Below are 57671 nucleotides of genomic sequence, written 5' to 3'. Positions count from 1 at the left end.
TGGTCCTGGAACTCCACGTGGCGACAAGCTTGGCCATCCGGCGTTTCCGGTTTGTGGAAGATGGCCGAGAAGTCCAGGCCCTGCGCCTTCCAGTGCGAAATCGCCTTCGACTTGTCCAGCAAGTCCACGCGGCCGATCAGTTCGTCATACGTGCGGATGCCCAGCTGCGCCATCAGTTGACGGGCTTCTTCGGCAACGAAGAAGAAGTAATTGACGACATACTCGGGTTTGCCCGAGAACTTGGCGCGCAGCACAGGATCTTGCGTGGCAACGCCTACCGGGCAGGTATTCAAGTGGCATTTGCGCATCATGATGCAGCCCTCGACCACCAGCGGCGCCGTGGCGAAGCCGATCTCGTCGGCGCCCAGCAGGGCGGCGATGACCACGTCGCGGCCCGTCTTCATCTGGCCGTCGGCCTGCACGCGGATGCGGCTGCGCAAGCCGTTCAGCACCAGCGTTTGTTGCGTTTCTGCCAGACCCAGCTCCCACGGCGTGCCCGCATGTTTCACGGACGACAATGGCGAAGCGCCCGTGCCGCCGTCATGGCCGGCGACGACCACATGGTCGGCTTTCGCCTTCGTGACGCCGGCAGCCACCGTGCCGATGCCCACTTCCGACACCAGCTTCACGGAGATCGAAGCGCGCGGATTGGCGTTCTTCAAGTCATGGATCAGCTGCGCCAGATCCTCGATCGAATAGATGTCGTGGTGCGGCGGCGGCGAAATCAAGCCCACGCCCGGCACGGAAAAGCGCAGGCTGGCGATGTATTCCGACACTTTATGGCCCGGCAACTGGCCGCCTTCGCCCGGTTTCGCGCCCTGCGCCATCTTGATCTGGATCTGGTCGGCCGAATTCAGGTAGGCGGCCGTGACGCCGAAACGTCCCGACGCCACTTGCTTGATGCGCGAACGCATGGAATCGCCTTCCTGCAGCGGAATGTCGACGACGATCTGCTCGGCGCCCACGACGGAAGCCATGGTGTCGCCCTGGCGAATCGGGATGCCCTTCAATTCCTGCGTGTAGCGGTTCGGATCTTCGCCGCCCTCGCCCGTGTTCGACTTGCCGCCGATGCGGTTCATGGCCACGGCCAGCGTGGCGTGCGCTTCCGTGCTGATCGAGCCGAGCGACATGGCGCCCGTGGCAAAGCGCTTGACGATTTCCTTGGCCGGTTCCACTTCATCGAGCGGGATGGCCTTGGTCGGGTCGAGCTTGAACTCGAACAGGCCGCGCAGGGTCAGGTGGCGACGGCTCTGGTCGTTGATGATTTGCGCGTACTCTTTATAGCTGGAGAAATTGTTGCTGCGCGTGGAATGCTGCAGCTTGGCAATCGCGTCCGGCGTCCACATGTGGTCTTCGCCGCGCACGCGGAAGGCGTATTCGCCACCCGCGTCGAGCTTGTCGGCCAGCACGGGATCGTTGCCGAAGGCCAGCGCGTGCAGGCGCAGCGCTTCTTCCGCCACTTCAAACACGCCGATGCCTTCCACGTTCGACGCCGTGCCCTTGAAGTATTTGTCCACCAGCGATTTGTTCAGGCCGATGGCTTCGAAGATTTGCGCGCCGCAGTACGACATGTACGTCGAAATGCCCATCTTCGACATGACCTTCATCAAGCCTTTGCCCACCGCCTTGGTGTAGTTGTAGATAGCCTTGTCGCCGGACAAGTCGCCTGGCAAGCCATGCGCCATCTCGACCAGGGTTTCCATGGCCAGATATGGGTGGACGGCTTCCGCGCCGTAGCCGGCCAGCAAAGCGAAGTGGTGCGTTTCGCGGGCCGAGCCCGTTTCCACGACGAGGCCGGTGGACGCGCGCAAGCCCTTGCTCACCAGGTGCTGATGCACGGTGGAGGTGGCCAGCAGCGCGGGGATCGCCACCTGGTCGGCGCAAATGGCGCGGTCCGAGACGATCAAAATGTTATGGCCCGACTTGACGGCGTCGACGGCTTCCGCGCACAGCGAGGCCAGGCACGCTTCCACGCCTTCCTTGCCCCAGGCCAGCGGGTAGCAGATGTCCAGCTCGTACGACTTGAACTTGCCGCCCGTGTGAGCGCTGATGTTGCGCAAACGGGCCATGTCGTCAAAGCCCAGCACGGGCTGCGCCACTTCCAGACGCATCGGCGGGTTGACGTTGTTCGTATCGAGCAAGTTCGGTTTCGGGCCGATGAAGGACACGAGCGACATCACCATCGCTTCGCGGATCGGGTCGATCGGCGGATTCGTCACTTGCGCGAACAACTGCTTGAAGTAGTTATACAGCGGTTTGAGCTTGTTCGACATGACGGCCAGCGGCGAATCATTGCCCATCGAGCCCGTCGCCTCTTCGCCGGCCACGGCCATAGGCGCCATGAGGAATTTCAAGTCTTCCTGCGTATAGCCGAACGCCTGCTGACGGTCCAGCAACGATGGCTGCTCTTTTTCGCCCTGGGCGCGGTCCAGCTTGGCTTGTCCTTCGGCCAGCTTGATCTCGTCGAGCTTGATACGCACCGAGTTGATCCACGCTTTATATGGCTTGGCATTGGCATAGGTGTTTTTCAATTCCTGGTCGTCGATGATGCGGCCCGCTTCCAGGTCGATCAGGAACATTTTCCCAGGCTGCAAGCGCCATTTCTGGATGATCTTCGACTCGGGAATCGGCAGCACGCCCGATTCCGACGCCATCACCACCAGGTCGTCGTCCGTGACGATGTAGCGGGCCGGACGCAAGCCGTTGCGGTCCAGGGTGCCGCCGATATGGCGGCCATCCGTGAACGCCATGGCGGCGGGGCCGTCCCACGGTTCCATCATGGCCGCGTGGTATTCATAGAAGGCGCGGCGATTGTCGTCCATCGTCGTGTGGTTTTCCCACGCTTCCGGAATCATCATCATCATCGCCTGGGCGATCGGGTAGCCGGCCATCAACAGCAGTTCCAGCGCATTGTCGAAGCACGCCGTGTCGGACTGGCCTTCATAGATCAGGGGGAACAGTTTTTGCAGGTCGTCGCCCAGCACGGCCGACTTCATCACGCCTTCGCGCGCGCGCATCCAGTTGAAGTTGCCCTTGACGGTGTTGATCTCGCCGTTATGCGCGATCAGACGGTACGGGTGGGCCAGCGGCCATTCGGGGAAAGTATTCGTCGAGAAACGCTGGTGCACGAGGGCCAGGGCCGAGATGCAGCGCGCATCCTGCAAGTCCTTGTAATACACGCCCACCTGGTCGGCCAGCAGCAAGCCCTTATACACAATGGTGCGCGCCGACATCGACGGCACGAAGAATTCCTTGCCGTGCAGCAGTTTCAAGGCCTGGATGGCGTGGCCCGACGATTTGCGGATCACATACAGTTTGCGCTCGAGCGCGTCGGTGACCATGATGTCCGGGCCGCGGCCGATGAAAATCTGGCGGATGACCGGTTCCTTGGCGCGCACGGTGGGCGACATCGGCATGTCCGTATCGATGGGCACGTTGCGCCAGCCCAACACGACTTGTCCCTCGATGCGCACGGCGCGTTCGATTTCCTGTTCGCACGCGATGCGCGACGCATGTTCCTTCGGCAAGAAGACCATGCCCACGCCGTATTCGCCAGGCGGCGGCAATTCCACGCCCTGCTTGGCCATTTCTTCGCGGTAGTACTGGTCGGGAATCTGGATCAGGATGCCGGCGCCATCGCCCATCAGCGCATCGGCGCCCACGGCGCCCCGGTGATCGAGGTTTTTCAGAATCAGCAAACCCTGTTCGACGATCGAATGGGTCTTGTTGCCCTTGATATGGGCGACGAAACCGACGCCGCAGGCATCGTGTTCATTGGCTGGGTCGTACAGGCCTTGCGCTTTCATGGGCTTCTCCGCTGCATATGACTATCGAAAAACTAGAGTAGTGCAACGCAACAAAAAACTCAACCAGAAAAATTAGGGTCGGAGTCAGATTAAATTTGATTCCGTCGCTCTAAAAATTTAATAGGGACACAGTCAAAGCAATTTCAATAAAACGTGAGAAAGAAACCATTTTTTGTTTTAAATGCGAATGCTTTTCAATTGGCGCCCACTTCGACCACGATTTTACGGGGACGGCCCCGCTTGGCCGGCAGCACTTGCCGCTGCATTTTGTGCTCCAGCGCCTGCTTGAAAGCGTCGGAACCCAGCGGCCAGCCCTTCAATACAGCCTCTTCCACCACCTTGACCTGGCTGCGGCCCAGGCCTTGCTCGAACAGGCGCAGATAGGCCGCTTCACGGTCGAACGGCGTATTGCCGAGCGCCCAGTACAGCGCATGGTCGGTGATCACGGGATCGGGACGCACGCCCGCATGGTGGGCATAGCTGGACCAGCTATAGTCCAGCGCCTGGCCCGCCAAACCCGTTTGCACGGGTACGCATTCGAGGTAGCGGCAGCAAGTGAGGAAGAAATTGTCGGGATCGATGACGGAAGTTTTGTAGCGTCCCTGCCACAGTGCCCCCTCGCGGCCGTATTTCTGGTTGAAATACGGGACGTAATAGCGTCCCAGCCACTGCATCAGCTGCCCCAGACCCGTCGCATCGCTGGGCGTGGCCAGCAAATGTAGCTGATCAGGCAATAAAACGTAGGCATGGATGGCCACCTTGAACATTTTTGCGCCCGTTTTCAGCCAGGACAAAAATTGCGCGTAGTCGGCCGCATCCTGGAACACGGGCTGGCGGTTGCTGCCGCGCTGGATCACGTAATGGGGCAGTGCTGGAATGATGAGGCGGGGCAAGCGGGCCATGGCAGAATCGGTAAAAAGAAGGCTAAGACCTTGATTTTACACACTTGTGCGCGCAAGGCGCGACTCTGACCCTGTTTTATTTGAAATGCTGGAAAAGGCGATTGACTCTGTCCCTTAATTTCGCGACAGGGCGTTCATGCGCCTTCGCAAACAGCCTGTGGGTAATTCCAGCGGCCGCCCTTGTCGAGACAGCTGTCGATTTTCCATTCCTGACGCAGCAACAGGACCGCACAGGACAAGCCAACGATCAACAGCAGCCCAAGCAGAACACGCCATTTCATCCGGACCGCCTCCGCTGGTCAGGACAAATTGAAACTGGCTGACAGGCTGTAGCCTTCGCCATACGCGCTGCGCAGCGGCAAGTCCTGGCCCAGGCCCGTCTTGGCTTTCTTGCGCAGGCGGTACACGAGCATGTCGACCCGGCGGCCCGCATCGGGATCTTCGCCGCCCATGCCGGCCACGATGACGTCGCGCGGCACGGGGCGGGTGTTGATGGTCAACAGGTGCAGGAAGTTGAATTCTTTTTCCGTCAGGGCGATGACTGAACCCATCAGCTCAAGTTGGCGCGCGCTTACCTTCAAGGTCCACTTGCCCGGCTCGGGCACGGGATCTTGCGGGCCGACGCGGCGGTCGAGCGCTTCGATGTGGGCGGCCAGTTCGGGGAATTTGATCGGCTTGGTCAGATAGTGGTCGGCGCCCAGGCGCAAGCCCAGGATGCGGCTGTCGAAAGCGACACGCCCCGTCAGGACCAGCACGCCAATTTGCGGATACAGCTGGCGCATGCGGGGAATGACGTTGAAGCCGTCCTCATCGGGCAAGCCCAGGTCCAGTACCACCACGCCAACATTACCATGGCTCAACGCCGTCCACATCCCGCCAGCGGAGCTGGTGATATGAACTTCGTGTTCGAGCTCAACGAGAAACTCCGCCATATCTTCGGCGTAGTCCAGATTGTCTTCGACGATCAGTATTTTCGTCATTGCAACGCCATTCTTCCGTTAGTGAGCTACCGTGGGCAAACCATGCCATTCACTTCTACACCATGATGGACGGCACAATAGGTTTACGTCAAGGAATTATCACGGTTGCCTTCAGCGGAAGCAAGGCTTTTCCTTGTCTAGACAGGAAGCGGCAGCCAAATGCGGAAAAGTGCCCCGCCTTCGGGCAGATTATGCCCCTGCAAACTCCCGCCATGCACGTCCACCACGGCGCGCGCCATGTACAGGCCCAGCCCCGCGCCCGGATGCGTGGCATAGGTTCCACGGCTTCCTTTTTCGAACAACTGCGCCAGTTCGTCTTCCCGCAAGCCAGGCCCCGCATCGCGCACGCACAGGGCCACGCCGCCCTCGGGCACCAGCTTGGCCGACACGGTGATGACGCTGCCAGGCGGGCTGAACTTGACGGCGTTGTCGAGCAGGATTTTCAGGCACAGCGCCATGCCGGGCACGTCGCAGCGCAGCCTGGCCGGCAAGTCCTCGTCCAGTTCCAGCTGTACGCGGTGGCTGGCCGGCACGGTGGCGGCCGCCTGCTGCAGCAGGGCAAGCGGCGCGATGCCGTCGGCGGCCCGCTCGCGGCCGATGGCCGCCATGCGTTCAGGTGAGAGATAGTCGTCGATCATGGACAACAAACGGTCGACGGCCGTCTGGATTTTCACGTAGCGCTTGCGCGTGGCCTCGTCCGCCTCGGTGGACGTCGAGACGAGGCGCTGGATGGCGCCGTCAATCGTGGCCAGCGGGGTGCGAAATTCATGCGACAGCATCGAGGCAAAGCGCTTCTGCTCCTTTTCCCGCTCGGCTTCCTGCGCCTGGACGGCGCTGACGTCGCGCACCGTGCCCGCCAAGGTCACGCCCCGCCCCGCCGCCGCAGGCACGATGGTGGAATGGATTTCCAGGGCCAGCTGGTGGCCGTCGGCGTGCGGCATTTCCACTTCGCGCAACAGGGTCAGGCGGCTGGCGTCGCCGTCGCGCCAGCGCTGCAGCCGGGCCGGCACGTCCGCCGCCAGCTGCGCCGCGTGCGCGCGCAAGGCAGGCAAGTCGTGGCCCGTCAGGCGTTGCGCGGCCGGGCTGATGTAGAGCAATTCCAGGGTCGTGGCGTCGAGCAGGAAGGCCGCGTCGCGCCCGTGCTCGGCCAATAGGCGGAACTGCGCTTCGCCTGCCCGCGCGCGCAGCAGGGCGCGACGCAACTGGACGAAGCGCAGCGCCATGAGGATGGCGCCGGCCAGCAGCAATACGAGCAAGGGCAGGAAGGGCAGCATGCGTTATACCTGGCAAGAAAGAATCGCCAAGTATAAGCGTGCGGCAGCGTTAATCTTCCAGCGGGGCGAAAATCTGCTGCAAGTCTTCCTGCGTGAGGGCCATCTTCTGCGATTCGCCTTCGGCCAGGATCGACTGCGCCAGCTCCGATTTCTTTTGCTGCAGCAGCTGGATTTTTTCTTCCAGCGTGCCCTTCGCGATCAGCTTGTAGACGAACACGGGCTTGTCCTGGCCGATGCGCCAGGCGCGGTCCGTGGCCTGGTTTTCCGCCGCCGGGTTCCACCACGGATCGTAGTGGATGACCGTGTCGGCCGCCGTCAGGTTCAAGCCGACGCCGCCCGCTTTCAGGCTGATCAGGAAGATCGGCACGGCGCCCTGCTGGAAAGCCGCCACTTGCGCGCCCCGGTCCTTCGTTTCGCCTGTCAGCAAGGCGTAGGGAATGTCGCGCGATTCCAATTCTTCCTCGATCAATTCCAGCATGCTGGTAAATTGCGAGAAGACGAGGATCTTGCGCCCTTCGTCGAGCAAGTCTTCCACCATCTGCATCAGGTCGAGCAGCTTGGCCGAGCCGGCCGACTGCTTCTTCGCCGGCAAGGATTTCACCAGGCGCGGATCGCAGCACACTTGCCGCAGTTTCAGCAGCGCTTCGAGGATGACGATCTGGCTGCGCGCCACGCCCTTCTTGTCGATTTCTTCGCGCACCTTTTGATCCATCGCCAGACGCACGGTTTCATACAGGTCGCGCTGCGGGCCCGTCAATTCCACCTTGCGCACCATTTCCGTCTTCGGCGGGAGCTCTTTGGCCACATTGTCCTTCGTGCGGCGCAGCAGGAAAGGCTTGATGCGGCGGTTCAGGAGCATGCGGCGCAGCGGGTCGTCCTGGCGCTCGATCGGATGGCGGAATTGCGTATTGAAGGTCTTCTCGTCGCCCAGCAAGCCCGGCAGCAGGAAGTGGAATTGCGACCACAGCTCGCCCAGGTGATTTTCCAGCGGCGTGCCGGACAGGCACAGGCGGTGGCGCGCGCGCAACAGGCCCGCGCTTTGCGCCGCCTTGCTGCGCGTATTCTTGATGTAGTGCGATTCGTCGAGAATGACCAGATGGAAATCGTGCTCGCGCAGGGTTTCCTCATCGCGCGGCAACAGGGCATAGGTGGTCAGCACCAGGTCGCATTGGTCGATCTGGTCGAATTGCTGGGCGCGGTCCTTGCCTTGCAGCAGCAGCACTTTCAGGCTGGGCGCAAATTTTGCCGCCTCGTCCTGCCAGTTGCCCATCAGACTCGTCGGTGCAATCACCAGGGCCGGATGCGTCAAACGGCCCGCTTCCTTTTCCACCAAGATATGCGCCAGGGTCTGCACAGTTTTACCTAAGCCCATGTCATCGGCCAGAATCCCCGCCAGGTCATGGTCGCGCAGGAATTGCATCCACGCCAGACCATCGGCCTGGTAATCGCGCAGGGTCGCCTGCAAGCCGGCTGGGGCCGCCACTTTTTGCACGGAACCGAACTGGCTCAGCTTGCGGCCCATGGCGCGCAGCTGCTCGCCGCCCGTCCATTGCATGTCCAGGCCGCGCGCCAGCTCTTCCAGGCGCGCCGCATCCAGGGTCGACATGCGCACGGCATGCTTGATCTTGTCGCTGAAATACAGTTCGCCCAGCGTGTTCAGGATGGGGCGCACACGGCCCCACGGCAGGGCCACGCGCGTACCGTCCTGCAAGGTCGCCAGCATCTGGTCATCGTCCGCATGCGCTTCGATGACTTTCGGGTTGAAATCGTTGGGCGCGTTGCGGATCAGCTGCACCAGCACGGGCAGCAGCGGCACGCGCTCGTGGTTGACGACGATGCCCAGTTCCAGCTCGAACCAGGCGTTGCCGCTGTCCGGGTCCTGGTCGTCGATCTCCGCATACCAGTCGCCCACGTCGCTCACGTCGTAGCGGTACTTGGCCGTCTTTTCCACGATCCAGCCCTGTTTGCGCAAGGCGTCGATGCCGGACTCGGCAAAACGCAGCCATTCCGCCTGGGAAGGCAGTTGCAAGGCCCCCTTCAAGCCGCTCAAGGGGGCGGAGCCCGGCTTCTTGAATTGCAGCTCGGCCAACGTCGCCAGCGCGCGCGCTTCATCGACCGTATTTCTCTGGATAATTTCCGTCACGTCGCCCACTTGCCGCACCACGCGCTGCGACGGGTCGAACGCGACGCGCTCGCCATCGTAGTCGTAGGACAGCACGGCGAAGTCACTCCAGCGCTGCGCGCTGCCATCGGCCAGCATGGCGCTGTCGAGCAGCAAGACCGGCTGCGCCGGCACGTCCTTGCGCAAGCGCTGCGGCAACGGCTGCGGCAGCGGCATCAAATGCTGCAAGCCCTGCGCCAGCAACAATTGCGACACGCGCACCTTGTCGCTCGCGTTCAACGGCGGCGCCTGCGCCACCAGCGCCTGCAAGTCGGCCAGGGAAATGTCGGAGCCGCCCTGGTTCAATTCCAGCACGCCGCACGACAGGTTGTCGATGTACCACGGCGGATCGGTGGGCAGCATGTAGTCGATCTGGTCTGCGCCGTGGTGTTTCGCGCCTTCCGGCGGGTCCACTTGCCAGCCCAGGCGCATGGTCTTGCCTTCGTCGCGCCAGAACAGGCGCGCGGGACGCACGGGACCTTCCTTCAGCGGATACACGAGGCCATTGCCCACGTCGGCCCAGGAATTGGCCCACAACAATTTATCCTGCTCGGCCAGCATTTTCAGCAGGGCCGCGCCCACCTTGCCCTTCGGCTCCGTGGCGCTACCCGTCTGCGAATTCTGCCCGCTGCGCATGGCCACGAAGAAACGCACGAGGTCTTCGTCGGCTGGCGTCAGAAACGTGGGCGGCGCCGATAGCAGGGAAAAGATTTCGCTGATGGGAGAAGCCGCCGCCACGTCGCCATTCGGCCGCAGCCGCGCCTTGTACAGGCACAGGGCCACGTGGCGGCCACCGCTGGTGGGCGCCAGCACGTAGATCAGCCGGTGCTGGTTGAGTTTGGGATCAGGCTCGGCAATGGTCAGCACGGCCTTCGGATGGGCGGCAGCCTCCACCCGCTGCAGCCAGGTGGCGACGGCATACGGTAAAGGCGCTCCCGGCGCACTGGCCGGGGCAACTGGGGTTTCACTGGTTTCGTCGCGGGTAAAATCCATGGGGCGCATTTTTGTGTAAAGGTCGTATCCAAATCGGCAACAGGCAATATTATCCGCCATACAGCCGTTGCTGGCTTGATTCACACACGCTCTTTGAGCAGTTTTAATGCGCGATGCCTAAAAAATAAGTATTTAATACGACACTTGGGACCCGCAGATGGCAAAAAAGGCCCGTCATGGGCCTTTTTTGCTGCCATTGGCCCGCTTGTCAGGCCGGCACAGTTTCTTCTTCTGCCACGTTGACGGCTTCGACTAACGGTGCGGTGCTCGTATCGGCCGGCGTAAAGTTGCGCAAAAACAAGAAGAACTGGCCCATCATCTGCGTCCACAGTTGCAGATTGATATTCAGGTACTCGCGGCTGACGCCGCCGGCGACCAGTACATCCATTTCCAGCACGACGAAATCGCCATGCTGGGCCACGCGGGCAAAACGCTTGCTGCGGTGCCATTCGGCCAGCAAGCCGGCCGGCAAGTCGCCGCCCTGCACGCGCAGCGGGCAGCTCAGGGTCAGGTCCGCATACTGGCCAGGCGATGCTTCATTGCCCCACAGCACCTGAAAGCCGATGCCATGGCTGGCGCTATGCAGGCGCACGACACCGTCGTGTTCGATGCTGGTGACGGCGCAGCCGGCCGCCTTGATGGCCTCGGCCGTTTGTTCCGCATTCAGGGTGGTCAGCAAGCTATTCGTGTTTTCCATCGTCATTCCATTCATTTCAAAAAGTAAAATTACTGGGGAGCCGGCGCGGGCGCGGCCGGCGTTGCTGCCGCTTCGGTTTGACGCGCATCAAAGCGGCCCTGGTATAGCTGGTCGCCGTACTGCTGCGCGATTTGCTCAAGTTTCACTCTGCTTTGCGCGGCGAACGGCTGGCGCGCCTTCATGACGTCCAGCACGTCGAGTCCTTCATACGCTTGCAGGATTTCCTGTCCGGCCGCATACAGCTGGGCATTCTTGCTTTCGCAGCGCGCCAGGGCGCCCCGCTGGGCCGTCACTTCGCCGTCGAGACGCGCACGCTCCGCTTCGCTCTGCTTGCCCGTGGCGGCCAGCTGTTCGCTGGCCTGGCGGTACTGCGCCAGGCTGGCGCTTGCCTCTTGCGCGGCGGCGGCGCTGCGCTGTTGCTGCTCGCCCAGTTTTTCCCGCTGCGCGCGCTCCTGCGCCAGTTGCGACTGGCTGCGTGCCAGCTCCTTTTTCAAGCCATCGCTGGCGGGCGCGGCGGCAGCCGGCGCCGCCTTGGCGGCAGGCACGCCCTTGGCTTTGAGCAATTCCAGCTCGCCGCGCGTCTGCTGCAATTGCGCCGTGACATTGCGCAACTCGGCCCGCAAGCGCTCTTCCATGCTCTGCCCCTTCTGCGCCTGGGCCGTGCTGGCGGCCAGCAAACTCAGCAGCAGTAAAGGCAGGCGCATTTTGTTGGATATCAACATCATGGCTCCTTAAAAACGCGCGTTCAATTCGATTTGCAGGGTGTCGATCGACAGCGCCGAACCGAACACTTCGCGACTCGACGTCCAGCGGCCGTTCAGCCAGGTATTCTTGTCGAGCGCATACGCGCCGCCCAGGTAGTAGCCGCGCGCATTCGTGCCGCCCAGGTGGAAGGTGGAATCGTTGTAGGCGTCAGGCAAGGCATCCGGTTCGATGCGCTTGTAGCCGAGCAAAACGTTCCAGTCGCCGCGCGCCGCCGGGCTGGCCTTGCCCAAGGTCGCCTGCAGCATGTAGGCATTGCCGCCGCTCCGGAAATCGGCTTGCGAGACGCCGCCCGTGCCGCCGAAGTTGTTCATGATGCCGCCCTTGGCGCGCGCCCACATTTCGTTCTTGTCGTAAGCCATGTTGCGCACATAATCGCCTTCGATGCGCAAGTCCGTGCCGCCGGCAACCTTGCTATCCCAGCGCGCATTCAGATTGGCCAGGCGGAATTTCGAGGCCAGGCCCACGAATTGCGGCTGCGGCGTATTTGCCGGGTCCAGCGGGTTCAGGGCAATATTGCGCAGCAGCATCAAGCTATTGCCTTTTTGCATGCTCGATGGACGCGACCAGTCCGTGTTGCAGCCATCGGCGCCCGCGTACAGGGCGCACGGCTGCGAATACTCGCCGCTGATATTGCGGAAGTTGTAGTAAGCCAGCGCGCCGCGCAACTGATGGTCGCTATTGATCTTCCACGACGCGCCCACTTGCGCGCCCAGCAGCCACTTGTTTTCGCTGGACATTTTTGCCTGGCTGCGGCTAGGCGCATTGTCGGATGAATACTCGAGCGGAATCAGGCCCAGGGTACCGAAGACGGTGACGTCCTTGCTGTCGCCGAGGGGTTGCTGCACCTTGGCGGCGATGCCGTCGAAATTGAGCTCGCTGGAAAACAGTTCGTCGCCGGAAACGAACGGATTGTCGAAGCGGCCCGCCGTCAGTTTCAGCCAGGAAGCGGGCTGGTAGGACAGCCAGGCCTGGTCCAGCCAGATGTTTTTCTTGCCCAGGCCTCCACCGAGGGTTTGCGTGGTGGACACGGGGCTGTCGTCATTGCCGCTGGCCAGGCGGATGCCTGCTTGCGTGCTGTCGGAAATGCCGGCCAGGATGCCCAGGCGGGCGCGGGCGCGCAGCAAGTGCTTGCGGTCTTCGCGCGTGTTCAGCAGCGCTGGCAGGGCCAGGTTGGTATTCGAATTGACGTCGTAGCCGCTGCCGCTGTTGAGCGAGCGCCAATCGATCTCGATATTGCTGTTGGCCATGTCGTAATAGCGCGATTCGTAGCGCGCGCGCACATCGCCTTCCAGGCGGATGCGCTTGGTCCAGGCCGGCGTTTCATTCGGCGCCGCCCAGCCGCCCGCCTTCGCTTCGGCCAGCACTTGCCCCTTGATCTCGTCGCGGATCTGCTCGCGCACGGTTTGCGAAATATACGGCACGCGCACGTCGCCCGCCTGTACCTGCGCCAGGGCCGCCGGTGCGGCGGCAGGGCGGGCTTGCGCGGCGGCCAGCGCTTCGCTCTGCGCCTGCGCCAGCAGCGCTTCGCCGGCATTCTTGTTCAGGGCGCCGCTCTGGATCAGGCCGCGGATCAGTTTGACCATGGTGCTGTCGGCCGGTGCCGCGGACTGGGCTTGTGCTGCGCCTGCCGCCACGCTCAGGGCCAGGGCAGCCAGCGCCAGCGGAAGGCGGCGCATGCGCTGTGAGGGAGAAAATAAGGAATTCATCGCTTCTTTCGGTAAATGAGGAATTAGTTCATGCGCTTACGGGCGCCGACCTTTAATGGATACGCGGGCCGGGAAACGCAGGGATGCCGGTGGCCGCTCATCGGCGCGGAAGTCGCGCACCATGGCCAGCACTTGCTCATCCGTCTGCGCATTGCCCGTGCCTTGCACCAGCTGCACCTTTGTCGTCTTGCCTTCCGTATCGAGCCACAGGTCGACGCGGATGTCGGCAAACGCCAGCTGGCGTGTGCGCGGGTCGCGGGCAAAGGCCAGCTGCAGCGCGTTGGCCACATAGCGGCCATACGATCCAGCGCCGAGGCCGCCGCCACCGCCGCCGCCCGTCATGCCGCCACCGCGCCCGGCCTGGATGCCGAAGGCATCGCTGCCGGCCTGCGCCGCGCCGTCGATGGTGACAGGGTCGCCCTTGTCCGGCGACGGGCTTTCCGGCGCGTCATCCATGGGCTTGTCGGCCGGCGTCGGTTCCGGCTCCGATACTTCCGGCACCACCTTGTCCGGCGTCGGTTCCGGCAGTTTTTCCGGTTCCGGCGGCGGCGGGGGCGGGGGCGGCAACATCAGCATCGGCGGCGCCGCCACTTCGCGCTTGGTGGCCGCCGTGTCCGACAGCAAATACCAGACCAGCGCGGCCAGCGCGCCAGCCAGCAGCACGCCACCGGCCACGCCGCCCCAGCGGCGCCACCACTGCGCCGCGCCCGACGATTCCGAGGCGGCCATCTTCATCATGTCGTCACGCTTCACCTTGCGCTCCTCATGCCGGCTTGCCGGTCACCAGGCCCACCTGGTTCAGGTCGATGCGGCGCAGCAAGTCCAGCACTTCGACCACTTTCGCGTATTGCACGGCGGCATCGCCGCGCACGATCACGGGGAAGTCGGGCGTCAGGGCCTTTTCCGTGCGCAGGCGCTCTTCCAGCTCGGGCAAGGTGACGGGATAGGCATCGAGGAAGACCTGGCCCGCGTTGTCGATGGTGATGGCCTTGGTCTTCGGTTTTTCCAGCGCCATGGCCGAACTGGCCTTGGGCAGGTCGACCTTGATGCCGGGAATGCTGGCGTTGCTGGTCAAGATGAAGATCACCAGCACCACCAGCAGCACGTCGACGAAGGGCGTGATGTTGATGCCGCCGCTACGCTTGCGGGGGGTAAACTTGGCGGAGGTGGCCATGGTTATGCGCCCCTCACGCCTGTTGCAGCACGGGACGCATCTGGCGTCCGTCGCCCTGCTCTTCAGCCAGGCGCGTGGCGAACTCATCGACGAAGACGGCCATGTCGGCAACGATGGCGTCCGAACGCGAGGACAGCCAGTTGTAGCCGAACAGGGCGGGAATCGCCACGCCCAGGCCGGCCGCCGTACACAGCAGCGCTGCCGCCATGCCCGGCGCCACCGAGTTGATGTCCACGGCGCCGGCCATGGCCGCCACGACGAACACCAGCATGATGCCGATCACGGTGCCGAACAGGCCGACATATGGCGCGCCTTCGATGGTGGTCGAGAGCCAGATCATGCGTTTCGACATGCGTTCGCTTTCGCGCACCATCACGCCATCCATGGCGGCGCGGATGGCGCCGATGGTCGCGTTCGAGACGGCGTTCAAGTCGTAGCCGCGGTCATGGCGGCGGCGCATTTCGTCGATGGCCACGTCATACAGGCGCCACAGCGAGGAATCCGTCTTCACGGAAGCGCTCAGCTTGCCGTTGCGCGCCAGGTGGTCGAGCGGCGCGCCGGCCGCTTCGTGGAACGACTGCATGAATTGCGCATTGGCGCGCGAGATGGCGCCATAGCTGCGGCCCTTGCCGATCATGATGATCCACGACAAGACCATCATGAGGCCCAGCACGCCGACGACGATCCACGCGTCGAGCGGCATGGCGGCGATGATGAAGCCAAAATGGCTTTTGCCCGCTTGCTGTTCATCGGCGCCAAACACGGCCAGACGCGATTCGGAACCTTGCGAGACGGCGTCGGCCAGCAGCAGAGCGTCGGGACGGGCCGTGCGCGACAGGCGCAGCTCGTCGATGGCGCCCGTGAAGTTGTTTAGGGTGGCGGCGCCGGTGGCGGCAGGCGGCGCATCGGCGCCCACCGAGGCGGCCGTGGCAAAGGCTGGCAGCGCGGTGGCCAGCGAGACGGCCGGACGGCCGCCCACGTACAGGGCCACGTTGGCTTTATCGGCTTTCACGGCCAGGTGCGACCATTGCGCGGCCTGGATCGGTTGGCCGGGCTTGCTGCGCTGGCCATTCACCTGCACGAAAGGCACGCCCTGGTCGACGCCGATCAGCAATTCATTGGCGCCATCGCGGCGCGCATACAGCACTTGCTGCGGGCCCAGGTTGTCGGGACGCACCCAGGCGGAAAAGGTGAAGGGCGCGCCGGCGGCCAGCGCCAGCGAAGGCGAGGCAGGCAGCATCAGCGGTGCCGTGCCCAGGCGGGCGCCGGCGCCGATGACGGAACCGTCCAGCGCCGGCACTGCCGTCTGGGCATGGTTGCCGTAGGCGGTGCTGTCGCGCGAAGGCACGCCAGGCTCCGTGAAGTGGTACACCAGGCTGTAGTCGGGGTCGAAAGTACGCTGGCCATTGCCGGAAGCGGGCGCCTTCGGATTGCCGTAGTACATCCACAGCTGCTGCGGCGTGCCCGCCGTCAGTGCCGGCACGTCGACCCAGATCAGGGCGATGCCCAGCAGCGGGTTGAACTGTTCGATCTGGTGGTTCAGCACCGTCTTGTCGTCGCCCGCCACGAAGCGCAGGTCGGCGCCGTTGTCGCTGACGCCTTCGAAGTTGAAGTTACCGGAATGCAAGCGCAGCAGCACGGGAATGCGGCCGGGATCGCCGCCCACGGCGCCCGCCTTCGGGCCGGCGTCGACGGTGACGGGTTTGCGGTAAGCCCAGTCGGGCTGCCACCAGGCATGCGCCAGGCCGGGAACGAGCGTGCCCAGGATCGTGAGCAGAAAAAGAAAACGTTGCATGACAGTGATTCTCCGAAGAAAAGTCTAAAAAAGTGCAGTGCTGGTGAGCTGGCCCGTCAGTAGCTGGCCGACAGGTTGAAATTGATGCGGCGCACGTGTTTGTGCGTGCGCGGGCCATCGCGCAGCGGGTAAGCGAAATCGATGCGGCCATTCAGGTAGCGCAGGAACTGGAAGCTGCTGCCCACGCCCACGGAGGCCAGGCCGAACAGGTCTTTCTGTTCGATCATCGGATCGCGCAGGCGCAAGCGCGCGCCATCGGCAAAGGCAAACAGGCGCCAGTTTTCCAGGCGGCTGAAATACGTCAGCTGGGGCGTGCGCCATTCGACGGTGCCGGAAATGCCGTAGTCGCCCGTCGCTTCGGCCGACAGGTAGCCGCGCACGGAATTGGCGCCGCCGGCGGCCATCTGCTCGCCCGACACGAGCGCCGCATCGGCCAGCTGGCCCGACATGCGCCCGTGCAGCTGCGCGCCGCTGCCCAGGGTGTAGGTGGCGTTGGCGTCGCCCTTCAGGACGAGGAAGCTGGGCGACGCCTTGTAGCGCTTGTTGTCGTAGGCGGCGCTGTTGCTGCCATAGCCGAACGCGGCGCGCGTGCCGGCCACCAGCGACAGGCCCAGGCCATACGTCGCCGCGTCCGTCTGCGCGAAGCCGTTGTAGGCCACGCTGAGCGGCACGTATTTCAAGGGAATGCTGGAACCGGCGCCGTTCAGTGTCAGCGCTTCCTGGTTATCCTTGAAATCGATGCCGGCAGAAAAGCTGTGCCACCAGATGCCGCTGTTGGGCACCGTGTAGTTGACTTTCATGCCCAGCGCATGGCCCTTGCCCAGCACGCTGGTGCCGCCCGTGCTGGCGACATTGCTGTTCGACTGGTAGCCGGTCGCTTCCACGCTCCAGCCCTGCGTGCCGATCGGCGCCACGTACGAGGCGGACCACACCTTGGTCTGGTTCAGGTCGCCCGGCGTACCGAAAAAGCTGATGGTGGCGCTATGTCCCATCTGCCACAGGTTGTCGTGACCGACCGACATGCTGCTGCGCAGCTTCTTGGTATCGGCGCTGTAGTCGTTGTTCAAGCCGATGCTGGCGCGCCACGGGCTGCTGTCGTCCACTTTCAAGTCCACGTCCATGGTGCCGGGCAGGCTGCCCTGCTTGACCAGCGGCATCACCTGGCGCTTGGGACCGCGGTTCAGGGCCGTCAGTTCCACTTGCGCCTGGGTAAAGTCCGGCACCTTGCCTTCCGTCAGGGCCGGCACTTGCTGGCGCACGTCGAGCGGCGAGTTGTATTGCGCACCGACCACGCGCAAGCGCCCCACCTTCGTTTCGCTCACCTGCAGCACCACCACGCCCTGCTCCACCTGCTGCTCCGGCAAGTCCACGTAGACGGACTGGTAGCCGCGCGCTTGATAGGCAGCAACGAGGGCATCGCGCGCCCCTTCCACGTCCTTCAGGGTGCGGCCCGGCCCCAGAAAGGGCGTCACCGCCTCTTCGATGGCACGCGCATCGAGCACGGTATTGCCGCGCACCAGATATTCCTCGATCGTCACTTGCCGTTCCGGTGCGGCCACAGGAGCGGCCGCCGGGACCGCGTCCTGCGCGCGCGCCATGCCGGACAGCGCCAGCATGGCCAGGCACAGCATCGTCAAGGCGGTCGCAGGCGCCGCTGGCGGCACGTCCCTGCCCTTGGTTGTCATTTCACGCATCTTCCATTCACCTTAAAATCAAACGGTTGCCCTGTGTTGCGGCGCTGGGCCGGCGTATTTTTTCTGCTAATGCTGATCTACTGATGCCTAGACAGCCGCCGCGCGCGGCGACTGCCGAATGTCATCAAATGTTCATAAAACTCCGCTCAAGGCTGCAAACCGCGCCGCTCGCTCGGCGTGAGCGCCTGCAGCTGCGGCGCCGTCAACGGCCCCGCTCCCAGCACCTGCACCACGCCGGCCGGCTGGTAGGTCGATGCCTGCGGCTCTCCCCCCTTGAGCTTGCCAACACCGGCTTCATCCGCCTGTTCATTGCCAAAGCCCAGCACCTTCACCGTGAACAGCGATGGCTGCGCCCGGCGCGTGGCGGCCCGTTCGCGCTGCAACACCTCCTGCGCCGCCGTCACGGCTTGCGAGGCGGCCGCGCTGGCATTGCTCAGCGCGCCCACGTTCACGGCGGCGATGGCCGGCATGCCCGTCGACTTGCCCTGCACCTGGATGTTTTCCGCATTCACCACCTGCAAGGCCGCCAGGTTGACGTTGCCCGAGACGCGGATGCCCGCCTCGCCCGCGTCGATGGTGCCCAGCGGGGCGATCAGGTCGATGTCGCCAGGCGGCACCTCCGGGATCGGGTTCAGGGTGGCGATACCGGCGCCCGTGTTCGGCGTGGTCGGCGACAGGCTCACCATGCCGATGTCGTCGTAGACCCGGCGCTGCGGCGTAAACACCACGGTGGACTTGGAGCCGCGGCCGGCATTGATGTCGCCCTGCGCCGACCAGGCCAGGATATTGCCGCCGAAGGTGGTGAAGATGCGGCTCTGGCCCAGCAGGATGCTGTCGCGCGCATAGATCTGGATTTCACCGGCGCCCTGCGTCAGCACGCCCGAGCCTTCGCCCGGTACGAAGCCGCCATCGACGCCCACCAGGGTGCGCCCGCCCGGCGTCAGGATGTCGATGTTGCCGCCGAAATCAGTGTGGATGCCGGCATCCTGCAAGTCGAACACGGGGGCGTGGGTATCGCCCCCCAGCACATATTGCTGGCGCGTCAGGTAATTGACGCCCTTGCGCGGCCGCCTGGTGCTGCTGCCTGAGGCGCCGTCCAGATAGTAGGTGGCGCCACTGAACATGGTCAGGTCGCCCGCATAGGTCACGGGCTTGCCCTGCGCATCCTTGGTCGGGAACAGCGTGGCGATGGCTTCGCGGCCGCGCAGGTAGCTGCCTTCGCGCACGCCGCCGACAGCCGTGTACTCGCGCCCGCCTGCCTTGAGTTCGGCGAAATACACGTTGCGCAGGAAGACACGCTGCTGCTCGGCCGGCAAGGCCGCGAAAAACTTGCGCGCGTCCATGCTGCCGGCATCGAAGGTCAGCCCGGCGCCATTGCGCTGTCCGGCGCCGTAGCGGGTTTCCAGCCAGTTGACCAGGTGCAGTTGGCTCGACAGGCCATATTCGCGCTGCAGGTCGCGCCTGCTGCCGCCGGTGCTGGCCTGGAGAGTCTTGTCGAGCTCGCTTTGGCGCGCTGCCAGGAAGGCGGCCGCGCCCGCCGCGTCGCCGCTATAGCCGAATTCCGCGCGCAACCAGTCTGCCAGGCCCAGGCGGCCGCCATACACGGCCACCGCCTTGCCCGGCTGGTCGGCCAGCGACTTGCCTGGATCGATCAGGTTGGCAGCGTCGAGATAGCGCGCGGCAAAGGCGTCGTAGTTGGGACCATGCGCCCCGACCCCGGCCGCCACCGCGATGCTGGCGCCGCTGCTGCGGTCGCCGGATGTGCGATTCGTCACCGCGCCGATACTCTTCAGCTCGGCCTTGTCCGCCATGTCGATATCGCGCCCGGCCGTCACTTCCAGCGTGCCCGGACCGCCCACGTAGAACGTGCCGTAGCGAATGTCGCGGCCGGCACGCACGACCGACACCTCGTCTGGATTGTTGTGCAGTATCAGATTGCCGCGCGCCGAACCGACAAAGTTTTCCGTCGGCCGCAGCGGCAGCGACGGGTTGGCGTACGCTATCTCCGAAGTCCAGCCCAGCAGTCCCTGTGGCGTCGCTTCGACCAGTCCCAGCGCCGTGCCGGAGTTGACGATATCGCGTCCGGCCCGGATATCGACCGGACCGGCGCCCTCGTACCAGGTGCTGTGGCTGGCCGCATTGCCGCCGCCGCGCGTGATGATGGAACCGGTGCGCAGGCCGATGATGTCGCCCGCCAGCGCGTAATAGCGCGCCGGCAACTGATCCTGCACCGCATAGCCCGAGGCGGTGGGCGGCGTCAGCGTGAACAGCGGATAACGCTGCGGTGAAGCGCCCGCTTCGCGCGACGCGAACAGCACGCTGGGCGCCTGTGCCTCCTGGTTGACGTTATGCGTGTACGTGTCGCCATACACGGTCAGGCCACTCACTCCCGCGAAACCGGGATTGAACGGGCTCGGCAGCGCGGTCGGATCGGCGCCCGACGCCGTCACCGAATAAGCACCCGCGTAGATCGAATCGGCGGCCAGCAATTCCAGCTGCCCCGGCGTGCGGCGGGTGAAATGCGCATCGACCGGCGATGGTGCCAGCAGCAGGCCGGTGGCCGGCCGCGCCGGCGCATTGGTGCCGGTGTCGGTATCCCTCGCCCCTTGGGCGGAGTTGCCGACATACAGGCTGCCGCTGGCGGCCACGGCGCGCAATTGCGACGGCATCACGAAACGCCCGCCGCTGGAAGCCTGGTTGCCGCTGGCGCGGTCGTCGCTCCAGGCCGTGGACGGCGTCAGGTTGCCGCCCGCGCTGAACAGGTCGATAGCGGTCGACGGCGTCCACAGCGAGAACCAGCTGTAGCCCTCCCCGTCTTGCGCCACGCCCTTCGCGGTGAACGGTGTGCCGTTGTTGAGCTGGGTGACGCGGCCGGCGTCGCCCACGCCGCCCAGCACCAGGTCGCCGCGCGCATCGATGCGCACGCCGGAGTCGCCCGGCACCACCACCGGCCCGCCGCCCGCGATGGACGAGGTGGCGGTGTAGACCTGATAGGCGCGCGACTCCTGGCTGTCGCCCATGTCGAAGCGCAGCTCGATGCCGCCCACCGATCCCGCCTCCATGCGCAAGGCGCCGCGCAGGTTGACGAAGGTGCTATTGAGGTCGCCACGCGTGCCGGAAAAACGGGTATCCGGCGTGATCTCGCCTATCGTGTCGGCAAACGAGCGCACTTCGGCCACCGGATTGAGGCCGCCGCCAATGCGCACGTCGAGATCGCCACCGCCGGTCAGCGTGAGCGCGGAACCGTCGGCCGATACCCGGCCGGTGCTGGCCACCGCCAGGTTCAAGCCCTGGCTGCGCATGGCGAATTTGCCGCCTTGGTCGGTACGCGGCGACAGCATGCCGGCGGCCTTGCCCGCCTCGAATACGAGGTTGCCGCCGCCCAGGGTGCCGATGCCGGTAAAGCCGGTCATCACGGGCTGGGTCTCGTACAGGTAGTTCGTGCCGAGACCGCCGGCCACATAACTGCCAAAGTTGATCCACCAGGCGGTGGGCACGCCCTCGCCCTGGGCAACCGCGCTGCCGGTGCCCTGGCGCCACAGCCAGGTGCCGACGGCGCTGCTGTCCTGCTGCGGACGCAAATAGCCCACGTCGTCGGGGCGACGCTCCGTGCTGTAGCCGCCACCCACCAGGTCGCCGGTGACATCGCCCTGGGCGCGCACCAGCACGTTGCCGCCATGCTCGGGATACCAGGCCTGGTACAGGCTTTGCGCGCCACCGTCCACATAAGGCTTGAAGGCGTCGCCATCGGCGCCGAGAATGGAACCCTTGCGATCCGCCGCGCGCGGCAGGCGGTAAGCCGCCGCCACGTTGGCCGCCTGGGTACCGGCCGTATACACGCCATACGGCGAACTCTGGTTGAAGTTGCCGCCGGCCAGGAGATCGAGGTCGCCCGTGCCGGTACGCAGCACGCTGAACAACTGTTGCCGCGCAGGCTTGGGCACCATCGGGAAGCTGGCACCTTCGGGCAGCCACGTCACCAGGTCGCCCACGCCCCACTGGTTGTACGCCAGCAGCTCCTCCACGCTGGAAAAGTCGGCGAGATTGATCAGCGTGCCGGCGGGACTGCCAACATACAGTTCCGAGTCGCCCATCCAATAGAAATTGCCCGCCACGCCCTCGATCGGCGGCGCCGCCACGCTCGGCAGGCTGAGCCCCAGGACCGCGCCGTAGTGGTGGTCGGTCAGCAGCAGACTGCGGTTGTCGCCCACGGAGCGCAGCGCGCGGCTATCGGCCGCCTGCATGTCGGCACCGGCCACCAGGCGCATCGACCACGACTGCGAACCGCTGGCCAGCATCGGCGCCAGCGCCCAGTTGCGGCCCTGGTTGCCGTCGGCATCGCCCGGACGCAGGGCCACCGAGTCCGCGCCGCCAGGCAGCCGCACCCAGGTTTCGCTCGGCACCAGCGCGCCCTTGCGCAGCTGCAGTTCGCCGGCCAGCACCACGCCATTGGCGGGCGTATCGGGGAAGCCGTCGCCATCGTAGTCGGGGCTCGGCGTATCCCTGACGGCGCCCACCGGGAACGGCAGCGGCACGCCGCCGGGCCAGGTCATGGCCGCCACGGACATCCCCACGGGCAGGCGGGTGCCGGCATCGAGCCGCGTGCCGCTACCCAGCGTGACGGCCTTCGCCAGCACGGTGCCGGCCGCATACACGATATCGCCGGCGGCATTGCGCACGGCGCCGCCCAGCACCGTACCGGCCGGCAATTCCACCTCGGCCGTCAGGGTGGCTTGCGATGGCAGCGCCGTGCCGGCCCGCAAGCTCATGGCTTTCATCGGCAGGTCGTAGTTCAAGGTGCGGCCGGGCTGGAAGAAGGTATCGTCGGCCAGCGTGACCAGCTGGCCATGCGGCACGATGACGTCGGCGCCGAACGGCACCCGGCCCTTGGCCAGCATCCAGCCCTTGTCGTCCGGCGTGACCGGCAAGGCCTTGCCATCGAAGCCGTCATTGATGCTGCCGAAGACGTTCAGGTTGCCGCCGGCGCGCAGCACCAGCGCACCCGCTTCGCCGGAGCCGGCCACGCCGGTCTTCTGCGTGTGCGGATTGACGCTGGCGTAGCGGTGGCCCGACAGGTCGATGTCGCCATCGACGTGCAGGTCGCCGTCCGGCGTGGCGCTGAGGATGGCCACGCCCGGACGCAGGTGGAAGGCATCCTTGTAGTTGCGCAAGCCGGACAGGCGGCCATTCATCAGCCCGTCGTTGGCCAGGGCGCCCGTCATGAAAGCCACGCTATCGTCGTGCTTGCGGTCCAGGTAGGCCTGGTCGATGACCTGGTAAGGACGGCCGTCGGCCGTCGTTTCCGTGCCCGGACGGGCATCCGTATACGACCAGAAACCGTTGACCGTGATGGCGCGGGCGCCGTCGATGGCCAGCGGACCGGCCGCATCGATGGCGACGTCGTTGCCGGTGGCGCCACCGAGGCGCCGGGCGCTCAGCTCCAGCGTGCCCAGCGAAGCGATGCGGTCGGCCTTGCCGGCAGTGCCGGCGCGCAAGTCCATGCGCGCGCCCGTATCGAGCACCAGCCGGCCGCTGCCGGCATCGATGTCGATCACGGCGCGGTTGGGCGCCTCGATCACCTGGCCGTAGCTGTCGACCCGCAGCACGCTGCCATGGGCGTCGAGCAGCGCGCCGCCAGCCACGCTGACGCCGTCGCGCGCTGCCAGGCGGATGCTGCCCACCTGCTCGCCGCTGGCGTCGACTGTGCCGTTGACGGCCAGACGGCCGCCATCCACCGATACCGTGATTTCACGCGCCTTCAATTCATTCTCCAGCACCAGGTCGCCCTGCTTGAGCTGGAAGCTGCGGCTGCCGAACACGCCGCCCTTGGTCAGGCGCTGGTTCAGTCCCTTGAAATCCTCGATATGCTGGCCGCGCACGTCGAGGCCGCCCGCCGCGAACGGCACGTCGGTGCCGCCCGCGTCGTAGTGGCCGCTGCTGCCGCCGGTGATGCTGCCCAGCAGCGCCACGCTGCCCGCCTGCGCATCGAGCGCGCTGGCGGTGAGCTTGCCGGCGCGGTTGGAAACGGCCGAGAAATCGATGCTGGAAGCGGCCGCCTGGCGCACGTCGCCGTGGCGGCTGTCGAGCACCACGTCGCCGCCCCAGCTGTACTTGGCCACGCCGTTGAAATCGATCTTGCGGCCCGCCAGGTCCAGCCTGGCACCGTCACCCAGCACGACGTCTTGCTCGGCGGACACGCTGAGCTTGCCGCTTGGCAGCAGCACGGCCGTGTCGAGCGTCACGCTGCGCCCGTCCAGTGCCACTTCGGCGCCCAGTGCGCCGGCCAGGGCGGCCGCGCCCGGGGCCGTTGCGGCCGCTCCGGATGGCTTGGCGACATGGATGTCGCCGCCCGCCTTGATCTTGTTGACGGAGCCGGCGGCGCCGGTGAGCAGCGCCGTGTTCAGCGCCAGGTTGCCGCCGCTGCGCAGATAGCCCTTGCTGGCCGTATCCCAGCCGCTTTGCGACTGGTACACCGACAACGATCCCGTATGATTGGCGGTGATGCGCTCGCTGGCGTTGATGGCCACATCGGCAAAGCCGAGGATCAGGCGGTCCATGCTGTGGATGGTGTCGGGCCGGCTGTTCGGGCCATAGCCGAACTCGACTTGGCGGGCGTCGACCTGCAAGCGCCCGCTGCCGCTGCCGGCGCCGCCGGCGGCGACCAGGCCGGGCGCGGTCGTGGCGCCGTTCCACACCAGAACATCGGTCTTGATGCGCGCCACGGCGTCGCTGCCGCCCGCGCCGTAGATCGCCGGGGTGCTGATCACCAGCCGCTCCAGCGACGATTTTCCCGTGCTCGCGTTGATGGTCGACAATTCGACGTTGTCGTAGAAATTGATGGCGTCGCGCGCCGTCAGCGCCAGGCTTTCCAGCGCCGGCGCACCCACGCCGGCGTCGCCGCGCAGCAGGCGGTCGAGGATGCCCTGGTTCAGGGTCAGTCCGGCCGGCAATGCGTCGCGCGCGGCCATGGCGTCCAGCGACGCTGCGCTGCCCACATTGATGCCGCCCACGGCCAGCACCAGGTTGCGGGTGCCATAGGTGGTGGCGTCGCGCAGGTTGAAGCTCTGGTCGGTGGCGGCGACAATGCTGCCTTCCGAATACAGCGGCGTGCTGCCGCTGCACACGGCGCCCGCCGCGCAGGCGCCGATGTCGATGCGGCCCGGTCCGGATCGCGGATCGGTACTCACGCCGGGCGCCAGCATGTCCAGCCGGCCATTCGACACGGCCAGCACGCTGGACTTGCCCGGCGCATACACGTAGCCGTTGCCCGAATCCCAGGCGGCGGCGCCACGGCCCAGGGTATTGATGCCGCCACCCTGCTCGATGACGATGCCGCCTGCCTTGCTATTGGTCACCAGGAACACTTCGCCAGCCTTGAGCACGGCGCCGTCGCGCACCACGATGTTATCGACGCCGCCCTGGAACTGGGCGATATTCGCTTGCTGGTTGCCGTTGCTGCTGGTGCTGTAGTTGACGGTAGGCAAACCGCCGATGCCCAGGCGCGGGGCGCCGATGGCGTTCAGGGCGTCGACCCGCACGGCCATGCCCTTGAAGTCGACGGTGGGCGCACCGGCGCCGCCGATAATTTCGTAGTTCTTGCCAGCACCGCCCAGCAGCAGCGCGCTGCCGCCGAAACCGTCCTTGCCTGGCGTGTAGTTGGTCGTGCCGGCAAAACGCAGCGCATCGTCGGTGCTGGCCTTGGACTGCACCAGTTCGATGTGCAGCGCCTTGGCGTCGCGTTCGAGCAGCGGCCGCGGCACGCCGTCGCGCACCGCCTGCGCCAGCGCGAATGCGCCGTAGCTCGTTTCATTGTATTGCGAATAGCTGCGCAGCACGTCGGCCGGCGTCAGCACCGCCTGCGATGGCAGCACCGTGCGCCGGTCGGTATTGCTGGTGCCCAGCTGCACGGCGGTAGCAAACGAGCCGTTGCGCATGGCCGTGGCCGACCCGACAGGCAAGCCGCCGGCGGCCAGGCCGTTCAGCTCCACCCGGAACGCGCCGGGCAGCAGCGCAAAGCTCGACGGCAGCAAGGTATAGGTGCCGGCGGCCAGGCCGGGCACGCCGGCGCCGATGGTAATCTGGCGTCCCAGCGCCGGATCGCCGGCGCCATTCTCGGCCACGATGGGCGCATAGCCCGCCTGCGCGCCCGGAACGATGGCGTAGACGGGATTGGTGGCCAGGCCCGGCAGCACGAAACCACCTTTGCCGGACGTCTGCACCAGCGGGTTGAGGCGGGCGTCGGTCGAGCCGCCGCGTCCGGCCAGGAAGGCCGCGCCGGTCAGGGTACCACCGCCTGACAGGTCGAGCACGGCGCCAGCGCGCACATCGACGTGTTCGCCGGTGAGCACGACGGCCGGGTCATTGCCCACGCCCTTGTATGCGACGTCGACGCCGTCCATCATATAGCTCAGGCCATCGAGCGAGCCGCCGTACGGCATCACCAGGCCGCTGGCGCTGACCGACGTCACGCTGCCAGGCAGCAGATTGGTGTGGCCCGTCACTGCGCCATTCGTATTCTGGCCCAGCGTGATTTTGCCCAGCGGCGCGCGCACCACGCCCCCCTGGTTCACCGTGCCGGCACTCAGCTCAAGCGAGCCGAACACCGAGTAGGGCAGGGCCGGCAACGGCGCGGCAGGGTCGCCGCTGCGCTCGATGGTCAGCTTGCGGGCCGGGTCGAACTCGGTCGCCAATTGCCCGAATTCGTTGATCACGTTGCGTTTGCCCACCTCCACCTTGCCGGTGGCGCCGCTCACCGGATAGATTTGCGCGCCCGCCAGGGTCAGATTGCCGGGCGTGTACAGCGCGGCCGCCGTGCGCATGCGGATATCGCCGCTTGAGCGCAGCGCCAGCTCGCCAAAGGCATCGCGCTTGACTTCCAGGTCGGCGGCGGCGTTTTGCACGATCACACCGTTGCTGCCGACATTGACGGTATTGGCGAGGTCGATCAGCGCGGCATGCAGCGTCAGGCTGGCGTGGTCGTCCACGTTGGGCACGCCCAGTTTGCCGCTGCCGATGCCGCCATTGCCGGAGCCGCGCACCGGGTTCGGCATCAGGTGGTCGTCGCTCTGGCTGCGGCTGGTGCCGGCCAGACGGATGTAGGGCGCCGCCAGCTTGACTTGCGCGGTGGTGGCGGCGTCGGCATGCTCGGCCAGGGCCAATGCGCTGGCGGTCAGGCGCAGGCTCTGGCCCAGCGACAGGTCGAGGTTGCCGTCAAAACTGATCAAGCCATTCGACAGCAGGGCCAGATGGTCGAAGCCGCCGGCGGCCACGCGGTCCGCACCCAGCCGGGCCACGCCGTAGCGCAGCGCCGGATCGCTGTCGCCGACCTGCAGGTCGGCGGCCAGGCCACTGTCGCCCTGCAGGCGCGACAGCACCAGCTCGCGCGGCACGCGCACCGCGTCTTCCACGCCCAGACCCTTCAAGTCGAGCTTGCCGACGATGCCGTAGTTCGGGGCTTCCAGGTTGAGCGCCAGCGTGCCGCCGGCCGCGCCGGCGCCACCGGCTGCCGCATGCAGGCTGCCGTCGAGCAACAAGCCGCGGTAGGAACTGAGCGCGATGCTGCCGCCGTCACCGGCCACCTGCACGCTGCCCTGGCCGGGCAGGTCGAGCCGGGCGGCGGCGCCGGACGCTTCCAGGCGTGCGCCGGGGCGCACGATGACAAAGGCGTCGGCCGCCTCGACCTGGGTGGCGTCGAGATTGTGCTTTGCACCGATCTCGATGGTGCCGCCGGCGCCCACATGGCCATACACGCCGCCCTGGGCGTCGGTGGCGGTGGCCGCGCGTCCGGCCACGTCGAGTACCGCGCGCTCGCCGATCCAGATCGACTGGGCATTGGCGCTGCCGTCTGGACGGTTGATCTCGCTACCGGTGACGAGCGTGCCCGGCAACACGGAAATGCGGCCGCCTGCCGCGCTCAGCGTGCCTTCCACGGTGATCTGGCCGTTGCCGGTCAGGCTGATGCTCTTGCCGTCATCCACGCGCAGCGTGGCGCCCTGGTCCACCACCAGCGGCGCCTTGGCGTTGCGGGTGCCGGCCGACAGCGCGATATCGGCGCCGGCCCGTTGCTTGAGCACGCCTTTCACGGCATTTTCCTGCCACAGCGGCGCCAGCCACGGTTGCAGGACGGCGGCTGGATCGACGCCGGTAGGCAATTGGCCCGCCAGCGCCAGGTCGGCCCGCAGCAAGGGGATGCTGACGTCGATGGTGGCGTCCTGCGCCACTTGCACGCCTTGCTGGCCATTGATGTTGTAGTGCGCAAAGCCGCGCTGGAACAGGTCATTGTCCAGCACCAGCAGCGGCTTGACCGCCAGGTCCGTCGGCGCACGGTTGCCGGCCAGCAAGCGATCGCCCGCCTGCAAGGTCACATCAAACGTGAACGCCGTACCGGCGGCCACCCTGGCGTTGAAAGCGGGCACCGGCATGCCGTTCGGGAAGGCGTCGGCCGGCACCAGGTAGCCGGAACCGAGCTTGCCGCGCACGCCCGTGAGCGTGACGCCGGCCGGCACGGTCATGCCACTGGTGTAGACGATGCCATTGCTGCCGGTGACGAAGATGAATTCATAGCTGATCGAGGCGGGCGGCACCACCCAGGCGGCCGGCAGGGTGTAGGGGCGCGCCGCGCTAAAGTCCGGCAAGTCCAGCAGCGGCTGGCCGGGATGGACCTTCGTGCTGATATAGCTGAAGTCGGTATCGAGCACGGTGCCGGCCTTGATGGTGAAGGCTGCTGCCAAGGTCAGGTGCACGGGGACGGACTGGCCTGCAGGCAACACACCATTGCCGGCCAGCGCGCCGCCGCCCAGCACCACGCCGGTGCCGCTGTCGATGGTCAGCGTGCCGCCGCCGTTGACGCCGTAGCCGCGCAGTTCGCCATCGAGCACCAGCGCCTCCGACTTGACGCCGTTGAGATCATTCTGATTCGCGCGCAAGCTGATGTCGCCGCCGCGCCCGCCCTTCAGCTTGCCGTCGGCCAGCACGGCCGCCCCCGAGGACGTGTCGATCGCGCTGCCGGCCGCCAGGTTGACGGTACCGCTGCTGACCAGCGCCACCGCGCCGCCGTTGACATACGGCAGGCCGGACGTGTTGCCCGGATCCAGCTTGAGCTGGCTCCACAGGCCGCGCGTGTCGAGCGTCACGCCGGCCGTCACATCGATGCCCACCTTTGCTCCGGCCGCTGGCGTGGCGACCGTTGTATCGACCCAGTTGCTGGTGCCATTGGACAGCTTGCTGACGATGTCGCCCAGCGCAATGCTGCCGCCGCGCGCCGTCAGGCCGGCATTGACCTTGACCTGGGGCGCATGCAGCGCGATTTCGCCGCCAGGCGTGACTTGCACCGCGGCGTCGACCTCGATGGCGCTGCCGGCGTAGGCCTTGATGCCGCCCAGGTGTTGCGCGTTGAGCCAGCCGGCGTCCAGGTAGGTCTTGCCGACCAGGTTTTCGGGCAGCGCGTCTTCGCGCAGGAGATTGCCGGCGCTGGCGCCGCCGGTGCCGATATGGATGGCCTGCAGCAGCGCCGCGGGATTGTCGCGCAGCTGCGCGCTGGCGGCGTCGTACACGGGCGCCAGCTGGCCCAGCACCAGCTGGCCGTTGCGGGCGGCGGCCAGTTGCGACTGGCGGTAGCCATCGAGGGTGGCGTCGCGCACATCCTGCTGGCGCTCGCCCTGGAATACGCCCGATTCGATCGCGCCTTCCAGCACGGCCGATGTGGTTCCCACCACCACGCGGCCCGCGTCACGGCCCACGGTATAGCCGTTTTCCAGCCGTTGCTGGGCGCCGATCAGGGGATTGGCGAAATTTTCCGTCGTTTCCGCGCCCCAGCGCTGGTGGTGCGCGGCGTAGCCTTGGTACACGCCCGTATACAGCACGTCGCCGGGCGCGGTCGACAGCCTGTACAGCTGGCCATCCTTGCCGCTGAGCCAGCTCTGGCGAATCATGCCCGTCTGGACGTCAAAAGTGCCGCCGGACACGTTGAGCAGAGAGCCGGCCTGGGTCACCAGTTCGCCGCCCTGGAAAGCCACCGTGCCGCCCTGCGCCGCCCATTCGCCGATGCCGTGGCCGCTGGTGTTCAGATAACCGCTCACTTCGAGCAAGCCACCGCCCGTGTACCAGCGGTCGGTCGGATAGCCATTCGTGCCTGCCGCCACCCGCACCAGGTCGCGCCGGTCGACCCACAGGTCGGTGCTGTTGAGGGCCTTGCTGTCGCGGTTGCCGGGCGCGTCGCGCTGCTCGTTGCCCTGTGCATTGATCAGCACGTTGTTCGAAGCCATCGCCACGTTGACGCCCACGGCGCCGGAGACGTCGATGCTGGCGCCGCGCGCCACTTGCGTGCGGCGCGTGGCCAGCGCATTCACCTGGCCGCCGGTGGCCAGCGTCAGCGAACCGGTATCGAAGGCGATATCGCCGCTGGAGGCAATCTGTATCAGCGACAGGTCGCGGCGGTTGTAGGCGCCGTCGCTGGGCAGCGCCGAATCCTTGATGAGCGCGTCGCGCTGCACGTCCAGCGCGGTGGCGCCGCTGTCGTCGAGCAGCACCGTGGTGAGGCTGTCCGGCGCCAGGGTGACGAGGCCTTCGCTGCCGTCGGCCTTCAGGTGCACGGTGCCGCGTGTCGTCACGCTGGTGCTGCTGAGCAGCACGCCGGCCTGCTTCACGTCGCGGCCCGTCAGGGTGACGTCGCCGGTAAGCGCCTGCACCAGGCCGCTATTCGTCACCTTGCCGGCGCCGCTTTGCGCATTGAACTTGACGTCGACCTCGTTGCCACGCGTGCTCGAAGTCTGGTTGGCATCCGTCCCCAGCCCCTTGCGGATGACGAAGCTGTCGCCGGCGGCCAGCGTCACCTGACCGTTCGGCGCGGACAGGCTGCCGCCGTTATGCACTTCGCGCCCGGCCAGCAGCACATAGCCGCCGCCTTCCGTCACCGTCTGCGGCTTGCGCGTGCTGATCTGCGCGCCGGCCTGCACCACCACGTCGGCCGTGGCGTTGGCGTGCGTGGCCACGCTGCCGTTGAGCACCAGGTCGTTGGCCAGCGTGGGCTTGAAGCCCGAGCCCAGCGTTTCGCTGTAGATGCCCTTGCGGAATTGGCTGTCGCTCATGCCCACGGCGGCGGCCACCAGGCTGCGCGTGTCGACCTGGCTGCTGCCCGTAAACACGATGCCATTGCGGTTGACCAGCATTACCGTGCCATCAGCCTTGATCTGGCCGCGGATCTGGCTGGGACGGGCCAGCGGATCGTTGACGCGGTTGAGTACGGACCAGTTCGCCAACTGGTCAAATTGCAGGGTGGTATTCTGGCCGATATTGAACGTTTCCCAGTTCAGGATCGCCTTGTCGGCCGTCTGCTTGACGGTCACCACGGTCTTGCCGTCGGCCTGCGCCTGCACGGGGCCATTCGCGTTGAACCAGCCCGCCGTCAGGCTGTTGCTGTCGACCTTCAAGCCGCCTTCGGCCAAGCCTTCCGGCACCTTCGAGCCGGCGGCAATGGCAGCCTGGCGCGCCGCCTGCTGGGCCGCCTGCTGCACGGCGATGGCGCGTGCGGCCAGTTGCAGATTGTTCAGCGAACTTTGCAGCTGGGCATTGGCTTTTTGCTGCTGCGCCTGCTTATTGTCCGTCCCGATGATGGCCTGGCCATTCGGCAAGCGTCCCGTGGCGGCGGCCGTGCCCTGCTGCGCACCCTTGCCGGCAAACCAGGCACCGCTGAATGGCTGCTGCGCCTGCGCGCCGCCCGCCTGCAGCAGCACGGCGATGGCCAGCGCCAGCGGTTTCAATCGCACCGGGCGACCAATCCGGTTGCCCGCCATGGCGGAGGAGGATGCGTGTTTCGTGACCGACTTGCTTCGCTGCATGGCGACATTCCCTTTTCATGTTCCGTTGCTGACCGATATCGCGAGGCGGCGCGCGGCACGCACGGGGCGGGCGGCAGGCACTGATTCGCGGCTTCCAGCAGCATTGACAGGGAACAAGGTCCGGGACTGCAAAAGGTCATGAAAATGTCATAATTGGCGAGATGCCATCGGCCTGCATCGCTAGCCAAACAGCACGATGCCGCCCGGCAGCCGCGTCACGCGCGCGCCATACGCATCCTGGATCAGGGCGATCACATCATCGAGGCGGTCGAGTGAAAAGCTCGCTTGCACGCGCGTGTGTTTCAAGGCCTCGCCATTGAGGATCAGCTTGCCGGGACGGTAGCGGTTCACCTCGTCCACCACCTCGGCCAGCGTGCTTTGTTTAAATACCAGCAGGCGCTGGCGCCACGCGCTGACATCGCTCTTCGCCACCGCGCGCGCGATGCCGAAATGCTCGGGCCGATAACGCAGCTGCTGGCCCGCCGCCAGTTCCGCATCGTTGCCGGCCTGCGCCACGCGCAGGCGGCCCGCCAGGCAGGTCACGCACACTTCCTGGCCGAACAGGCGGATATTGAAGCGCGCGCTGCCGGCCGACACCGTGCCGTCGCCCGCCTGCACGCGCACCCTCGCCGCGCCGCGCAAGCCGGCCTGGAATTCCGCCTCGCCCGCCAGCAGCACCAGCGACGCGGCGCCATCCTGCAGCGGCGCCGCGTCGAGGCGCGTCTGCGTATTCATCTGCACCAGCACACCGCCATCGAGCGCCACTTCGCGCTGCTCGCCCGTGCCGGTGGCGTAGTCGGCAGCGAGGCCCGCCACGGCCGGCCACAGGTCCATCGGTGGCCTCAGCACCAGCAAGCCCAGCGAGGCAGCGACGGCGCCACCGAGCCAGGCGCGCCGCGCCACGTTCACGGGCGCCTGCGCCCGCTTGACGGCGCGCGCGGCCGGCGCCATGGCGCCCCACACGGCGCGCGCCTCGGCAAACGCGTTGGCATGCTTGCGGCTGCGCGCGCACCAGTGGCGAAACACTTGCGCGTCGCGCTCGCTGACCTGGCCCGAGGCCAGGCGCACCACCCACGCCTGCGCTTCCTGTTCGATGACACCCATGTCGTCTTCCGCTTGTTCAGTCATGATGTTTAGACGTTTTTCCCGCCCCGGGACCGAAGCGCTGGATGAAATCGCGTCCCATGCGTTCGCAGCAATGTTCGAGTCCGGCGCGCAATTCCTTCTCCACCGTGCGGGCGGAAATGCCGAAGCGCTCGGCGATGTCACGGTGCGGCAACTGGTCGACGCGGGCGGCGATGACGATGGCGCGCCGGCGTTTCGGCAACTCCTGCAAGGCCCGTTCCAGTTCTTCCAGCTCGGCGCGCGCGCTGAAGGAGCGGGCCGGGTCGGCCAATTCATCGGCCATCTCGTACAGATCGTCGATATCCGGCAGGCTGAGCAGGCGCGCATTGTCGCGGCGTTGATCTTCCGCAATGTTGATGGCGATGCGCATCAGGTAGGCGGACGGGTAGCTGATCGCCTCGGGCGCGTTCATCCGTTCCACCCGCAGATACGTTTCATGCAGCGCGTCATTGGCCAGGTCTTCCGAGCCCAGGCGGCGTTGCAAATGGCGGCGAAACTGTCCGTAGCGTTCCAGGAACAGCTTGCGCAAGGTGGCTTTCAGCAAGTCCGGCATGGTCAGGACACCCCAGACAGGAGGTAGGGCGCGCAATCGGCGCCTGGGTCGGGCCGCGGCGTCAGTAAAATCGTCAGCGGCTGCGGCAAGCCCGCCGGTGGCGCGCCATCGATCAGCAGGCTGCGCAGGCGCTGCAGCACGGCGCGGTCGCGCTGTTCCACGCCACTCGGTTCCAGCACATGCACGGCGCGCACCTTGCCCCGCTCGTCGAGCCACAGCTGGAAAGCCAGGCGGTAGCGGCCAAACGCGTCCGGATGCAAACGGCACAGGGCCCGCGTGAGCGAACGCTGCAGAACGGCCGCATAGCCTTGCAACGGTGGCGCGGCGGGAACGGCCTCGGCCGGCACGGGCGCCGGCGCCACGGGGGCGTCCGCCAGCGCCAGCAAGGTAAACGCGTTGCTGCCGCTGAAGCGCGCGCCCAGCTGCGTGCCGGCCAGCAGGCGCTGCAGCGCTTCGGCCGGCGTGTAGTCGCCGCGCACGGCCGCTGCCACGCGACCGGCCGCCAGCTGGCTGCTGACGAGCACGGAATACCCGGTCACTTCGCCAAACGCCACCAGCGCCGCATCGAGCGGCTGGGCGGGCAGGTCGAAGTGCAGGGTAGCGTGCGCGGCGGCATCAGCACCGTCCGCACCCGCAGCCGGTCGCACGAATGTCATGAATGTCATGAATGTCATCAGCAAGCAGGCGGACAGGGCATTGCCCTTTGCGGCGCGGCGGTGGGTTTGTGTCATTTTCCAGGGAAATCAACGAGAAAGCCTGCTCATGAAGTGTCTTGACTGCAATGTTGTCTGCAGAATGGCAAGATGGTAGCTTCATAAAATGACAACTGCATGACATGGCGCCAGCCCGCATCCCGGCCTGTGTCATCGCCGCGACATATGACCTTGCTATGCTGGGCGCTTCACCACCGCTCCGGGAGCCGCCATGGCACGCCTGTTCTTGCTGTTACTGCTGGCCTGCGCCGCCCTGTCCGCACAGGCGGACGAACACACCGTCGTCGTCAAGGCCGCCGCGCCGCAGAAGGGCTGCGTGGAAGTGGAAGTCAATGGCCAGCGCACGCAATCGATGTCATGCTTGAATGAAAAATTATTACCCAGTAGCAACACACTGAACCGGCAGCCGCCCGCCCTGTCCGGCGCGGAAGCGATCGTGCAGCGCCCGTCGAACCAGCTGGGCCTGTACAACCGCGCCGCCCTCGAACACCGCATGGGCAATGCCTTTGGCAAGTCCGTCACGCCGCAGCGCCCAAGTCCCCCACCGCCCGCCAGCCCGCTGCTGCCGCCACGTTGACGCCGTTGTCAACGCACAGTCCATTTGCGCTGTCAAGATTGCGCAATCGCGCCGATTGCGTATCATTCCAGGCTTGATCGCTCTGGAAACAACCATGCTGCCCACTATCGAACAACGTCTTGCCCTTGAACTTGCCGCCAAACCGGTGCAGGTTGCCGCCGCCATCGAACTGCTCGACGAAGGCGCCACCGTGCCCTTCATCGCCCGTTACCGCAAGGAAGCGACCGGCGGCCTCGACGATATCCAGCTGCGCCTGCTCGAAGAGCGCTTGCGCTACCTGCGCGAACTGGAAGAGCGGCGCGCCGCCATCGTGGCGTCGATCACGGAACAGAACAAGATGACGCCCGAATTGCTCGACGCCGTCATGCACGCGGAAGACAAGACGCGCCTGGAAGATTTGTATCTGCCCTACAAGCAAAAGCGCCGCACGAAGGCGCAGATCGCCATCGAAGCGGGCCTGATGCCGCTGGCCGACGGTTTGCTGGACAATCCCGAACTGACGCCGGAAATGGAAGCGGGCAAGTTCCTGCGCGACGCGTTTACGAGTGCCGACGGTAACAATCCGGGCGTGGCGGACACCAAGGCGGCCCTCGACGGCGCGCGCCAGATTTTGATGGAGCGTTTCGCCGAAGACGCAACGTTGCTGCAAACCTTGCGCGAATACGTGCAGGAACATGGCATCGTGGAATCGAAAGTGGTGGAAGGCAAGCAGGACGAAGGCGAAAAATTCGCCGATTATTTCGATTACTCGGAAACCATTTCCACGGTCCCCTCGCACCGCGCGCTGGCCCTGCTGCGCGGCCGCCGCGAAGGCATCCTCGACGTCACCCTGCGCCTGGACACGGAAGCGGAAAAACCGAAATGGGATGCGCCGCACAATCCGTGCGAAGGCCGCATCGCCGCCCGCTTCGGCATCAAGCAACAAGGCCGTCCGGCCGACAAATGGCTGGCCGACACGGCGCGCTGGACCTGGCGCGTGAAAAGCTTCATGCACCTGGAAACGGAACTGATGGGCGCCCTGCGCGAGCGCTCGGAACTCGACGCCATCAATGTGTTCGCCACCAATCTGAAAGCGCTGCTGCTGGCCGCGCCGGCCGGTCAGCGCGCCACCATGGGCCTCGATCCTGGCTTGCGCACGGGCGTGAAAGTGGCGGTCGTCGATGCCACCGGTAAAGTGGTCGACACGGCCGTGATCTATCCGCACCAGCCGAAGAACGACTGGGATGGCTCGCTGCATACGCTGGGCCGCTTGGCCGCCAAGCACAATGTGTCGCTCATTTCCATCGGCAACGGCACGGCCTCGCGCGAAACGGACAAGCTGGCGCAGGATTTGATCAAGCAGCATCCGGAAGCGAAGATGACGAAGATCGTCGTCTCGGAAGCGGGCGCTTCGGTGTATTCCGCGTCCGAATTCGCCTCGAAAGAGTTGCCGGACATGGATGTGTCCCTGCGCGGCGCCGTGTCGATTGCGCGCCGCCTGCAAGACCCGCTGGCCGAACTGGTCAAGATTGACCCGAAATCGATCGGCGTGGGCCAATACCAGCATGACGTGAGTCAAAGCCAGCTGGCCCGTTCGCTCGATGCCGTGGTGGAAGATTGCGTGAACGCCGTCGGCGTGGACGTCAACACGGCGTCGGCGCCGCTGCTGGCGCGCGTCTCCGGCCTGTCGGCCAGCGTGGCGCAAAGCATCGTCACCTACCGCGACATGAAGGGCGCGTTCACCTCGCGCGCAGCCTTGAAAGCCGTGCCACGCCTGGGCGATAAAACGTTCGAACAGGCCGCCGGCTTCCTGCGCGTGATGGGCGGAGACAATCCGCTGGACGCCTCGGCCGTCCACCCGGAATCGTACCCGCTGGTGGAAAAGATCCTGGCCGATATCAAGAAGGATATCAAGGCTGTCATCGGCGAAACGGCGCTGCTGAAAACTCTCAGCCCGGCAAAGTACGCGGATGAAACCTTCGGCGTGCCGACCATTTCCGACATCCTGAAGGAACTGGAAAAGCCGGGCCGCGACCCGCGTCCGGAGTTCACCACCGCCACCTTCAAGGAAGGCGTGGAAGAAATCCGCGACTTGCGCCCGGACATGATCCTCGAGGGCGTGGTCACCAACGTGGCCGCCTTTGGCGCCTTTGTCGATATCGGCGTGCACCAGGACGGCCTCGTCCACATCTCGGCCCTGTCGAACACCTTCGTGAAAGATCCGCACACGGTGGTCAAGGCTGGACAAGTCGTGCGCGTCAAGGTGCTGGAAGTCGATGAAAAGCGCAAGCGCATCGCGCTGACCATGCGCCTGACGGACAGCGCGCCGCAAGCGGGCAGCAAGCCCGAGCAAAAAGGCGACCGCAACGACCGCCGCAGCATGGCGCAGCATCAGTCGCAGTCGCGCAACGCGCCCGAGCCGGCCGGCAGCATGGCCGCCGCGTTCGCCAAGCTGCGCGGTTAAGTCCATGGCCGCCGGGCATGACCTCGTCATCCTGGCGGTGGACGCCGCCAGCATGGAGGCGCAGCTGCTGCTCGATGAATTGTCGGATACGCTGCTGCGCATCAATGGCGACAGCGGCCGCTCTTCCTTCGATGTCGAAGCGGCAACCTTACGCGGCGGCTTTTACCTGGCGCGCGATGGCGCTGGAGAACTGCTAGGCTGTGCCGCCCTGCGGCCGCTGGGCGAGGCGGACAGCACCATAGGCGAGCTCAAGCGTATGTATGCGCGCCCTGGCGCCGCCGGCGTGGGCGCGGCCCTGCTGGCCCATGTAGAGGCGCAGGCGCGCCAGCATCACTACCATGCCCTGCACCTGTCCACCCGCGTGGCAAATGGGCGCGCCGTGGCGTTTTATGCCAAACACGGCTATGCACCCGTCATTGCCTGGGGTAAATACGTGGGCGCTGCACAATCGGTGTGCCTGGGCAAGACCTTATAAGCTTCAACGTGGCTGACTTGCCCGATTTATGACTTGAGCGCATACCCGTGCCGGCGTTTTCTTATAAAATGACGGCATCTATTTATTTACCCATCAGAGGCAGCTATGAGCGACGTACAAACCTGGATCAAAGAAACCGTGACGAGCACGCCAGTCGTGCTGTTCATGAAGGGCACGGCCCAGTTCCCGCAGTGCGGCTTTTCCGGCCGCGCCATCCAGATCCTGAAAGCATGCGGCGTGGAAAACATCGCCACCGTCAACGTGCTGGATGACCCGGAAGTACGCCAAGGCATCAAGGATTACTCGAACTGGCCTACCATTCCGCAGCTGTATGTCAAAGGCGAGTTCATCGGTGGTTCCGATATCATGAATGAAATGTTTGAATCGGGCGAACTGAAGTCCCTGCTGGATGCCTGATAGCCAGCTTGCGCGGCCGCGCCGTATCGTCGTGGCCATCACGGGCGCCACGGGCGCCGTGTATGGCTTGCGGCTGCTGCAATTGCTCGGCGCCATCCCTGGCGTCGAGACGCATCTGGTCTTGTCCGATGCGGCCGTACTAACCCTGCACCAGGAAACAGGCGTGGGGCGCAAGGAAATCGAAGCGCAAGCGCACGTGGTGCACAAACTGCGCGACATCGGCGCAAGCATCGCCAGCGGCTCGTTTCAATCGGATGGCATGGTCATCGCACCGTGCTCGATGAAGACCCTGGCGGCCGTGGCCCATGGCTTGTCGGATAATTTGATCACGCGGGCAGCCGATGTGGTGCTCAAGGAGCGCCGCCGCCTGATCCTGATGGTGCGCGAAACGCCGTTCAACCTGGCGCACCTGCGCAATATGACAGCCGTGACCGAAATGGGCGGCATCATCTTCCCGCCCTTACCGAGCTTTTATCACCACCCGCAGAGCATTGCGGAAATGGTCGACCATACGGTGGCGCGCGTCATCGACTTGCTCGGCATCGAGCACAGCCTGGCACCGCGGTGGAATGGTCTTAAAGCGTCAGAAACCTGACATCACCAACGCAATCAACTCATAAGCGGGGAAACCCCTACCAAGTCACGATGCCTGACAAAAGCGTAGCGAGCGGAAGGAAGAGCTAGTCGAGAAGCGCAACCGTACTTTAGTACGGGGGCGCCGAGCCGGTGAGCATCGCAGGCTAGCTATGCCGACGCGCAGCAGCTTTGGTCAGGCATCCACCACTAGCGTTTTTCGAATTGCGTGGCACTTGCCTGCTTCAAATCCCTGGCTTCTTCAACCATCCTGCGATGGGCGATCCGTTTGCGCATCACTTCCGCATGTTGCGCGGCAGTCATGGGGGGCACGGTCATCAAGTCCTTCAGCTGCGCGGTATTGCTGTAGTTACTTTTCATAAGACGGCTCAAATGCTCGGCTCCGTAGTGGATGAACTGGCTGCTTCTGATGTGATTATGCGCTGGTATTGGCCGCTGCGCCGCCGCGAGCGGGATTATTGTTAAATAATTCCGCTGCAGCGCAACATGCGAGGTCTTATTGTGCGGCAAAATCATGTCTCCAGTATGACGTTGCGCAAATAAAAGGACAGGGAGAGCACCGTCAGCGAAAGGCGGACGGCGCCGGCCGGGGATGGCCTGAATGCTTACTTTTGGTAGTTGACTCTGACCAGCATGCGAATAAATTCTCGCGCGATTTGACGATGATGTTCATCTAATCTTTGCAAATCGGCAATTAATTTCACATCGGCGGACTCAAAACGCGACAAAGCGCTGCCCGCTTCGCCATTCGGCGTGGCGCTTTCCGGACCACCAAAACGCAACCATTCCGCTGGAACGCCCAACCATTGGGCAATCATGCGCAATTTCTCTTGCGTCGGAATTGCTTCACCTACTAACCATTTCCTAGCTGCATGCACGGTAATCGGGCGCCCGTCGAAACGGATATTGAATTCCCGGGCCAGTCTGGTCGGGCTGTCTGGAGAATAATGGGCGTTTTTGAGAGCCAACTGAAGTCGCTGGCTGAAGCTTTCGCGTTCGTTAGAAGAATTCATAGGTGTACTATTTCATGTTGTAACATGAAAGTCAGTTTCTTGAATGACCATACAGATTGTTACATTTGAAAAGAGTATAAATTAACAATTAACACTCCAGCCGGGCTTTTCAGGTGAAAAAGTGGGCCAAATTTTCTCTTGCGATTCTGCGTGGCTTCGGGTCAAATTCGCGGCTAGCCTTGATTTTCGCACTGCAGCACGATTCAAAGCCTCGGTTTGGCATTACAACGTACGGTATCGGATAATGCCCTTCTCTACCGATACACGCAATGCCCATGTCATACAATTTCTTGTAGACAAAGTTTTCAGAAGGGCCATTTTGTTTCCAACATGGAAACGATATGAACGACGTTCTCATAGTGAAACGTTGTTTTTTGATCGTGCCGGCTGGAAAGAATCTGTGCCTGAAAATTTTACTGCCATCGCAGCGAAAAGAATGTCGCTGTTATGCCAGGAAAGCTCTTTTTGGTGTCATCTTGGCCACCAACTCTCGATCTTAAGCGCGTTTGCGCAAGAAGAATCAATTTATTTTCAGTAATTGTTGCCTTATTCGCCAAATCCCCCCATTCACGCCTTTCTTTGTTGCAGCACGGGCAGGGCACGCTACAATAGTATTGACGTTGACGTAAACGGCACTTTGCCACCCATTACCCTGCAGCACCCATCCAGCGACCGACCACCCATGCAACCGACACCGCCCGCAGCAATGACGACCTATACCATTACCGAACTGGCGCGGGAATTCGACATCACGGCGCGCGCCATCCGTTTCTATGAAGACCAGGGCTTGCTCAGCCCGAAACGCGAAGGCGCCGGCGGCCGCAGCCGCGTCTATACGCCGCGCGACCGCACCCGCTTGAAACTGACCCTGCGCGGCAAGCGCCTGGGCCTGGCGTTGTCGGAGATCAAGAGCCTGGTCGACATGTACGAGTCGCCGAAGGACACGCGCGCGCAGATGGACCGCTTCCTGGGCGTGCTGGCGCAGCACCGGCAGACGCTGGAGCAGCAGCGCATCGATATCGAAATGGCGCTGGCGGAAATCAGCGCGCATGAAGACGCTTGCGCGCGCATGCTGGCGGACTTGAGCCTTGATAAGGCGCAAACAAACTAGGTATCCATGCGGCGGCGCTTGCCGCGCAGCGCTTTACGCGTATCGCTTTACGTTTACGTAAACGTCACAACTGAGTATCATAGCTTCACTGACCCGGCATCCATGACCGCCACACTTATAACGACGACGAGGACGACATGCTCCATCTCCCAGGCTTGACCTTTGACCACGGCGACGACATCGCCTCCCTGCGCGAAGCGATCCAACAATTTGCCGCTGCCGAAATCGCGCCGCGCGCGGCCGAAATCGACCGCACGGACCAGTTCCCCATGGACCTGTGGCGCAAGATGGGCGACATGGGCTTGCTCGGCATCACCGTCAGCGAAGAATACGGCGGCGCCGGCATGGGCTACCTGGCGCACATCATCGCCATGGAAGAGATCTCGCGCGCCTCGGCCTCCGTCGGCCTGTCCTACGGCGCCCACTCGAACCTGTGCGTCAACCAGATCAAGCGCAACGGCACGGCCGAGCAAAAAGCCAAATACCTGCCGAAACTGATCACGGGCGAGCACATCGGCGCCCTGGCCATGTCGGAACCGAATGCGGGCTCGGACGTCGTCAGCATGAAGCTGCGCGCCGACTTCAAGGGCGACCGCTGGGTCTTGAACGGCACCAAGATGTGGATCACCAACGGCCCCGACGCGGACGTGCTGGTGGTGTACGCGAAAAACGACCTGGAAGCGGGTCCGCGCGGCATGACGGCGTTCCTGATCGAAAAGAACTTCAAGGGCTTTTCCATCGCGCAAAAACTCGACAAGCTGGGCATGCGCGGCTCGCACACGGGCGAACTGGTATTCCAAGATTGCGAAGTACCGGCCGAAAACGTGCTGGGCGGCCTGGGCAAGGGCGTCAACGTGCTGATGTCGGGCCTCGACTTTGAGCGCACCGTGCTGTCCGGCGGCCCGCTGGGCATCATGCAGGCTTGCATGGACCTGGTCGTTCCCTACGTGCATGACCGCAAGCAATTCGGCCAGCCCATCGGCGAATTCCAATTGATGCAGGGCAAACTGGCCGATATGTATTCGACCATGATGGCGTGCAAGGCGTATGTGTACGCCGTCGGCCAGGCTTGCGACCGCGCCACCACGCCGGAAGCCGTGCGCCAGCTGCGCAAGGATGCGGCCGGCGCCATTCTGTATAGTGCGGAGAAGGCAACGTGGATGGCAGGCGAAGCGATCCAGGCCCTGGGCGGCAACGGCTACATCAATGAGTATCCGGCCGGCCGCTTGTGGCGCGATGCCAAGCTGTATGAAATCGGCGCCGGGACCAGCGAAATCCGCCGCATGCTGATAGGCCGCGAACTGTTTGCGGAAACCAAGTAAGTACGGGCGCGCGATTATCGACTGGGTGATGAGCTATTCATGCGAGCACAGATATGACGCACATTGCCTTCCCCAAATTGCTCTCTTCCCAGATTGCATTCGATATCGCGCGCACCATCCGCGACGGCTTCGACAAGCATTACCGTTTGTTCCGCGAAACCAGCCAGCACGCCAAGCAGTATTTCGAGCAGGGCGCCTGGGCTGCGGCGCAGACGGCGGCCCGCGAACGCATCGACTTTTATGACAAGCGCGTGCAGGAATGCGTGCAGATGCTCGAAGACGAGTACGAAGAGTCGGAGTTGAGCGACGAAGTGTGGCGCGAACTAAAGCTGCACTACATCGGCATGCTGACGGAACACAAGCAGCCGGAACTGGCGGAAACCTTCTTCAACTCCGTCTGCTGCAACATCCTGCACCGCACGTATTTCAATAACGACTATATTTTCGTGCGCCCCGTCGTGTCCACGGAATACATCGAAACGCAAGACCCGGCCCCCACCTACCGCGTGTATTACCCCGGCCAGGATGGCTTGCGCCACACCCTGACGCGCATGGTGACGGACTTCCAGCTGGGCTGCGCATTTGCCAACCTGGAGCGTGATGTGGCCCAGGTGGAAGCGCGCCTGCAGCAATTGTTTGGCGGCGACCGGCTGGAACCGAACCACCAGATCCAGGTCCTGACCAGCTTGTTCTACCGCAACAAGGGCGCCTACCTGGTCGGCAAGGGCATCAACGGCAACCGCGAATACCCGTTTGTCGTGCCGATCCTGCACAACCGCCACGGCAAGCTGGTACTTGACACGGTGCTGTTCGAGCACCAGCAGATCGCCGTGCTGTTTTCGTTTACGCGTGCCTATTTCCTGGTCGATATGGAAGTGCCATCGGCCTATGTGCAATTCCTGCGCAGCTTGCTGCCGCGCAAGCCGCGCAGCGAAATCTATACGATACTGGGCCTGCAAAAACAGGGCAAGACGCTGTTTTACCGCGACTACCTGCAGCATTTGAAACACTCGTCGGACCACTTTGAAAGCGCGCCCGGCATCCGCGGCCTGGTGATGCTGGTGTTTGCCCTGCCGTCGTTTCCGTATGTCTTCAAGGTCATCAAGGATTTCTTCCCGCCGCCCAAGGAAACGACGCGCGCGCAAGTCCAGCAAAAGTATTTGCTGGTGAAACACCACGACAGGGTGGGCCGCATGGCCGACACGCTCGAGTATTCCAACGTGGCCTTTCCCCGCGCCCGTTTTGCCGAGGAATTGCTGGCCGAGCTGAAACAGTTCGCCCCCTCGCTGATCGAAGAAGACCACGAGCAGATCATCATCCGCCACCTGTACATCGAGCGGCGCATGGTGCCGCTGAACATGTGGCTGAGCAATGCCGAGAAGGAAGGCCGCGATGACCTGGTCGAACACGCCATCGTCGAGTACGGCAACGCCATCAAGGAGTTGGTGGCGGCAAATATTTTCCCTGGCGACATGCTGTATAAAAACTTTGGCGTGACCCGTCATCAGCGTGTCGTTTTTTACGATTACGATGAAATCGAGTACATCACCGATTGCCAGTTCCGCGTCATCCCTGAAGCGCGCACGGAGGAGGAAGAAATGTCGGCCGAACCGTGGTATCCCATCGGCAAGAATGATGTGTTTCCCGAACAATTCGGCACCTTCCTGCTGGGCAATCCCCGCATTCGCACCTATTTCATGCAGCACCATGCCGACCTGCTGACGGCGCAATATTGGCAGGCGCGCAAGCAGCGCATCGAAGACGGCCATATCGAGGACGTCTTCCCTTATCCGCAGCACCTGCGTTTTTGTATGCAGTCACCATCCCCACCCTTAACCGGAGATCCAACATGAATGATCCAGTCGTAATCGTCGGTGCCGCGCGCACCCCCATGGGCGCCTTCCAGGGCGACTTTGCCAACGTCACCGCCAGCGACCTGGGCGCCGTGGCCATCCGCGCCGCCGTCGAACGGGCCGGCGTGGCGCCGGATGCCGTTGAACACGTGTATTTCGGCAATTGCCTGATGGCTGGCCAGGGCCAGGCGCCCGCGCGCCAAGCCTTGCGCAAGGCTGGCTTGCCCGATTCCACGGGCGCCGTGACCCTGTCGAAAATGTGCGGCTCGGCCATGCAGACGACCATGTTCGCGCACGACACCTTGCTCGCCGGCAGCGCCGACGTGGTGGTGGCGGGCGGCATGGAATCGATGACCAACGCCCCCTACCTGGTGCCAAAGGCGCGCGGCGGCTACCGCATCGGCCACGGCATGATCTATGACCACATGATGATGGATGGCCTGGAAGACGCCTACAGCCGCGATGAAAAGGGCAATGCCCGCTCGATGGGCACGTTTGCCGAAGAGTGCGCCAGCCAGTACCAGTTCACGCGCGAAGCGCAGGATGCGTTTGCCATCGAATCCGTCAAACGCGCGCAAGCGGCAACCAAGGATGGCAGTTTCGAGTGGGAAATCGTGCCCGTGACCGTGTCCGGCCGTGGCGGCGACACCGTCGTCAGCATCGATGAAGGCCCGCAAAAGGCCCGTCTGGAAAAAATCCCGACCTTGAAGGCGGCCTTCAAGAAGGATGGCACCATCACGGCCGCCTCGTCTTCGTCGATCAACGATGGCGCGGCAGCCCTGGTGCTGATGCGCGAATCGACGGCGAAAAAATTCGGCTGCACCGTCATCGCCAAAATCCACGGCCACGCCACGCATGCGCAGGCGCCGAACGAATTCACCACGGCCCCCATCGGCGCGGTGAAAAAGCTGTACGCCAAGACGGGATGGAGCAGCAGCAATGTCGACTTGTTCGAGATCAATGAAGCGTTCGCGGCCGTACCGATGGCCGCCATGCACGACCTCGACATTCCGCACAGCAAGATCAACATCCACGGCGGCGCGTGCGCGCTGGGCCACCCGATCGGCGCCTCAGGCGCGCGCATCATCGTCACCCTGCTGGGCGCCTTGAAAAAAACCGGCGGCAAACGCGGCGTGGCAGCCCTGTGCATCGGCGGCGGCGAAGCGACGGCGATGGCGATCGAACTGGTATAAGCTCTTCCTGAGCACGGGCGCGCACCGCAGTTCACGGTGCGCGCCCTTTCATTTTATTTTCAGGGAGAAAACATATGCCTACCGCATTGATCATCGGCGCCTCGCGCGGCATCGGCCACGAGCTCGTCCGTCAATACCGCCACGATGGCTGGCGTGTCATCGCCACGGCCCGCACACCGGACGCTTGCGACGCCCTCGCGCAACTGGGCGCGGAAGCGCACCAGCTCGACGTGACGGACGTGGAAGGCTGTGCCGGCATGGGCTGGAAGCTCGACGATGAAAAGCTCGACGTGGCCATCCTCAACGCGGGCGTGTACGGCCCCCGCCACGACGGTTTCCCCGCGCAAGCCGATTTCGACCTCGTCATGCACACGAACGTGCTGGCGGCCATGCGGCTGCTGCCGATCCTCGCGCCGCTGGTGGCCAACGCGAAAGGCAAGCTGGCCGTGCTGTCCTCGCACATGGGTTCCCTGAGCGAGCGGGGCAATCCCAGCGGTTCGCTGTACCGCGCCAGCAAGGCGGCCCTGAATTCCGTGCTGATCGACACAGCCCTCGTGCATGGCCCGCAAGGCGTCAGCTGCGTGGCTTTCCACCCGGGCTGGGTGCGCACGGACATGGGCGGCGCCGGCGCCGATATTTCACCCGAGCAAAGCGCTGCCGGCATCCGCGCCACCCTGGCCAGCCTGCCGGCCACGGACAAGGCCGTGTTCCGCAACTACGATGGCAAGCCCATCGGCTGGTAATTCCCGCATCCACTATAAAAAAATACGAGACGACGTCCCATGATACTCAATGAAGAACAGACCATGATCCAGGAAGCGCTGCGCAGTTTTTCGCGCGAGCGCCTGGCGCCCAACGCGGCCCGCTGGGACAAGGAACATCATTTCCCGAAAGAAGAATTGCAGGAACTGGCCGCGCTGGGCGCCTTTGGCGTGGCCGTGCCGGAAGCGCTCGGTGGCGCCGGCCTCGACTACGTGTCGCTGGCCCTGGTGCTGGAAGAAATCGCCGCCGGCGATGGCGGCACGTCCACCATCATTTCAGTGAATAATTGTCCCGTGTGCAGCATCGCCATGATGTACGCCAACGATGCGCAAAAGGAACAATGGCTGCGTCCACTGGCGCAAGGCGCCATGCTGGGCGCATTTTGCCTGACGGAACCGCACACGGGCAGCGACGCCTCGGCCCTGCGCACGACGGCCACGCTTGACGGCAATGAATACGTCATCAACGGCACCAAGCAATTCATTACCAGCGGAAAATATGCGGACGTGGCCATCGTCATGGCCGTCACCGACAAGGCTGCCGGCAAGCGCGGCATCAGCGCCTTCTGGGTGCCGACGAACACGCCCGGCTACATCGTGGCGGGACTGGAACAGAAGATGGGCCAGCATTCGTCGGACACGGCGCAGATCCTGTTCGAGAATTGCCGCATCCCGGCGGAAAATCTGATCGGCGAAGAAGGACAAGGCTACAAGATCGCCCTGTCCGGCCTGGAAGGCGGACGCATCGGCATCGCTTCGCAAGCCGTGGGCATGGCGCGCGCCGCCTATGAAGCGGCCCTGAGCTATGCGCGCGAGCGCGAGAGTTTCGGCAAGCCCATCTATGAGCACCAGGCCGTGCAATTCCGCCTGGCCGACATGGCCACGCAGATTGAAGCGGCGCGCCAGCTGATCCGCCACGCGGCGGCCATGAAGGATGCAGGCTTGCCGTGCCTGAAGGAAGCGGCCATGGCCAAGCTGTTTGCGTCGGAAATGGCGGAAAAAGTGTGCTCGGACGCCATCCAGGTGCACGGCGGCTACGGCTATGTGTCCGACTTCCCCGTCGAACGCATCTACCGCGACGTGCGCGTGTGCCAGATTTACGAGGGGACCAGCGATATTCAGAAGATTTTGATTGCGCGGGCTTTGTAAAAATGGGGTCAGTCACTTCGTGATCGAAATACGCCCCATTGGGGCGTATTTCCCCGCCGGGTCTGACCCCGAGCGACTGCCAACGATGGACGAAAAAAAGCCCGCTAAAACGCGGGCTTGTTCCAATGTATTACCAATGCTTTAATCGTGTCATGGACGCCAGTGCTATCTGCAAAGTGCCTCCTGATTTTCGGACTCCCATGCTATCTGCATGGTGACTCCAAGTGTAAATCGACCAACGTATCCGGAATTACAAAATCCATTTCTTCGCACTGTCACGCCATCGACATTACACCTGTCGGTCGCCGCGCTGAAACTGGATGGTGAGATAATTTGTTGCCAAATCTCAATCACTGAACGGAGTATAACACAGCTTTTTGTGCAGTGCAATAATGAATTGAAGCCATACCTTAAATCAGGTCCTTAGCGCCAGCGGTTTGTCCTCTTCCCCGCCACGGGCCACTCTTTCGTATTCGGAAATCACTTGCGCGCCCAGCAGCAACAGGGTGGCGCCGATTTCCAGGCTGAACATGACGACGATGGCCGTCGTCATCGAGCCATACACGATGTTGACCTGCGACAAGGTGGAAAAATACCAGACCAGCACGTGACGCGCGATTTCCCACAAGAGGGCCGCCGTCACGCCGCCGATGAGCGCATGCGTGATCGATAATCTGCCGACCGGCATGACCAGGTAAATCGAGCTGAGCACCAGGATTTCACCCGCCAGCCCCAGCAGATACAGCAGCACGCCGGACACCCCTTCCAGGCCCCAGTCATGGCGCAGGAAGCGCACGCTTTCCTCGCCCATCACCTGCAAGCCGCCCGCCACCAGGGTGATCAGCAAGATGCCCACGCCCAGACACAGGATGTAGCAGTACGGCAGCACGGCGGAAATGAGGAAATGGCGGCGACGGATGGCCACGCGGTGAATGAAAATCACGCTCATGGCGTTTTCCAGCACGGTAAACGCCAGCGAGCTGAAAAACAGCATGGTCAGCAGCAAGAGCCAGCCGATCACGCCCCGGTTGTCGAGAAAATGCGCAATCTCGCCCACGATGGCTTTCGATTGCCCCGGCACCAGCCATTCCAGGTAATGGCCTATGGTTTGCAGCAATTCGTCCTGCGCGATCACGTGCGACAGGGCCACCACCACCAGCATCAGCAGGGGCACGATGGAGAGCAGCGAGTAATACGCGACGGCACCCGCCAGCAGCAGGCCCTGGTTGGCACGGAAACCCTTCAGCACCTGCAGCGTGAAGGCCAGCGGGTGGCTGAGGATGTAGGTACTGGCGTGGCGGTTGATCATGTCGGGTGCGGTGAAGAAGGCGGCGCGGCCTCGTGCCGCGCCTGCAATCACACTAGCATACTGACAATCGCCCCGCTGCACCGTACGCTAGCAGACGGCCGGCTCCAACAAGGTCAGGGTTTGCCGGTCCGCATCCAGGGTCGCCAATATGCCCATCGGTATCGTGAACTGGTGGCGGATGTGGCCAAACGAGTAGCCGCTGACAGCCGGCACGCGTAAAGGCTGCAAATGCTGGTCCAGGGTGGCATCGAGGGTCAGCGCGGTGTCGCCCTCGGCCGCCTCGCAATGCTCGAAGATGCCCAGCATCAAGGCCGCAGCCTTGTTGAACCCCACGGACAGGTCGAGCTGGCACAGCATGCGGTCGATGCGGTAGGGCACTTCATTGATTTCTTCGAGGAACAAAATATGCTTGCGGAAATCGGACGCATACGGCGTGCCCGCCAGCGCGCTGACCATGCACAGGTTGCCCCCCGTCAAGCGCCCCGTCGCCTGGCCGCCGTGCACGGTGCGGATGGCGAAGTTAGCGTGCGTCTGCGCGCGACGGTGATTGTCCAGCGCCATCGGGATCGTATAGCTGTCTTGCGGCGTCATCAGCACGTTTTGCAGCTGCGTCACCGTGTAATCGGAAAACGTGGACGAGGCCACGGGGCCGTGGAACGTCACCAGGCCCGTCTGGCGGCCGATGGCCAGGTGCAGGGCCGTGATGTCGGAATAGCCGATCAGCACTTTCGGATTCGCGCGGATCAAGGCATAGTCGAGCAGCGCCAGCAGCGAAATGCAGCCGGAGCCGCCGCGGATGGCCCAGACGGCCTTGACTTCCGGATCGCGAAACGCCGCGTGCAGGTCGTCCAGGCGCTGCTGCACCGTGCCGGCATAGTTGCCGTGCACGGCGCGAATATTCGCGCCCAGGCTGGCGCGCAAGCCCAGCGATTCGATATTGCGTATGGCCTTGGCGATGGACTCCTCATCCGTAAAACCACCCGGTGCGATGATAGCGACCAGGTCGCCGTCGCGCAGGCGCGCCGGCTTGATCAATGCGTGTTGCTGTTGCATACGTTTGCCCTTCCCTTGCGCGGCCGCCGCCCACGCCGGTGTGCCTGCCGCCCCCAGGGTGGCGGCCAGCAAGCCGCCGAAGCGGCGCCGGCTGAGATTGGTCTGACTGGACATGCGGCCCTTTCCTGGAATAAAAAACGGCGACGCCAGGCGCCGCCGCACGAGGTTAGCATGCCAGCGGGATCACCGCCGGCATAGCTGCCTTACATGAACTTGTACTTCAGCTGGAACGACAGCGAACGGCCACGCGGGTCGGCTACGCGCGGGTCCCAGCCGGCGCCCACCACTTCATCCACGTTGTGCGCGGTGAACGGCGGATCGCGGTCGAACAGGTTCTGGATACCCACGGTAATCGTCGTATTTTTGAAGCCCGTGTACGTGCCCGACAAGTTATACGTGGTGTAGCTGGACACATCCGGCTTGAAGCCTGGCGGCGGCGTACCCTTGCCGCCATTCGGCACCTGGTCCTTGTAGCCCGACGAAAAACTCTGGATCAGCAAGCCGCTCCAGTCGCCGCGCGACACGCCGAAGCTGGCGTTGTGCTTCCAGCGCAGGTACAGGTCGCGCGTATAAAACTTGCCGACCAGTTCCTGGTATTCCTGGCCTTGATATTCCGCGAACTTGAAGCTGTCCATATACGTGCCGTCCAGGGTCGCCGTCCATTTCGCGTCCTGGATCTTGCCCTCGCCGCGCAAGCCCACATCCAGCCCACGCACGCGGCTGCCTGCCGCATTGATCCAGCCCGCCTGCACGTACTCGATGGTGCCGTCCGGATTGCGGTGGATGTACTGGTTCAGTGCCTGGTAGTTGGTCAGCACGATTTGCGGCGTGCGGTTCAGGATGCGATCCTTGGTATTAATGGCCCAGTAGTCGAACGAGGCCGAATATCCCTTGAAGGGCTCGATGACAAAACCGACGCTGCCCTGCTTCGACGTTTCCGGCTTCAGGTTCGTGTTGCCACCCGTCTTGTAGTCGAGGCGGTCGATGGCGCAGTACTCGGGCACGCCCGGATGCTTGGCGCAGCCTTCCTGGTCGATCACGCCGTTCGGCAATTCCTGGCTCAGCGAACCGGAGTACAGCTGCTGGAAGCTTGGCGCGAGGAAACCCTTGCTGGCCGAACCACGGAACAGCAGGAAATCGGTTGGCTGGTAGCGGAAGGCCACTTTCGGATTCGTCGTCGCGCCCACCAGGCTGTAGTCATCGCGGCGGATGGCCAGCTGCATTTCCAGGTCCTTCGTGACCGGCACCAGCAATTCGGCATACACGGCCTTGACGGTACGGCTGGCATCTTTCAATGCGGCATTACCTGGCGCCAGCAGGATCTGGATGGCGTCGACATCTTGCCCGAAGCTGTAACCTTCGCGGCGCAAGTCAAAACCGGCTGCCATGGCCAGCGCACCGGCCGGCAGCTGGAACAGCTCGCCCGAAACGGAACCGTCGATCTGCGTCAGGGTTGTCTTGCCGTGCTGGAAGTCGCCACGGAACTTGGTCGATTCGATCAATTGCTTGGCCGCTTCCGTCTGGCTCTGGCCAGCGCCCACCCACGGATTGATGATGCCCGTCGCCAATGCCGCGTACAGCTTGTCCGTATAGGAATAGCCATCCGTCAGCTTGGTCTTGGTGCTGCTTTCGGCGCGCGAAATGCCAGCCTTATAATCCCACTTGCCAAAGTTACCTTCAAAGCCCACCAGCACGCGGGCATTGTCGGTGGTGTTTTCCTGCGTGCGGTTGCCCACGTCATTGGCGCGCCATTTGTAGGAAATCGGCTTGGTCTTGTCGAACGAGGGAATGTAGGCCGACAGGTCCTGGTAGTACGCGCCACCGACCGGATACAGATTCTTGTTGGCGACGGTCGCCTGCACCTGCATCGGCGTCAAAATGGCCGTGGCCTTGGTGCGCGAACCGAGCACCTCGACAAACATGCGGTGGTCGGGCGCCAGCTGGAAAGTACCGCGCGACAACAGATTGGCCCGTTCGACGGGGAATTGCAGCACATAGTCGGCGCCATAGTCGTAGGCGCAGGAATACTTGGTGCGCAGCGGCGAGGTCACGTCTTTCCACAGCTCCGTCTGGTACTGCGACATGCCGGCGATGCTGTCGCACTTGCCCTGGAAGCTCAGGGGATTGGCTTGCAGGTATTTATTCGCGTCGCCGGGCAGCTGGAACGAGGCGCCCAGCGCCGTGCCGGCACCCGCCATCTGGTTGGCGAACGGCGTGCCCGTGGTGTCGGGCGACAGGCCGCGGCCCGGCTGGAAGCCGTTGACGAAGGAGCGGTCGCTGCCGTTCAGGCGCTGCGCCTTGTCGACGGTCAGGCTGGCCATGATGTTATAGCGATCGCTTTCCAGCGAGCCCGTGCCGGCCAGCAGCGAGGCGCGACGCGTGGCGCCGCCGCCTGCCTGCGTGTCGTTGGTGGAAACGGACGCTTCCACGCCGCTGTAATTGGTTTTCAGAATGAAATTGATCACGCCGCCGATGGCATCCGTGCCGTAGATGGCCGAGGCGCCATCCTTGAGAATTTCCACGCGCGAAATCGCGCCCAGCGGAATGGAGTTCAGGTCGACCGACTTGCCGCTGGCGCCATGCGTGGCGATGCGGCGGCCATTCAACAGCACCAGGGTGCTCGATGGACCGAGGCCGCGCAGCGAGGCGAACGAGGCGCCGCCGCTGACCCTGTCGGCATCCGCGCCAAACACGTTATTGCCCGAAGTCATGTTATCGGCGCCCGTGCCATTCGCCGACAGGGTACGCACCAGTTGCTCGGTTGTCGTGATGCCCTGCTTTTCGATCTGTTCAAACGAAATGACTTGCACCGGCAGCGCGCCTTCCTTGGCGACGCGTTTGATGCTGCTGCCCGTGACTTCGACCCGTTGCATTGCTGGTGCCGCCGCTTCCTGTGCCATCACCGGCCCCACCACCCCCATCAATGCCACCAATTGCGCTAGCTTCTTCAATTTCACGGGTCTCTCCTTTATTTGGGCAATCGAAACTTGAGTTCTCAAGTCAGGCTGTTTTTTTCACGTCGCAACTGTCTGTCTCGCAGTACATTTTTTTATGACATTTGCGCATGACTTTATTTGTTTTCATTTTCAGAGTAGCGCGATGCATCCGGGCCCAGCCAATGAAAAATGCTTTCCTAACCATAACTTTTTGGAATGAATGCCCTTTTCAGTGACATGGTCACTTGCCTGCGGGGCTAGCCCTGCTTTTATCCACGTCCAGATAGCGCCAAGACGTGAATTCCACGGGGTGGCGCCTGTAGTTTTTTAGCCACGGTTGCTGCAGGTCGGCAGAGATGGGATGCGTCAGCAACACCCACGGCGTGTAAGCGTGGATCAGCTGAAACAGGTCGAAGTACAGACTGCGTCGGCGCGGCGTATCGGATAGCAGGCGCGCCTCCTCATAGCGTTTATTGTAATCGGGCAAATTGAAGCGGGCATAGTTGGCGCGGCCAACGTTGCCACCATACAACAATTGCATAAAGTTATCGCCATCGGGGAAGTCGGCGATCCAGTTGGTTTCGAACATCTGCACCTTGCCAAGGCGCGACGCCTTGATGATTTCCGTCTTCTTGTCGCTTTTAAATTCCACGCGCAGGCCGATGGCGTTCAGGTTGCGGCGCCACAATTCGTCGCGCAAGCGTCCCACCGTGCTCGGTTCCGTGTGCATGGTGAGCAGCAAGGGTGTGCCGTCCGGCTGGGTGCGGAAACCATCGGGACCCGCCTTGTAGCCGAAGCGGTCCAGCAGAGCGCGCGCCAGCACGGGATCGTAGGCGACGGGGCTGCGGTAGTGCTTGTCGTAACCGAGCACATTCGGCGGCAGCGGCGATTGCGCCGGCAAGGCCAGCCCCTTTTTCAACAGCGCGATATCTTCGCGGCTGTTGTAGCTGAGGGCGATGGCGCGCCGCAGGGCCAGCTTGTCCTTGCTCGTGCCGCCCAGCACGGGATCGTCCATATTCATCCACATGTAATACGTTTGCAGCACGGGAAAGCGCGTCAGCTGCAGACCCTTGGCAAGCAATGCCGGTTTCAGCGCGCCATTTTCCAGCACCATATCCGTCATCGACTCCGGTACTTGTTCTAGGTAATCGAATTCGCCTTTCAGGAAACCCAGCATGCGCGATTGATATTCCTCGACGATGCGCACCTCGATGCGCTCGACCAGCGGTAATTGCTTGCCTTCCAGCGCGGTGGCGATGGCGCGCGTGTCGACCGGCAAGGCGGCCAGCGCCTTGGCCTCCGTATGGAATACGGTGGCACGGAAGGCAGGGTTGGCTTGCAGCACGATCTTGTCGCTGCGCTTCCATTCCTTCACCAGGAACGGCCCCGTGCCCACGGGGTGATTACCGATCTGCCCTGCCGCCGGGTACGCTTCAGCCACTTCGCGCGCCACCACCGCTGTCGCCGGCATCGCCAGGTAAAACAGGAAGTTCGGATCGACGCCGTTCAGGCGGATGCGCAGGGTGTATTTATCCAACGCCTGCAAGCCGGTGATCGGCGTGTCATAGCTGAATTTTGTTTTCAGGGCCGCATCACCCACCAGCTTGTCTTCCAGCAAGAACAACCACGGCGACTTCAGGCTGGGGTCATACAGCCGCGTCAGGCTGTACACATAATCCTGCGCCGTCACTTCGCGCGGCTGGCCCTTGAAGGCGGGATCGGGCGTAAAGAAAATGCCGGGCTGCAAGTGAAAGATATACGTGCGTCCGCCATCTTCCACCGTCGGCAAGCCGCGCGCCGTGTTGCCCTGCAGCTGCACCGGGCGCGCCAGATAGTCGTAGCGCAAGAGCGGGTCGAAAATGTTTTCCATCAAGTTCAGGCTGGCCAGGTCCGATGCCACGGCCGGGTCCAGGCCCGTCTCGCTGGTGCTCAAAAACAAGTGCAGGGTCTTGCCGGCGCGGGCGGCATCGGCGGCGGCATGGGCCGGCACAGTCAAAAGCGTCAACAGGGCCAGGCCGGCGGCGCAGGCGGTTTTGCGTAAAAACATCATCAGTGATCCAGTGCAGACAAAGGTAAGGAACAGCGCTAAGCGACAGGCATCCCCCACACTACGCGGGCAAGCGACGGGGCGCCAATGAAAACAGGCTGCCAGCTTATAACTTTTTGGCATGCGATTGCTGCATTCTTTCATCAACTCGTATCGGGCTGCCCCTATACTTTGTTTGCAGACATTTTTCACTCCCGACACACAGAACTGATCGCATATGGCACTTAATTACATCTGGTCCGGCTTTTTCCTCGTTGGCTTCCTGGCCGCAGTGCTGCAGTGGCTGTTTCTCGGCGATACCGATATCTTCAAGCGCATCATCGATGGCACGTTCGAGACGGCACGCATGGGCGTGATGGATATCGCGCTGCCGCTGGCCGGCGTGATGACCTTATGGCTCGGCATCATGAACATCGGCGAAAAGGCGGGCATCGTCGGCTGGCTGGCGAAAGTGATTGCCCCCTTCTTTTCGCGCATCTTCCCGGAAATTCCGAAAGACCACCCGGCCACGGGCCACATGGTGATGAATTTCTCGGCCAACCTGCTGGGCCTGGACAATGCGGCCACGCCGTTCGGTTTAAAGGCCATGGAAAGCTTGCAAACCTTGAACCCGAACAAGGAAGAGGCGACGAATGCGCAAATCATGTTTTTGGTACTGCACACCTCGGGCCTGACCCTGATTCCGCTGGCCATCATGGCGCAGCGCTCCATCCTCGGCGCGGCAGACCCGTCCGACATCTTTATCCCCTGCATGATCGCCACCTATGTGGCCACCATGGTCGGCATCATCACGGTCTCCATCAAGCAGCGCATCAACTTGCTCAACCGGGTCGTGCTGGGCTGGATGGGCGGCATGACGAGCGCCATCGTCGCCATGATCTGGTACTTTACGCAATACCTGACGAAACAGGAAATCGAGCTGGTGTCCAAAGTGGTCAGCAACCTGGTATTGATCAGCGTGATTGCCATATTTATTATTGGCGCGCTGCGCAAGAAGGTGAACGTGTACGACGCGTTTATCGAAGGGGCGAAGGGCGGCATCCAGACGTCGATCACCGTGATTCCCTACCTGGTCGGCATGCTGGTAGCCATCAGCGTGATCCGCAATGCGGGCGTGTTCAATTTCCTGATGAGCGGCATGAACTGGTTCTTCGCCAACCTGGGTATCAATACGGACTTCGTGCCCGCCCTGCCGACGGCCATGATGAAGCCGCTCAGCGGCTCCGGCTCGAAGGCCATGATGATCGATGCCATGAATACCTACGGTGTCGACTCCTTCGTCGGCCGCCTGGCCTGCGTCTTCCAGGGCTCGGCCGACACCACCTTCTATATCGTGGCCCTGTACTTCGGCTCGGTGGGCATCCGCAAGACGCGCTATGCCATCACGGCCGGCCTGATCGCGGATCTGGCTGGCGTGATTACCGCCGTCTTCGTTGCCTACGTCTTTTTCCACTAAGGAGCACCATGTTACGTCCTGTTCTGATGGCTGCGCTGTTGGCGGGTCTTGGCCTGTCGACTGCCCACGCGCAATTGCCCGAATCCGTGAGCCTGCTGCTGCGCAGCGCAAATATTCCGGAAGACGCCATGGGCGCCATCGTCTTGCGCGGCAACGCCACCGTGCTGTCGCATGGGGCCGAACGCAGCATGCAGCCCGCGTCCACCATGAAACTGGTAACGACGGCCGTAGGCCTGGAGCAGCTGGGTCCCATCTTTCGCGGCCGCACGGAGTTGCGCACCAGCGCCGATGTCATCAATGGCGTGCTGAAGGGCGACTTGATCCTGCGCGGCGGCGCCGACACGGATTTCAATGCGGACGTACTCGCACACATGCTGCAAACCCTGCGCAACCAGGGTATCGTGAAAATCAAGGGTGATTTGATCCTCGACCGCCAGTTGTTCCAGCCGGCCCGGCCCGATATCGGCGCAGCACCGTTCGACGAATCCGCCGAATTCCGCTACAACGTCATTCCCGATGCCTTATTGCTGAACACCAATCTGCTCGATATCAACATGAGCTCGACGGAGCGGCAATTGAGCATCCTGATGCAGCCGCCGCTCGAAAATGTCAGCATCACGAGCGACATGAAACTGGTCAAGGGCAGTTGCGCCAGATGGGAAGACGGCTGGCGCCCGCCCGAATACCGGCGCGATGCGAACGGCAAGCTGCAGGTGATTCTGCACGGCACCTTCCCGCAAAATTGCAGCAAGGCCACCAGCATCAACGTGCTCGACCGCAACGATTATGCGGACCGTTTGTTCCGTGCCACCTGGAAACGCCTGGGCGGCACGATCACGGGCACGGTGCGCGAAGCGCCGGCAACAGGTTTGCCGCCAACGGCCGAACCCGTCGGCACGCGCTTGCTGGCCGACCACGTGGCGCGTGCCTTGCCCGAGGTCTTGCGCGATATCAACAAGACCTCCGACAACACCCTGGCCCGTACCTTGTTCCTGAGCCTGGGCAGTTTGCAGAGCGATGGCTGGTTAGGCAGCCGCCCCGTCGCCATGGCGGCGCCGGAAGACACGGCCAGCCGGGCACGGCAAGTCATTCAGGAATGGTTCCAGCGGCACAATATCGATACCCAGGGCATGCTGGTCGACAACGGCTCCGGCTTGTCGCGCACGGGACGCATTGCGCCAGCGCAAATGGCCGGCGTCTTGCAGGCGATGCAGCAAAGTCCGTGGGCGCCCGAGTTCCAGTCCAGCCTGCCCATCGTCGCGCTGGACGGCACCATGCGCAAGCGCCTGTTGAACAGCCCGGCCGCCGCGCGGGCCCGCATCAAGACGGGAACGTTGAAGAATGTCGTCGCCATCGCCGGCTATGTGCCCGACGCCAACAACCAGCTGTGCGTGGTGGTCGCCATGATCAATAGCGACCTGGTGGGCAATGGTAATGGCCGCGCAGCGGTCGATGCGCTGATTGAATGGGTCGCCAGGAGCGGCGCCACGCCGGTAGTGACCGGCCAATAAAACCAAGAAGAAGGCAGCGCGCAGCGCTGCCTTTTTTTTACGCCTGCTGAACCGAACCGCCGGGGTCAGACCCTCCACACCGCTAACGCCAGATTCGACGCCAACGCGCAAGGGGGTCTGACCCCAGCCTTCGTTTGGGGTTCGCCATCACAAACCGCCAGACGAAAAAAAACCCGACCATTGCTGATCGGGTTTTTCTCTTACTGCGAATAACAAGCCTGACGATAACCTACTTTCACACTGGTTGCAGCACTATCATCGGCGCAAAGTTGTTTCAC

General features: G+C 63.7%; 35 protein-coding genes (1 of these 35 running past the window's edge). 13 read left to right on the top strand and 22 right to left on the bottom strand.

Annotated features, from left to right (window positions below; all coding sequences use genetic code 11):
* The 16 genes from BLT98_RS26710 to BLT98_RS26635 all read right to left on the bottom strand — a co-directional run.
* Nucleotides 1–3806 carry the 5' portion of a glutamate synthase-related protein gene (locus BLT98_RS26710; RefSeq protein WP_034780954.1) on the bottom strand. It extends 895 nt beyond the left edge of the window, so only the first 3806 of its 4701 coding nucleotides appear in the window; the start codon lies at nt 3804–3806; its stop codon lies off the left edge, out of view.
* Between the two features lie 194 nt (nt 3807–4000).
* Entirely contained in the window at nt 4001–4708 is a 708-nt protein-coding gene (locus tag BLT98_RS26705) for a transposase (protein WP_092613169.1), read from the bottom strand.
* A 299-nt stretch (nt 4709–5007) separates the two neighbouring features.
* Nucleotides 5008–5688, bottom strand: coding sequence for a response regulator transcription factor (locus BLT98_RS26700; protein WP_034780956.1), 681 nt, complete (start codon nt 5686–5688; stop codon nt 5008–5010).
* A gap of 137 nt (nt 5689–5825) precedes the next feature.
* Nucleotides 5826–6962: a PAS domain-containing sensor histidine kinase gene (locus BLT98_RS26695; RefSeq protein WP_092613166.1), complete on the bottom strand. Its 1137-nt coding sequence runs from the start codon at nt 6960–6962 to the stop codon at nt 5826–5828.
* A 49-nt stretch (nt 6963–7011) separates the two neighbouring features.
* Complete coding sequence (locus BLT98_RS26690; protein ID WP_092613163.1) at nt 7012–10116, bottom strand: DEAD/DEAH box helicase; 3105 nt, start codon at nt 10114–10116, stop codon at nt 7012–7014.
* Nucleotides 10117–10324: 208 nt separating this feature from the next.
* Nucleotides 10325–10813, bottom strand: coding sequence for a YbjN domain-containing protein (locus BLT98_RS26685; protein ID WP_070280193.1), 489 nt, complete (start codon nt 10811–10813; stop codon nt 10325–10327).
* Between the two features lie 29 nt (nt 10814–10842).
* Nucleotides 10843–11538, bottom strand: a complete 696-nt coding sequence (locus BLT98_RS26680) for a hypothetical protein (protein ID WP_092613159.1) — start codon at nt 11536–11538, stop codon at nt 10843–10845.
* A gap of 6 nt (nt 11539–11544) precedes the next feature.
* Complete coding sequence (locus BLT98_RS26675) at nt 11545–13254, bottom strand: putative porin (protein ID WP_244517731.1); 1710 nt, start codon at nt 13252–13254, stop codon at nt 11545–11547.
* 66 nt (nt 13255–13320) lie between these two features.
* A complete protein-coding gene (locus BLT98_RS26670; protein ID WP_225317135.1) occupies nt 13321–14037 on the bottom strand; it encodes an energy transducer TonB family protein in 717 nt (238 codons plus the stop codon).
* A 10-nt stretch (nt 14038–14047) separates the two neighbouring features.
* Nucleotides 14048–14458, bottom strand: coding sequence for an ExbD/TolR family protein (locus BLT98_RS26665; RefSeq protein ID WP_034753784.1), 411 nt, complete (start codon nt 14456–14458; stop codon nt 14048–14050).
* 13 nt (nt 14459–14471) lie between these two features.
* Nucleotides 14472–16253, bottom strand: a complete 1782-nt coding sequence (locus BLT98_RS26660; protein WP_092613153.1) for a DUF2341 domain-containing protein — start codon at nt 16251–16253, stop codon at nt 14472–14474.
* A gap of 56 nt (nt 16254–16309) precedes the next feature.
* On the bottom strand, nt 16310–17947 hold the full coding sequence (locus BLT98_RS26655) for a ShlB/FhaC/HecB family hemolysin secretion/activation protein (RefSeq protein ID WP_244517729.1): 1638 nt from the start codon (nt 17945–17947) through the stop codon (nt 16310–16312).
* A gap of 146 nt (nt 17948–18093) precedes the next feature.
* A complete protein-coding gene (locus BLT98_RS26650; RefSeq protein ID WP_092613150.1) occupies nt 18094–31782 on the bottom strand; it encodes a filamentous haemagglutinin family protein in 13689 nt (4562 codons plus the stop codon).
* Nucleotides 31783–31962: 180 nt separating this feature from the next.
* Nucleotides 31963–32910, bottom strand: coding sequence for a FecR family protein (locus BLT98_RS26645; RefSeq protein WP_092613147.1), 948 nt, complete (start codon nt 32908–32910; stop codon nt 31963–31965).
* A complete protein-coding gene (locus BLT98_RS26640; protein WP_244517726.1) occupies nt 32903–33496 on the bottom strand; it encodes an RNA polymerase sigma factor in 594 nt (197 codons plus the stop codon). The genes BLT98_RS26645 and BLT98_RS26640 overlap by 8 nt, the downstream gene beginning before the upstream one ends.
* Complete coding sequence (locus tag BLT98_RS26635) at nt 33463–34125, bottom strand: secretin and TonB N-terminal domain-containing protein (RefSeq protein ID WP_170846509.1); 663 nt, start codon at nt 34123–34125, stop codon at nt 33463–33465. The genes BLT98_RS26640 and BLT98_RS26635 overlap by 34 nt, the downstream gene beginning before the upstream one ends.
* A gap of 259 nt (nt 34126–34384) precedes the next feature.
* On the opposite strand from BLT98_RS26635, the gene BLT98_RS26630 reads away from it, so the two are divergent.
* The 5 genes from BLT98_RS26630 to BLT98_RS26610 all read left to right on the top strand — a co-directional run bounded on the left by BLT98_RS26630 (nt 34385) and on the right by BLT98_RS26610 (nt 38680).
* A complete protein-coding gene (locus BLT98_RS26630; protein WP_092613138.1) occupies nt 34385–34750 on the top strand; it encodes a hypothetical protein in 366 nt (121 codons plus the stop codon).
* 94 nt (nt 34751–34844) lie between these two features.
* Nucleotides 34845–37193, top strand: a complete 2349-nt coding sequence (locus BLT98_RS26625) for a Tex family protein (protein WP_034780972.1) — start codon at nt 34845–34847, stop codon at nt 37191–37193.
* Nucleotides 37194–37197: 4 nt separating this feature from the next.
* Nucleotides 37198–37668 carry a GNAT family N-acetyltransferase gene (locus BLT98_RS26620; RefSeq protein ID WP_034780974.1) on the top strand — a complete coding sequence of 157 codons (471 nt, stop codon included), beginning with the start codon at nt 37198–37200 and terminating at the stop codon, nt 37666–37668.
* Nucleotides 37669–37773: 105 nt separating this feature from the next.
* On the top strand, nt 37774–38085 hold the full coding sequence (grxD, locus tag BLT98_RS26615; RefSeq protein WP_010402157.1) for a Grx4 family monothiol glutaredoxin: 312 nt from the start codon (nt 37774–37776) through the stop codon (nt 38083–38085).
* Nucleotides 38078–38680: a UbiX family flavin prenyltransferase gene (locus tag BLT98_RS26610; protein ID WP_034780976.1), complete on the top strand. Its 603-nt coding sequence runs from the start codon at nt 38078–38080 to the stop codon at nt 38678–38680. Before grxD ends, BLT98_RS26610 begins: the two co-directional genes overlap by 8 nt.
* Before the next feature lie 188 nt (nt 38681–38868).
* Here the strand turns inward: BLT98_RS26610 and BLT98_RS26605 are convergent, their stop codons facing one another.
* Together BLT98_RS26605 and BLT98_RS26600 are read right to left on the bottom strand one after the other, a co-directional pair.
* Complete coding sequence (locus tag BLT98_RS26605) at nt 38869–39195, bottom strand: hypothetical protein (protein WP_034780978.1); 327 nt, start codon at nt 39193–39195, stop codon at nt 38869–38871.
* A gap of 89 nt (nt 39196–39284) precedes the next feature.
* Entirely contained in the window at nt 39285–39692 is a 408-nt protein-coding gene (locus tag BLT98_RS26600) for a hypothetical protein (protein ID WP_034753756.1), read from the bottom strand.
* Nucleotides 39693–40398: 706 nt separating this feature from the next.
* Here BLT98_RS26600 and BLT98_RS26595 point away from each other — a divergent pair.
* From BLT98_RS26595 to BLT98_RS26570, 6 genes are all read left to right on the top strand, one after another.
* Entirely contained in the window at nt 40399–40803 is a 405-nt protein-coding gene (locus BLT98_RS26595; RefSeq protein WP_034780980.1) for a MerR family transcriptional regulator, read from the top strand.
* Between the two features lie 137 nt (nt 40804–40940).
* Nucleotides 40941–42125 carry an isovaleryl-CoA dehydrogenase gene (locus tag BLT98_RS26590; protein ID WP_070260712.1) on the top strand — a complete coding sequence of 395 codons (1185 nt, stop codon included), beginning with the start codon at nt 40941–40943 and terminating at the stop codon, nt 42123–42125.
* A gap of 53 nt (nt 42126–42178) precedes the next feature.
* Nucleotides 42179–43978 carry a bifunctional isocitrate dehydrogenase kinase/phosphatase gene (aceK, locus tag BLT98_RS26585; RefSeq protein ID WP_092613135.1) on the top strand — a complete coding sequence of 600 codons (1800 nt, stop codon included), beginning with the start codon at nt 42179–42181 and terminating at the stop codon, nt 43976–43978.
* Nucleotides 43975–45171 (top strand): acetyl-CoA C-acyltransferase, encoded by a 1197-nt coding sequence (locus BLT98_RS26580; protein WP_092613132.1) that lies wholly within the window; start codon nt 43975–43977, stop codon nt 45169–45171. The genes aceK and BLT98_RS26580 overlap by 4 nt, the downstream gene beginning before the upstream one ends.
* 74 nt (nt 45172–45245) lie before the next feature.
* Nucleotides 45246–45914, top strand: a complete 669-nt coding sequence (locus BLT98_RS26575; protein WP_092613129.1) for an SDR family oxidoreductase — start codon at nt 45246–45248, stop codon at nt 45912–45914.
* Nucleotides 45915–45953: 39 nt separating this feature from the next.
* On the top strand, nt 45954–47081 hold the full coding sequence (locus BLT98_RS26570; RefSeq protein WP_092613125.1) for an acyl-CoA dehydrogenase family protein: 1128 nt from the start codon (nt 45954–45956) through the stop codon (nt 47079–47081).
* Nucleotides 47082–47496: 415 nt separating this feature from the next.
* On the opposite strand, the gene BLT98_RS26565 is transcribed toward BLT98_RS26570, so the two are convergent.
* The 4 genes from BLT98_RS26565 to BLT98_RS26550 form a co-directional block, all read right to left on the bottom strand.
* Nucleotides 47497–48390 (bottom strand): YihY/virulence factor BrkB family protein, encoded by an 894-nt coding sequence (locus tag BLT98_RS26565; protein ID WP_034780991.1) that lies wholly within the window; start codon nt 48388–48390, stop codon nt 47497–47499.
* 87 nt (nt 48391–48477) lie between these two features.
* Nucleotides 48478–49557, bottom strand: a complete 1080-nt coding sequence (locus BLT98_RS26560) for a S66 peptidase family protein (RefSeq protein WP_092613122.1) — start codon at nt 49555–49557, stop codon at nt 48478–48480.
* A gap of 89 nt (nt 49558–49646) precedes the next feature.
* Nucleotides 49647–52400 carry a TonB-dependent receptor gene (locus BLT98_RS26555; RefSeq protein WP_034780999.1) on the bottom strand — a complete coding sequence of 918 codons (2754 nt, stop codon included), beginning with the start codon at nt 52398–52400 and terminating at the stop codon, nt 49647–49649.
* A 220-nt stretch (nt 52401–52620) separates the two neighbouring features.
* Entirely contained in the window at nt 52621–54426 is a 1806-nt protein-coding gene (locus tag BLT98_RS26550) for an ABC transporter substrate-binding protein (RefSeq protein ID WP_092613377.1), read from the bottom strand.
* Nucleotides 54427–54643: 217 nt separating this feature from the next.
* Here BLT98_RS26550 and BLT98_RS26545 point away from each other — a divergent pair, with 217 nt between their 5' ends.
* Together BLT98_RS26545 and dacB are read left to right on the top strand one after the other, a co-directional pair.
* Nucleotides 54644–55882 (top strand): nucleoside recognition domain-containing protein, encoded by a 1239-nt coding sequence (locus BLT98_RS26545; protein WP_034753725.1) that lies wholly within the window; start codon nt 54644–54646, stop codon nt 55880–55882.
* 8 nt (nt 55883–55890) lie between these two features.
* Nucleotides 55891–57393, top strand: coding sequence for a D-alanyl-D-alanine carboxypeptidase/D-alanyl-D-alanine endopeptidase (gene dacB, locus BLT98_RS26540; protein WP_092613119.1), 1503 nt, complete (start codon nt 55891–55893; stop codon nt 57391–57393).
* Nucleotides 57394–57671 lie beyond the last annotated feature (278 nt).

It is taken from the genome of Janthinobacterium sp. YR213, assembly GCF_900099875.1.
Taxonomy (GTDB): Bacteria; Pseudomonadota; Gammaproteobacteria; order Burkholderiales; family Burkholderiaceae_D; genus Janthinobacterium; species Janthinobacterium lividum.
The sequence above is the reverse complement of the archived record's forward strand: the minus strand, read 5'-3'. Positions and strand labels throughout refer to the sequence as shown.

Bases quoted from the DNA above. Each gene is read 5' to 3' on its own strand.
- BLT98_RS26690 (WP_092613163.1), bottom strand. From the start codon at position 10,116: ATGGATTTTACCCGCGACGAAACCAGTGAAACCCCAGTTGCCCCGGCC.
- BLT98_RS26700 (WP_034780956.1), bottom strand. From the start codon at position 5,688: ATGACGAAAATACTGATCGTCGAAGACAATCTGGACTACGCCGAAGAT.
- BLT98_RS26705 (WP_092613169.1), bottom strand. From the start codon at position 4,708: ATGGCCCGCTTGCCCCGCCTCATCATTCCAGCACTGCCCCATTACGTG.
- grxD (WP_010402157.1), top strand. From the start codon at position 37,774: ATGAGCGACGTACAAACCTGGATCAAAGAAACCGTGACGAGCACGCCA.
- BLT98_RS26600 (WP_034753756.1), bottom strand. From the start codon at position 39,692: ATGAATTCTTCTAACGAACGCGAAAGCTTCAGCCAGCGACTTCAGTTG.
- BLT98_RS26665 (WP_034753784.1), bottom strand. From the start codon at position 14,458: ATGGCCACCTCCGCCAAGTTTACCCCCCGCAAGCGTAGCGGCGGCATC.
- BLT98_RS26675 (WP_244517731.1), bottom strand. From the start codon at position 13,254: ATGCGCCGCCTTCCGCTGGCGCTGGCTGCCCTGGCCCTGAGCGTGGCG.
- BLT98_RS26630 (WP_092613138.1), top strand. From the start codon at position 34,385: ATGGCACGCCTGTTCTTGCTGTTACTGCTGGCCTGCGCCGCCCTGTCC.
- BLT98_RS26645 (WP_092613147.1), bottom strand. From the start codon at position 32,910: ATGACTGAACAAGCGGAAGACGACATGGGTGTCATCGAACAGGAAGCG.
- BLT98_RS26590 (WP_070260712.1), top strand. From the start codon at position 40,941: ATGCTCCATCTCCCAGGCTTGACCTTTGACCACGGCGACGACATCGCC.
- BLT98_RS26660 (WP_092613153.1), bottom strand. From the start codon at position 16,253: ATGCAACGTTTTCTTTTTCTGCTCACGATCCTGGGCACGCTCGTTCCC.
- BLT98_RS26565 (WP_034780991.1), bottom strand. From the start codon at position 48,390: ATGATCAACCGCCACGCCAGTACCTACATCCTCAGCCACCCGCTGGCC.
- BLT98_RS26545 (WP_034753725.1), top strand. From the start codon at position 54,644: ATGGCACTTAATTACATCTGGTCCGGCTTTTTCCTCGTTGGCTTCCTG.
- BLT98_RS26580 (WP_092613132.1), top strand. From the start codon at position 43,975: ATGAATGATCCAGTCGTAATCGTCGGTGCCGCGCGCACCCCCATGGGC.
- BLT98_RS26570 (WP_092613125.1), top strand. From the start codon at position 45,954: ATGATACTCAATGAAGAACAGACCATGATCCAGGAAGCGCTGCGCAGT.
- dacB (WP_092613119.1), top strand. From the start codon at position 55,891: ATGTTACGTCCTGTTCTGATGGCTGCGCTGTTGGCGGGTCTTGGCCTG.
- BLT98_RS26575 (WP_092613129.1), top strand. From the start codon at position 45,246: ATGCCTACCGCATTGATCATCGGCGCCTCGCGCGGCATCGGCCACGAG.
- BLT98_RS26620 (WP_034780974.1), top strand. From the start codon at position 37,198: ATGGCCGCCGGGCATGACCTCGTCATCCTGGCGGTGGACGCCGCCAGC.
- BLT98_RS26680 (WP_092613159.1), bottom strand. From the start codon at position 11,538: ATGATGTTGATATCCAACAAAATGCGCCTGCCTTTACTGCTGCTGAGT.
- BLT98_RS26625 (WP_034780972.1), top strand. From the start codon at position 34,845: ATGCTGCCCACTATCGAACAACGTCTTGCCCTTGAACTTGCCGCCAAA.
- BLT98_RS26655 (WP_244517729.1), bottom strand. From the start codon at position 17,947: ATGCGTGAAATGACAACCAAGGGCAGGGACGTGCCGCCAGCGGCGCCT.
- BLT98_RS26605 (WP_034780978.1), bottom strand. From the start codon at position 39,195: ATGATTTTGCCGCACAATAAGACCTCGCATGTTGCGCTGCAGCGGAAT.
- BLT98_RS26635 (WP_170846509.1), bottom strand. From the start codon at position 34,125: ATGACATTCATGACATTCGTGCGACCGGCTGCGGGTGCGGACGGTGCT.
- BLT98_RS26650 (WP_092613150.1), bottom strand. From the start codon at position 31,782: ATGCAGCGAAGCAAGTCGGTCACGAAACACGCATCCTCCTCCGCCATG.
- BLT98_RS26560 (WP_092613122.1), bottom strand. From the start codon at position 49,557: ATGTCCAGTCAGACCAATCTCAGCCGGCGCCGCTTCGGCGGCTTGCTG.
- aceK (WP_092613135.1), top strand. From the start codon at position 42,179: ATGACGCACATTGCCTTCCCCAAATTGCTCTCTTCCCAGATTGCATTC.
- BLT98_RS26550 (WP_092613377.1), bottom strand. From the start codon at position 54,426: ATGTTTTTACGCAAAACCGCCTGCGCCGCCGGCCTGGCCCTGTTGACG.
- BLT98_RS26595 (WP_034780980.1), top strand. From the start codon at position 40,399: ATGACGACCTATACCATTACCGAACTGGCGCGGGAATTCGACATCACG.
- BLT98_RS26695 (WP_092613166.1), bottom strand. From the start codon at position 6,962: ATGCTGCCCTTCCTGCCCTTGCTCGTATTGCTGCTGGCCGGCGCCATC.
- BLT98_RS26610 (WP_034780976.1), top strand. From the start codon at position 38,078: ATGCCTGATAGCCAGCTTGCGCGGCCGCGCCGTATCGTCGTGGCCATC.
- BLT98_RS26685 (WP_070280193.1), bottom strand. From the start codon at position 10,813: ATGGAAAACACGAATAGCTTGCTGACCACCCTGAATGCGGAACAAACG.